Source organism: Desulfitibacter alkalitolerans DSM 16504, from assembly GCF_000620305.1.
Taxonomy (GTDB): Bacteria; Bacillota; DSM-16504; order Desulfitibacterales; family Desulfitibacteraceae; genus Desulfitibacter; species Desulfitibacter alkalitolerans.
In genome coordinates this window covers 787,420-845,090 of the sequence record NZ_KK211100.1, presented here as the reverse complement: position 1 = coordinate 845,090, position 57,671 = coordinate 787,420, and the positions used below count along the sequence as shown (strand labels likewise).

At 38.9% G+C, this 57,671-nt stretch carries 55 protein-coding genes and 3 pseudogenes (2 of these 58 only partly in view); 42 read left to right on the top strand and 16 right to left on the bottom strand.

Annotated elements, in window-relative coordinates:
* A protein-coding gene (locus K364_RS0109930; RefSeq protein ID WP_028307904.1) for a PIG-L deacetylase family protein crosses the window boundary here: on the top strand, positions 1-275 show its final stretch. It extends 436 nt beyond the left edge of the window; only the last 275 of its 711 coding nucleotides appear in the window; the start codon falls outside the window, past its left edge; the stop codon is at positions 273-275.
* A gap of 8 nt (positions 276-283) precedes the next feature.
* Here the strand turns inward: K364_RS0109930 and K364_RS0109925 are convergent, their stop codons facing one another.
* A complete protein-coding gene (locus K364_RS0109925) occupies positions 284-514 on the bottom strand; it encodes a MoaD/ThiS family protein (RefSeq protein ID WP_156946439.1) in 231 nt (76 codons plus the stop codon).
* Between the two features lie 216 nt (positions 515-730).
* Here K364_RS0109925 and K364_RS0109920 point away from each other — a divergent pair, with 216 nt between their 5' ends.
* The 5 genes and pseudogenes from K364_RS0109920 to K364_RS0109900 all read left to right on the top strand — a co-directional run bounded on the left by K364_RS0109920 (position 731) and on the right by K364_RS0109900 (position 3,617).
* On the top strand, positions 731-997 hold the full coding sequence (locus tag K364_RS0109920) for a type II toxin-antitoxin system RelB/DinJ family antitoxin (protein ID WP_028307902.1): 267 nt from the start codon (positions 731-733) through the stop codon (positions 995-997).
* On the top strand, positions 990-1,253 hold the full coding sequence (locus K364_RS0109915) for a Txe/YoeB family addiction module toxin (protein WP_028307901.1): 264 nt from the start codon (positions 990-992) through the stop codon (positions 1,251-1,253). The genes K364_RS0109920 and K364_RS0109915 overlap by 8 nt, the downstream gene beginning before the upstream one ends.
* A 111-nt stretch (positions 1,254-1,364) precedes the next feature.
* Positions 1,365-1,451, top strand: a pseudogene (locus tag K364_RS27275) (ATP-binding cassette domain-containing protein); the annotation flags it as partial.
* Between the two features lie 196 nt (positions 1,452-1,647).
* A complete protein-coding gene (locus K364_RS0109905) occupies positions 1,648-2,142 on the top strand; it encodes an RNA polymerase sigma factor (protein ID WP_028307900.1) in 495 nt (164 codons plus the stop codon).
* 110 nt (positions 2,143-2,252) lie between these two features.
* The gene (locus tag K364_RS0109900) at positions 2,253-3,617 is read left to right on the top strand and encodes an MBL fold metallo-hydrolase (RefSeq protein ID WP_028307899.1); all 1,365 of its coding nucleotides are present in this window, start codon (positions 2,253-2,255) and stop codon (positions 3,615-3,617) included.
* Between the two features lie 80 nt (positions 3,618-3,697).
* Here K364_RS0109900 and K364_RS0109895 read toward each other — a convergent pair whose 3' ends face one another.
* The 6 genes from K364_RS0109895 to K364_RS0109870 all read right to left on the bottom strand — a co-directional run bounded on the left by K364_RS0109895 (position 3,698) and on the right by K364_RS0109870 (position 12,220).
* Complete coding sequence (locus K364_RS0109895) at positions 3,698-4,474, bottom strand: hypothetical protein (RefSeq protein WP_028307898.1); 777 nt, start codon at positions 4,472-4,474, stop codon at positions 3,698-3,700.
* A gap of 140 nt (positions 4,475-4,614) precedes the next feature.
* On the bottom strand, positions 4,615-6,150 hold the full coding sequence (locus tag K364_RS0109890) for a LuxR C-terminal-related transcriptional regulator (RefSeq protein ID WP_028307897.1): 1,536 nt from the start codon (positions 6,148-6,150) through the stop codon (positions 4,615-4,617).
* 193 nt (positions 6,151-6,343) lie between these two features.
* Positions 6,344-7,930 (bottom strand): RCC1 domain-containing protein, encoded by a 1,587-nt coding sequence (locus K364_RS0109885; protein ID WP_028307896.1) that lies wholly within the window; start codon positions 7,928-7,930, stop codon positions 6,344-6,346.
* Positions 7,931-8,062: 132 nt separating this feature from the next.
* Positions 8,063-8,335, bottom strand: a complete 273-nt coding sequence (locus K364_RS0109880) for a DUF3303 domain-containing protein (protein ID WP_028307895.1) — start codon at positions 8,333-8,335, stop codon at positions 8,063-8,065.
* 157 nt (positions 8,336-8,492) lie between these two features.
* Positions 8,493-11,432 (bottom strand): ATP-binding protein, encoded by a 2,940-nt coding sequence (locus K364_RS25570; RefSeq protein ID WP_028307894.1) that lies wholly within the window; start codon positions 11,430-11,432, stop codon positions 8,493-8,495.
* An 83-nt stretch (positions 11,433-11,515) separates the two neighbouring features.
* On the bottom strand, positions 11,516-12,220 hold the full coding sequence (locus K364_RS0109870; RefSeq protein ID WP_028307893.1) for a response regulator transcription factor: 705 nt from the start codon (positions 12,218-12,220) through the stop codon (positions 11,516-11,518).
* Between the two features lie 208 nt (positions 12,221-12,428).
* Here K364_RS0109870 and K364_RS0109865 point away from each other — a divergent pair, with 208 nt between their 5' ends.
* From K364_RS0109865 to K364_RS23515, 6 genes are all read left to right on the top strand, one after another.
* On the top strand, positions 12,429-13,904 hold the full coding sequence (locus K364_RS0109865; protein WP_028307892.1) for a zf-HC2 domain-containing protein: 1,476 nt from the start codon (positions 12,429-12,431) through the stop codon (positions 13,902-13,904).
* A complete protein-coding gene (locus K364_RS0109860) occupies positions 13,876-14,349 on the top strand; it encodes a sigma factor-like helix-turn-helix DNA-binding protein (protein ID WP_028307891.1) in 474 nt (157 codons plus the stop codon). The genes K364_RS0109865 and K364_RS0109860 overlap by 29 nt, the downstream gene beginning before the upstream one ends.
* A gap of 150 nt (positions 14,350-14,499) precedes the next feature.
* Complete coding sequence (locus K364_RS23520; protein WP_051533940.1) at positions 14,500-15,258, top strand: DUF7847 domain-containing protein; 759 nt, start codon at positions 14,500-14,502, stop codon at positions 15,256-15,258.
* 378 nt (positions 15,259-15,636) lie between these two features.
* Positions 15,637-16,884, top strand: a complete 1,248-nt coding sequence (locus tag K364_RS0109850) for a stalk domain-containing protein (protein WP_028307890.1) — start codon at positions 15,637-15,639, stop codon at positions 16,882-16,884.
* A 422-nt stretch (positions 16,885-17,306) separates the two neighbouring features.
* Positions 17,307-18,332: a DUF7309 domain-containing protein gene (locus tag K364_RS0109845; RefSeq protein ID WP_028307889.1), complete on the top strand. Its 1,026-nt coding sequence runs from the start codon at positions 17,307-17,309 to the stop codon at positions 18,330-18,332.
* Positions 18,333-18,453: 121 nt separating this feature from the next.
* Positions 18,454-19,452, top strand: coding sequence for a D-2-hydroxyacid dehydrogenase (locus tag K364_RS23515; RefSeq protein ID WP_051533939.1), 999 nt, complete (start codon positions 18,454-18,456; stop codon positions 19,450-19,452).
* A gap of 204 nt (positions 19,453-19,656) precedes the next feature.
* Here K364_RS23515 and K364_RS0109835 read toward each other — a convergent pair whose 3' ends face one another.
* Entirely contained in the window at positions 19,657-20,898 is a 1,242-nt protein-coding gene (locus K364_RS0109835; RefSeq protein ID WP_028307888.1) for an IS4 family transposase, read from the bottom strand.
* A 266-nt stretch (positions 20,899-21,164) separates the two neighbouring features.
* Between K364_RS0109835 and K364_RS0109825 the strand changes: the two genes are divergently transcribed.
* The 9 genes from K364_RS0109825 to K364_RS0109785 all read left to right on the top strand — a co-directional run bounded on the left by K364_RS0109825 (position 21,165) and on the right by K364_RS0109785 (position 29,525).
* The gene (locus K364_RS0109825) at positions 21,165-22,346 is read left to right on the top strand and encodes an anaerobic nitric oxide reductase flavorubredoxin (RefSeq protein ID WP_028307886.1); all 1,182 of its coding nucleotides are present in this window, start codon (positions 21,165-21,167) and stop codon (positions 22,344-22,346) included.
* A gap of 269 nt (positions 22,347-22,615) precedes the next feature.
* Positions 22,616-23,368: a PIG-L deacetylase family protein gene (locus K364_RS0109820; RefSeq protein ID WP_207640842.1), complete on the top strand. Its 753-nt coding sequence runs from the start codon at positions 22,616-22,618 to the stop codon at positions 23,366-23,368.
* 35 nt (positions 23,369-23,403) lie between these two features.
* On the top strand, positions 23,404-25,158 hold the full coding sequence (locus K364_RS23510) for an ABC transporter substrate-binding protein (RefSeq protein ID WP_051533938.1): 1,755 nt from the start codon (positions 23,404-23,406) through the stop codon (positions 25,156-25,158).
* Positions 25,148-26,149 (top strand): ABC transporter permease, encoded by a 1,002-nt coding sequence (locus K364_RS0109810; RefSeq protein ID WP_051533937.1) that lies wholly within the window; start codon positions 25,148-25,150, stop codon positions 26,147-26,149. Before K364_RS23510 ends, K364_RS0109810 begins: the two co-directional genes overlap by 11 nt.
* Positions 26,136-26,978 carry an ABC transporter permease gene (locus K364_RS23505; protein WP_051533936.1) on the top strand — a complete coding sequence of 281 codons (843 nt, stop codon included), beginning with the start codon at positions 26,136-26,138 and terminating at the stop codon, positions 26,976-26,978. Before K364_RS0109810 ends, K364_RS23505 begins: the two co-directional genes overlap by 14 nt.
* A 4-nt stretch (positions 26,979-26,982) precedes the next feature.
* On the top strand, positions 26,983-27,762 hold the full coding sequence (locus tag K364_RS23500) for an ABC transporter ATP-binding protein (protein ID WP_051533935.1): 780 nt from the start codon (positions 26,983-26,985) through the stop codon (positions 27,760-27,762).
* Positions 27,755-28,567: an ABC transporter ATP-binding protein gene (locus K364_RS0109795; protein ID WP_028307883.1), complete on the top strand. Its 813-nt coding sequence runs from the start codon at positions 27,755-27,757 to the stop codon at positions 28,565-28,567. Before K364_RS23500 ends, K364_RS0109795 begins: the two co-directional genes overlap by 8 nt.
* Before the next feature lie 299 nt (positions 28,568-28,866).
* Entirely contained in the window at positions 28,867-29,088 is a 222-nt protein-coding gene (locus K364_RS0109790) for a hypothetical protein (protein WP_028307882.1), read from the top strand.
* Positions 29,085-29,525 carry a type II toxin-antitoxin system VapC family toxin gene (locus tag K364_RS0109785; protein ID WP_028307881.1) on the top strand — a complete coding sequence of 147 codons (441 nt, stop codon included), beginning with the start codon at positions 29,085-29,087 and terminating at the stop codon, positions 29,523-29,525. The genes K364_RS0109790 and K364_RS0109785 overlap by 4 nt, the downstream gene beginning before the upstream one ends.
* A 120-nt stretch (positions 29,526-29,645) precedes the next feature.
* Here the strand turns inward: K364_RS0109785 and K364_RS0109780 are convergent, their stop codons facing one another.
* Entirely contained in the window at positions 29,646-30,074 is a 429-nt protein-coding gene (locus K364_RS0109780; protein WP_028307880.1) for a universal stress protein, read from the bottom strand.
* Positions 30,075-30,153: 79 nt separating this feature from the next.
* Positions 30,154-30,645, bottom strand: coding sequence for a rubrerythrin family protein (locus K364_RS0109775; protein WP_028307879.1), 492 nt, complete (start codon positions 30,643-30,645; stop codon positions 30,154-30,156).
* An 87-nt stretch (positions 30,646-30,732) separates the two neighbouring features.
* On the opposite strand from K364_RS0109775, the gene K364_RS25565 reads away from it, so the two are divergent.
* A complete protein-coding gene (locus K364_RS25565; RefSeq protein ID WP_051533934.1) occupies positions 30,733-31,059 on the top strand; it encodes a DUF3784 domain-containing protein in 327 nt (108 codons plus the stop codon).
* Between the two features lie 19 nt (positions 31,060-31,078).
* On the opposite strand, the gene K364_RS0109765 is transcribed toward K364_RS25565, so the two are convergent.
* Positions 31,079-31,408, bottom strand: a complete 330-nt coding sequence (locus tag K364_RS0109765) for a DUF3784 domain-containing protein (RefSeq protein WP_028307878.1) — start codon at positions 31,406-31,408, stop codon at positions 31,079-31,081.
* A 174-nt stretch (positions 31,409-31,582) separates the two neighbouring features.
* Here K364_RS0109765 and K364_RS0109760 point away from each other — a divergent pair, with 174 nt between their 5' ends.
* Positions 31,583-32,137 carry a flavodoxin family protein gene (locus K364_RS0109760; protein ID WP_035268487.1) on the top strand — a complete coding sequence of 185 codons (555 nt, stop codon included), beginning with the start codon at positions 31,583-31,585 and terminating at the stop codon, positions 32,135-32,137.
* Here K364_RS0109760 and speB read toward each other — a convergent pair.
* The gene (gene speB / locus K364_RS0109755) at positions 32,124-33,014 is read right to left on the bottom strand and encodes an agmatinase (RefSeq protein ID WP_028307876.1); all 891 of its coding nucleotides are present in this window, start codon (positions 33,012-33,014) and stop codon (positions 32,124-32,126) included. The two genes, K364_RS0109760 and speB, sit on opposite strands and share 14 nt — an antisense overlap.
* 102 nt (positions 33,015-33,116) lie before the next feature.
* Entirely contained in the window at positions 33,117-33,296 is a 180-nt protein-coding gene (locus K364_RS0109750; RefSeq protein WP_028307875.1) for a hypothetical protein, read from the bottom strand.
* Between the two features lie 155 nt (positions 33,297-33,451).
* On the opposite strand from K364_RS0109750, the gene K364_RS0109745 reads away from it, so the two are divergent.
* Complete coding sequence (locus tag K364_RS0109745; RefSeq protein ID WP_028307874.1) at positions 33,452-34,171, top strand: heparan-alpha-glucosaminide N-acetyltransferase; 720 nt, start codon at positions 33,452-33,454, stop codon at positions 34,169-34,171.
* A gap of 81 nt (positions 34,172-34,252) precedes the next feature.
* Entirely contained in the window at positions 34,253-35,125 is an 873-nt protein-coding gene (locus tag K364_RS0109740) for a class I SAM-dependent methyltransferase (RefSeq protein ID WP_028307873.1), read from the top strand.
* Positions 35,126-35,186: 61 nt separating this feature from the next.
* Here K364_RS0109740 and ablB read toward each other — a convergent pair whose 3' ends face one another.
* Positions 35,187-36,101: a putative beta-lysine N-acetyltransferase gene (gene ablB, locus K364_RS23490; RefSeq protein WP_051533933.1), complete on the bottom strand. Its 915-nt coding sequence runs from the start codon at positions 36,099-36,101 to the stop codon at positions 35,187-35,189.
* On the bottom strand, positions 36,101-37,381 hold the full coding sequence (gene kamA / locus K364_RS0109730; RefSeq protein ID WP_242841677.1) for a lysine 2,3-aminomutase: 1,281 nt from the start codon (positions 37,379-37,381) through the stop codon (positions 36,101-36,103). Before kamA ends, ablB begins: the two co-directional genes overlap by 1 nt.
* Positions 37,382-37,717: 336 nt before the next feature.
* On the opposite strand from kamA, the gene K364_RS0109725 reads away from it, so the two are divergent.
* The 12 genes and pseudogenes from K364_RS0109725 to K364_RS27265 all read left to right on the top strand — a co-directional run bounded on the left by K364_RS0109725 (position 37,718) and on the right by K364_RS27265 (position 52,477).
* Positions 37,718-38,287, top strand: coding sequence for a flavodoxin family protein (locus K364_RS0109725; protein ID WP_028307871.1), 570 nt, complete (start codon positions 37,718-37,720; stop codon positions 38,285-38,287).
* A 120-nt stretch (positions 38,288-38,407) separates the two neighbouring features.
* Positions 38,408-40,162: a sigma-54 interaction domain-containing protein gene (locus K364_RS0109720; protein ID WP_028307870.1), complete on the top strand. Its 1,755-nt coding sequence runs from the start codon at positions 38,408-38,410 to the stop codon at positions 40,160-40,162.
* A 318-nt stretch (positions 40,163-40,480) separates the two neighbouring features.
* Positions 40,481-41,869: pseudogene (gene mtbB / locus K364_RS0109715) on the top strand ([dimethylamine--corrinoid protein] Co-methyltransferase).
* Between the two features lie 15 nt (positions 41,870-41,884).
* On the top strand, positions 41,885-42,538 hold the full coding sequence (locus tag K364_RS0109705) for a cobalamin B12-binding domain-containing protein (RefSeq protein WP_028307867.1): 654 nt from the start codon (positions 41,885-41,887) through the stop codon (positions 42,536-42,538).
* Positions 42,539-42,934: 396 nt separating this feature from the next.
* On the top strand, positions 42,935-43,918 hold the full coding sequence (locus tag K364_RS0109700) for a trimethylamine methyltransferase family protein (RefSeq protein ID WP_156946438.1): 984 nt from the start codon (positions 42,935-42,937) through the stop codon (positions 43,916-43,918).
* A gap of 15 nt (positions 43,919-43,933) precedes the next feature.
* Positions 43,934-44,407, top strand: a pseudogene (locus K364_RS0109695) (trimethylamine methyltransferase family protein); the annotation flags it as partial.
* Between the two features lie 36 nt (positions 44,408-44,443).
* On the top strand, positions 44,444-45,883 hold the full coding sequence (locus K364_RS0109690; RefSeq protein WP_028307864.1) for a trimethylamine methyltransferase family protein: 1,440 nt from the start codon (positions 44,444-44,446) through the stop codon (positions 45,881-45,883).
* A 31-nt stretch (positions 45,884-45,914) separates the two neighbouring features.
* Positions 45,915-47,513: a BCCT family transporter gene (locus K364_RS0109685; protein ID WP_051533932.1), complete on the top strand. Its 1,599-nt coding sequence runs from the start codon at positions 45,915-45,917 to the stop codon at positions 47,511-47,513.
* Between the two features lie 297 nt (positions 47,514-47,810).
* Complete coding sequence (locus K364_RS23485) at positions 47,811-49,106, top strand: aspartate aminotransferase family protein (RefSeq protein ID WP_051533931.1); 1,296 nt, start codon at positions 47,811-47,813, stop codon at positions 49,104-49,106.
* A gap of 56 nt (positions 49,107-49,162) precedes the next feature.
* Complete coding sequence (locus K364_RS0109675) at positions 49,163-50,548, top strand: sodium:solute symporter family protein (protein WP_028307862.1); 1,386 nt, start codon at positions 49,163-49,165, stop codon at positions 50,546-50,548.
* Between the two features lie 176 nt (positions 50,549-50,724).
* On the top strand, positions 50,725-51,135 hold the full coding sequence (locus K364_RS27270; protein ID WP_051533930.1) for an aldehyde ferredoxin oxidoreductase N-terminal domain-containing protein: 411 nt from the start codon (positions 50,725-50,727) through the stop codon (positions 51,133-51,135).
* A complete protein-coding gene (locus tag K364_RS27265) occupies positions 51,116-52,477 on the top strand; it encodes an aldehyde ferredoxin oxidoreductase C-terminal domain-containing protein (protein ID WP_340622508.1) in 1,362 nt (453 codons plus the stop codon). The genes K364_RS27270 and K364_RS27265 overlap by 20 nt, the downstream gene beginning before the upstream one ends.
* An 82-nt stretch (positions 52,478-52,559) precedes the next feature.
* Here the strand turns inward: K364_RS27265 and trpB are convergent, their stop codons facing one another.
* A complete protein-coding gene (gene trpB / locus K364_RS0109665; RefSeq protein WP_242841676.1) occupies positions 52,560-53,765 on the bottom strand; it encodes a tryptophan synthase subunit beta in 1,206 nt (401 codons plus the stop codon).
* A 448-nt stretch (positions 53,766-54,213) separates the two neighbouring features.
* On the opposite strand from trpB, the gene K364_RS0109660 reads away from it, so the two are divergent.
* From K364_RS0109660 to K364_RS23470, 5 genes are all read left to right on the top strand, one after another.
* Positions 54,214-54,759 carry a DUF2062 domain-containing protein gene (locus K364_RS0109660; protein ID WP_028307860.1) on the top strand — a complete coding sequence of 182 codons (546 nt, stop codon included), beginning with the start codon at positions 54,214-54,216 and terminating at the stop codon, positions 54,757-54,759.
* On the top strand, positions 54,752-55,435 hold the full coding sequence (locus K364_RS25555) for a TVP38/TMEM64 family protein (protein ID WP_051533928.1): 684 nt from the start codon (positions 54,752-54,754) through the stop codon (positions 55,433-55,435). Before K364_RS0109660 ends, K364_RS25555 begins: the two co-directional genes overlap by 8 nt.
* A gap of 143 nt (positions 55,436-55,578) precedes the next feature.
* Positions 55,579-55,929 carry an aspartate 1-decarboxylase gene (panD, locus tag K364_RS0109650; protein WP_028307859.1) on the top strand — a complete coding sequence of 117 codons (351 nt, stop codon included), beginning with the start codon at positions 55,579-55,581 and terminating at the stop codon, positions 55,927-55,929.
* Between the two features lie 300 nt (positions 55,930-56,229).
* The gene (locus K364_RS0109645; protein WP_028307858.1) at positions 56,230-56,904 is read left to right on the top strand and encodes a class II aldolase/adducin family protein; all 675 of its coding nucleotides are present in this window, start codon (positions 56,230-56,232) and stop codon (positions 56,902-56,904) included.
* A 190-nt stretch (positions 56,905-57,094) separates the two neighbouring features.
* A protein-coding gene (locus K364_RS23470; RefSeq protein ID WP_051533927.1) for a L,D-transpeptidase family protein crosses the window boundary here: on the top strand, positions 57,095-57,671 show its 5' portion. The gene runs 359 nt beyond the window's last position; the window shows 577 of its 936 coding nt (coding positions 1-577); the start codon lies at positions 57,095-57,097; the stop codon falls past the right edge of the window.

The window sequence follows — 57,671 nt, the reverse complement described above, 5'->3', positions numbered from 1 at the left end:
TTCCTCACATATACTTTATGGATACCTATGCAGGTGTTAATTTTAATCCAGAGGAATATGTAGATATAGGAAACTATATTAACAAGAAAACAGAAATGTTAAAAGCCCATGAAAGTCAGCTGCAGTGGTTAAAGGAGCACGACCAAATTGATGTTTTAACACTCATGGATGTAAGTGCCAGATACAGGGGCTTCCAATGCATGACCGTATATGCAGAAGGGTTCAAGGCTTACCGCAGCTCCCTTAGAATTGGGACCACAAGATTATTGCCTTAACCTGTACTCTAGCCTCCGCAGATAACAGGCAGGACATGCAGGTAGTCACCTTCATTGACCTTTTCATTAAGGTCAATTTTTTTTTGATCACGCAAGACCATGCCAACCTCTTTTAAATTAATATTGGCTTTAAATAGTACTTCCTCCACGGTTGTATCTTCACCTGCTTCTACCTTTATTACTCCCTTTGATTCTTCAGGATAGCTTATCATCCCCCGGGTTAACTGGATAGTAACCATTAACACCCACTCCTTGTTTTTAATACTTTTATTATAAAGATATACAGGCCCAAAAGCAAACAACCAGGGGGACGGTTCTCCTGGCTAATAGCTATCAGCTATTAGATTAATATAAACTAATATAAATAAAATTACGTTATCGCAATGCAATGTATTGACTAGGTGGCTATAAAATATTACAATATCATTACAGATGGAAAAAAGGAGGTATCAATTATGGCAACCACCAATGTCAATATACGTATGGATGAAAAGTTGAAAAAGCAGGCTGAAGAACTATTTGCAGATTTAGGTATGAACATGACAACTGCAATTAATATTTTTGTCAGACAATCAGTAAGTTATGGAGGAATTCCTTTTGAAATAATAAGAAGAGATGGTTTTTACAATGATTATAACCAGCAGATACTAAAAAAATCTATTAGTCAATTGGATGCGGGAAAAGGATTTGCTCATGAGTTAATTGAGGCAGCAGATGAATAAAATCTGGTCAAATCAAGCATGGGAAGAGTATCTATACTGGCAAACTCAAGATAAAAAGACATTAAAAAGGATTAACCTTCTTATCAAGGATATTGACCGTAACGGTTATGAAGGCATAGGCAAGCCAGAACCATTAGGGGAGAATTTGTCAGGGTTTTGGAGTAGAAGAATCGATGAGAAAAACCGACTTGTATATCGAATACATGAAGGAAATATTGAAATAGCTCAATGCAAAACTCACTATCAAGACAAGTAGGAAGCACATATACAGTCCAATCGCTATTTTGCAAAGATCCAAGCCTATCGCCTATAATGTTGATGCAGAGAGTGTGGGAGCCTATTTTGAATTAACAGGTTCCCCTTTATGATATCCAAGGGCATGAAGATGAAATATTCTCTGGCTTTAGCATTATCCCACCATACAGAACTTATTATCATGGATGAACCTACTTCACTTTTATTGAAGCTAACTCTCTTAAATGAGGGTTTTCTTTATTTATAGGCAGTTATAGGCAGTAGAATTATTCTATGCAAAGCGTACTAAATTTTTGCATTTACCCCAAATTTTTTCCAATGAATTTTACAGGAAAATTTAATGTTATGTATAAATATTAATAAAGGTTTTTAAATAAGTTTTTGAGGTATATTCAATGCTTTCTTTTATTGATATTTATCGAACTCATCATAAAACAATATATAGATATTTTTTATATGTTACGGCTAATACCAGCCTGGCAGAGGATTTGACCCAGGAGACCTTTTTTCAGGCTTTTCTCTCCTGTGGGACATTTAAAGAACAAAGTGCCCCTTTAACATGGCTTATGGCAATAGCCCGCAGGGTTTATCTTAAGCATTTGAGGCAGGATAAAAAACACCTGCATCTGGACACAGTCCAAAATTCAGTGTGTCCATCCAGGGAAAATAAGCCTGAACATGTCTGGGATAACAAGGAGCTGTCCAGAGAGATAATTCAAGTCTTACAATTATTGCCAGAATCCTACCGTACTGTAATTATCCTAAGAGAGATAGAGGAATGCAGCTTTGAGGAAATTGGAGCTGTTTTAGAAAAATCCCCAGCCTCTGTCAGGGTAATACTTTCCAGGGCAAAGAAACGCTTTAGAGAACTATATTGTCAGAAAATATGAAATTTATATGAAGAATAGAACCGGGATATACCATCTATTTATTGTGACTGATATTATGGAGATAATATAAGGGTATTACTGAATATTAAATCCAGAAAGGACTGAAGGCAATGTTTTTTAAACGCATAGAAACTCCAGGTTTAGCCCACTGGTCGTACATGATTGGAGATGGTTCAGAAATAGTAGTAATAGATCCAAGACGGGATGTGGGAATATATTTGGAAGAAGCGCGTAAGGCCAGGATGAATATTACTGCCATCTTGGAAACCCATCGCAATGAGGATTATATTATTGGTTCTAGAGAACTAGCCGAGCTTACCGGTGCCATTGTATATATTTCAGGTTATGAGGATTTAGGGTTTAACTATGGTACTTTTATCCAAGATTATGATACCATTAGATTAGGCAGCCTAACCATTCAAGCCCTGCATACTCCCGGCCATACCCTTGGCCATATGTCCTATGCAGTTTATATCAAGGATCAGCCTTATATGGTATTCACAGGTGACTGTCTTTTTGCAGGAGATGTTGGCAGGACAGACTTTTATGGAAGGGAAAATCTCCCAAAGATGACAGGCCTTCTCTATGACAGCATTATGGAGAAGATTTTTCCTTTAGGTGACCATGTTCTCCTCTGCCCGGCACATGGAGCCGGCTCTGCATGCGGCACTGCCATTCAGGACCGCCCCTGGACAACAGTAGGGTATGAAAGACTGTATAATCCCAGGCTGCAGTATGCAACAAAAGAGGATTTTATTAATAATGTGGGGCAGGTACTGCCAAAGCCTCCCTATTTTGAAAAAATGGAGGTTTGCAATGTAAAAGGCGCACCTTTCCTTGGGGATATTGTCAAGCTTCCGGCAATCAGGGTTAGCTCCCTTCCTAAAAGCCTTTCAGAAGGCCAGATAGTTGATGTCAGGGATGAAGGTGCATTCTGCACAAGTCATATTCCAAACTCACTTTATATTCCCAAGGGCAGCCTGGCTTCTTATCTTGGCTGGTTTGTGGACGTGGAAACACCCATATATTTTTTAACCAATGATTTTAGTGAAGCATCGCTAGCCTTTTTATATATGACCTGCAGGAGAACTGGTTTTGATAATGTTGGAGGTTTTCTAGGTTCTGGAATAATTGAGTGGGAGACAAGGGGCGGGGAGATAAACTCCATTGAGACTGTTTCCCCGGCAGAACTAAAACAATATTTATCTGCTTCTCGTGACATTGCAATTCTTGACGTTAGGAAAAACGAGGAGCTGGCAAGGGCAAGGAGCCTGGGCAACAGCATCCACATACCCTTACATGATTTAAAGGTGCGGGCCCAGGAACTTCCTGATAACAGGACAATTTATATTTTGTGTGCAAGTGGTGTCCGCTCCACCATTGCTGCTAGCATTCTAAAAATGGCAGGCAAAAAACCTGCAGTCATCCTGGGCGGCCTTGCCGGCTGGCATGCAGCCAAGCAGATTGAAAATTAAAAGCTAATCTTGATAAAACAAGAAAAGATGCAAATCCCCTTTAAAGCTTAAAGGGGATTTTTTCAGTGTTATTTCTGGCCCTATCGGAAGGTTATGGTTTCTATACTAAACCTGCCCCAATCCTCCCCTTCTTGACCTCCGTCCAGTACATTCCATCCTAACAGCAGTCTCATGTTACCAAAATCTCCGAAACGGAATTGAATGGTGTATTCACCTGCACCTGTAGAAAACATATCCTTGGCTTGTATTTCTATAGTGGAGACATCCACGGATTTACCGCCAATGGTTTCTCTTTTCTTACCGCGGTCGGTTACTGTCCAACCTGGTACGTTCTTGCCGGATAATGCGAGTTGAAGGTTTTGCTCACTTGACAGTTGAAAGGGAAGAAGAGGAGCCAGCAGGTAAACACTCATATGTTCCAGCATCTCAGTTGGAGTATCTACATCATTCATTAATGCCCGCATGATCCTGCCGCTGCTGTCAACCCAAAAAACAACCCTTTCATCCTCGTCATCATACTCCCCTGTAACCTCAATTTGAATTACATCTGTTTGGACGCCTTTTACTGATTCGGTGCCCAGATGGGCATAGACAAAAGTATCCTCATCAATTGTCCAGGTCATTTCTTGCACTAGATTAACCAGATCCACAATACCCTTTAAATTTATCCAGGGTATATCTGCTTCCGCTGCTTCATTAGCAACTGTTGAGTGGTCAGCCTTCGGTTCCACAGCTGGTGTGCTGCTTTTAGCTGCGTTTTCAGTTTTACTCTTTTTGGAGCTGCCGCAGCCAACGGCAATAGTCCCTATCACAACGAGCATGATAATTAATACAACAGGCAACCATCTTTTTCTCAAGAATATCCCCTCCTATTATTAGCTTTACATTCCTTTATTCATGTGAAATACTGTTTTTCTTTATGATACATCTGGCAAGCTATGCTAGCTATCATTCGAAAGTATGATTTTTTTATTTTGAAGTAAAAGAGCAAATAGTGTCAGTATTGTAAAAGATTAAGCTCATTCACAAGGGCTATGGCTTGCACTCTACTAGTTACATTTAGCTTTCTATAGATATTCTGTAAGTGAGTTTTTACTGTTATAATGCTGATGAATAATGTATCTGCTATAGCTTGATTAGAATAGCCTGAAGCTATAAGCTTAAGCACTTCCAATTCCCGGGTAGTCAAGGACCTGGCTGTTTCAGTACAAAGGTCAGAGTTTTGAGCTGCCAGGGTCCTATTCTCCCTTATAAATCCCTTTAATAATTTATCAGTATATTCATATAATTTAGAGGTTTGCTGTCCTATTGGAAGGAGCCCTTGTTGAACTTTGCACATTTTAACAAGTCTAAACAAAGGTTCACCTTCATCAATAAAAACTCGATAATAACCTTCGTCTGCTCCTTTATGTAAAGCAGCATAGAGACTTCTCAATGCCTCATCCATACGATTTAAAGCTTGATAGCTTAGTGCTTGTAAAATAAGTACTTCTATTTGTTGGCCCAGGCCTCCTGTTTCCTCAGTCAGGACAATCATTCTCTCGCACAGAATCAGGGCTTTATCAGGTTCTCCTATATACAGCAGGGTACGTATCAGTGTTAAATACTGGTAGTGTTGTAAAACACAAAACTCGCTATAAACAGTTAATTGACAGGTATTTACCCAGTTACGAACAGCCTGGCAATCTCGCATTTTTATTGCTATTCTTGCCTTATGAGCTAATAGTGTAGGAATATTGTATTGTTGTTCTTTTTTAATAAGTTTCTTTTCTAGAATATTTAATAACTCTAAAGCAGCATAGGGTTGGCCCTGCATTATTTTGATCTTGCAAAGTATAAAATAAATGGGAACAAGGTAATCCCATTTAAAATCTATGTTATCTATTTTTAAGGCAGTTTGCGCATATTCTTGGGCACTATCTATCTTGTTGAATTCATAAAATATCTCACTTAATATCAGGGAGCAAACTGCTTCAAAAGAAGGGAAACTTTCTATTTCTTTTATAGCAGGCAATCTTGATAAATAAAAATTAGCTGCAGACTTCAACCTTCCACCCATACCATACTGGCTTTGCGCTAGATCAGTGATACCTGTGGTAAAAAAATTTATTACCAGGCAGCTTTCTTTTTTTAATTTAGCGAGGGAACTGATAAAACATTCAAGGCTATTAGTTTCACCTTCCAGAACAGATATTTTAGCTTGGGCTATATTGATTTCAGATATAATATCTTCTAGAGGGGAGCTGGATTTAAACATAATATCCCTATTTGTTTTAGCAATGAAATTTTTTAATTCTCTGCACTCAGCTTTAGCCTTTACTAAGTTTCCTGAAATGATAGAAAGCCAAATATCATATTCCTTTAAAATAGAACTGCTTATCAAATATATATGAAGGTTTGCTGGGAGGTTATGGATTTCAAAGTTGTTAATCACATGAAAATTGTCAAGTATTATGACAGAATTATTTTTGGGGCAAATCATATCATTAATAAAAATTGTTAGCTTGGGGAAAATTACACGTACATCTTTCATTGTATTACCCACCATAATTTTAATCTTGGTTTAAATATAGCATCCTGATTTAAAGACAGTGTCAAATGAACTTAAAGTTTTTTTAAAAAATCAAAAAGGAAAGCGGCCAACAGATAGCTTTACCTGGGGCCCCTTTCCTTTTTATCATTTTCTAAGATTTGTGAAATAGATGGAAATTTATTTGGTCTGTAGTTTAATTTCGAAACCAATCACCCGGCTCAACGGAAGTTATATTGACTGTCCTGGTTCTGGCATCCCATCCTACTTGTTGGCCGGTACTTTCAGCGATAAATCTTACCGGCACAAGGGTTCTGCCTTCAATAACAGTGGCCGGTACATCCAGTGTAACATTACTGCCGTTTATAGTACTCTGGATGCTGTCCACGGTCAGTTGAATCCTGCTTGAACCTTTTGTACCTACTATAGTCCTGGTTTCAGCAATCCATTCCACCTCCATGTCCAGGGCTTCAAAAATTGCCCTCAAGGGGACCATTGTTCTGCCGTTGATAATCACCGGTGGAACATCTGTGTGCAATCTTTTGTTATTGATATTAACTGAAATTTCTCTCTCAATACCCACAAGCACTAAAGAGTAGTTGTAGCCTGCTGAAACGGCCTGGGCCCTTCCTAAACCCGCAATCTTGTTTGGAATAGGATTATATGCAGGTGCTGGATGTCTGCCGGCTGCCGGATTCCAGCCTAGTTCACCCCAGTTATTTCGTCCAAAACCATACACATCACCATTTTCTAAGAGCACCAGGGAATGCTCCCGGCCAGCTGACACAGCTTGTGCTTTGCCTAATCCTTCTACTCTAGTTGGAGTTACAGTCGGGTCATATCTGTTGGCATTTACACCTAACTGGCCGTGATTGTTACGCCCAAAGGACAGCACATCACCGTTTTCCAGTATTACCAGGGAATGATACCCCCCGGCAGCTATTGCCACAGCTTTTCCTATTCCGGTAATACGAGTTGGGGTAAACCTATTGTTTGTATCCCCCAGGCCTAACTGGCCCTGTTTATTTTCTCCAAAAGCATAGACCTCGCCTGTATTAGTAAGCACTAGCGAATGATACTGTCCAGCAGATATTGCCTTAATTAGCCCTAACCCTTCGATTTTTACAGGAAAATTAATGGTGCCAGTGCCTACTCCTTGGCCTAGTCCTAGTTCGCCATTGCTATTGCGTCCGGAGGAGTAAACATCACCGTTTTCCAGCAGCATCAGGGAGTGCCAGTGCCCAGCGGCAACAGCCTGAACCGGTCCGAGACCCTCGATTTTAGCTGGAATTGGGCTGTTTGTGGTATGGGTTGATGCATTATGCCCTAATTGGCCATGTGTTCTAAATCCAAAGGAATAGACATCACCATTATCCAGTAATACTAATGAATGACCACTGCCTGCTGAAACAGCTTTTGCTGCTCCTAAACCTTTGATTCTAGCAGGTGTAGTTCTATCTTTGGTATCTCCGTGACCAAGCTGGCCATAGAAATTGCTTCCGAAAGAATAAACCTCACCTTTATCGTTTACTATCAAGGAGAACCTGCCTAATCCAGAAGCGGAAAAGGAAACTATTGGTCCCACGCCTTCAATTTTTGAAGGTGTAAACCTGTCTTTTGTATCGCCAAGTCCTAGCGTCCCGCTGCTATTATGCCCAAAGGCAAATACATCACCATACCCATCTACTGCAATAGCTGTTGGAGAACTTAAAAGTGACAGGCACAAAGCCAGGCACAGAATGAGCAGCTTTAATTTCCAGTTTTGGTGCATTTTTTTTCTCATACATTAACCCTCCTAATTTTAAGTTTTTAGCCTTCGCGGCTTATCTGATTTAGTAGTTTCTTTTCTTAATGATACTTGTGCCAACCTAAACTAGCTATCATACTAAAGTATGATTTTGGTCCGGCAAGTTTTTTACTCCAGCATCTTCCTGGCCAATTCCAGTCCCTCTTCTGCTGTAGCTGCCGGGATAATAGTAATATCAAAAATGTCATCCCAGGCTGAGGTCACCTGTGCTATAGGTGCAAAACTGCTTGCTTCGAAAATTAAAACAACATGAGGATTGTTGCTGTGCAACCAGTATTCAGCAACTACATTAAATCCTTCAGGATTTTCCCAATGCAACCTGCGAAGAAGTCTCTCTTCTTCTGTGCCGGCTCTAACCTTCATTAGTGCAATGAACAACACAGCTTCCCATCTCCCCTTTTAAATTAAACCAGAACCTTAATAATGCATGAAGAAAACAGCTAACTTTGGCTATATTCTATAAAATAAATGCCCTGAATAAAATCATACTTTTGTATGATTTTACTCAGGGCCATAAAGGTGGTAAGGGTATAAAATGTTAAACTAAAGGCAAAGTAAAGGAAAATCCATTTTTCTCGCCATTAACCTGCTCCTGCCATAGGAGGCCACCATGGAGCTGGATAATTTTTTCTGCAAGTATAACATCTAGCTCGTTGTTTACTTCTTTAAGTGAAGTAGTTTTATCATAACAACCGCTGGCTTTAATTTGAAATAATACCTTTTTTTCTCCTGGAATGATGGAACAAGCAATTGTAATATTACTTGTTTGTAAATCTGTAGAAATAGCAGCAAGGAGATGGTAAAAGGCTTTTAACAGGCGGTAAGTATCTAGACTTATTAAAGGGTAGCTATCATATTTGACAGGCAAATCATGTTTATCAGACTTTTCTAAAGGCCTATAGCCAAAAAGGACTAAATTGAGTTCTGGAGTTTTTTTCTTAGCTCCAATAATATTTTTACTAATGGTATCTATTAATTCATCCACACTTAAAGTTTTTGGCTGCAAAACAACCCTGTTTGCTTCAATTTGAACTAGTTCAAATAAATTTTCTATGAGATTGCGCAATATCACTGCTTCCTCATAGACTTTCATCAAATAATCCTTTTGTACGTGGCAGCTTTTGGACATTTTATTGACCATAAGCTGAATGTTTTCTTCAATGGAAGCAAGGGGATTTTGTAGACCATGGGTTATTCTTGATAATAATACTTTTCTAGAATTAGCCAGTTTTTGGTTAAGGGTTGCTTCAACAGCAATAAAATGCCTGATTAATAAATATATAACAGTAAAAAGACTTATATACGCCAGATCTTGCTCTATAAACCAAGAAATGTTGTTGCTTAAACCTATAAAACCTAGTACAACTAGACTGGCTGCAGCTATGAAAATACTGGACAGACCGTAAAGCTTTTCTGGCTTTAGTGCATTAGTAAAAACAAATGGCACATACAGCATTTTCCAGGGACTTACTGAATAACCTGTGTGCAGCAAAATTATTATAATCAAAGGTGCTAATAAAATTATATCTATCAAGTTACTCCAGGTAAAAGGTATTGGCCTTTGAATTTTCCCAATATATAAGATAAAGCCTGTTAATAGTGTTAATAGAAGGGGAGTCAAGATTAAAAGTTTACTAGATTTTAACAAGGTAAGGACATCAAATGAGACTTCTGAACCTATCAGGGCTGTTGTTACCATCAAGGCAAATACAATTTGTGCTAGTGGTACTGTGTTAAATATACGTGGATTATTTAAGGACAGGGGTCTCTTAATATTTTTATACTTAGCCATTACAGGCAGGGTAAAACAAAATGTACTTCCCTTTTCTGGTTCACTCTCTACCCAAATCTGACCACCATGGTGTTCAATTATTTCCTTGGCAATGGCTAAACCTAGACCATTCCCTTTATTAGGACTTTTATAACTATTACCCCTATAAAACCTCTCAAAGATGTTTGAAATATCATCCTTACCAATACCCTGCCCTGTATCTGCTACACTAAATAAAACGTTCTTTTTATCAGGGGTTATATCTGCACTGATTGTAATGGTTCCACCAGGAGGGGTATGATTGACGGCATTAAAAATCAGATTTGCAAAAACTCGCTCTAACCTGGCTTGATCTGCTTCCAGTTGGATTTCCTCAGGGGGTATCTTCTTATTTTGCACCTCAAAAAATACTCCCTTATTATTAATGTCCAGTTCATATTTATTATGAACCTGGTTTAATAAACTTATAATGGATACTCTACCCAAGTTCAAAGAATTATGGTAAGTTTTCAGGTGCAAAAGTTCCTGCAAATCCTGGGCGAGCTTTTTTAAGCTGTTACATTTATCCAGAATCAGCTCCAGGTATTTTTTCTTTTCCATTAAAGGTTTATCTGGTTTGTTAAGCAGCACCTCAGAATATCCCTGGATTAAAGTTATGGGAGTGCGTAGGTCATGAGCAATATTGGTCAGCAAATGGTGGCGCGCATTTTCAAGCTCTCTGGTTAGTGAGTTTTCTATATAAATAAAATATCTAATACTGCAGAATATAAATATATAAATTAGGCCATATAATAAATCCAATACTAGTGGCCAATGGTTGTTATTAGTAAATGCCAAAACACCAAAGATTTTTAAAGAGGACAGGGCTATCAAAAGGCTGATAATGCCGTAGGCACTGTTCTTTTTTAGTGCGTTAGAAATAATTAATGGGATAAATAATATTTTCCACGGGCTTGTTAAACCTCCTATGTATATCGTGTATATAAAAATAATGGGAATAGTTATCACAAAGTCCATCAGGTCTGTTGGGGACACAGATCTCCCCCTTGCATAAAAATATTTCTTTGTTAAGTAATAACTAAGTAATATGGACCCTACAAGAATGAAAGGAATAAACCTTGAATAAATATGGACCTGGTTAGAAGTAATGTGCACCGAAGATATTGCCACTATAATCATAAAAGTTGTATACAGTTGGGAAAGTGGTACCGTTTTTAATACACGAACCTGTTCCTCATTTTTTATCCTGCTCAAGTCCTCAAATTGTTCCAGGGGAGTTTTTTTGTGCAGCCATCTTTGACCCATTACTGCCAAAGCAGTTCCAGTCAAAACTCCTGGCGAGGCCCGCACTACGCGAATTAACCAGGACGGATCGAAACCCATATTAAAAAGCACGTGATAGAATAACTCCAGGATTATATTAAGGGATAAACCTGCTAAAACTGCTCCGGTGCAGATAAAGATGTTATAGTCCTTTGTACTGTATAGGACTAAAATGAAGATAAAATGAGTTAAATATAGTTTTGATCCATTGGTAATTGGGCTGAGCCAGATAGGGGCAATTATGATTGCAGCGGTCATTGATAAAATTATCAATTTTTTTATATTAATGGTTTTACCCATGACAAACAAGCCAAGGCCACAAACAGACACCCCTCCAATTGACCATAAAAAGTAGAGCAGCAGGTAATCATTTAAATATGCCAACTTTGCTTCCTCCTGGGAAATGATTAAGCATTCCTGCCATTTTTTTGTACTATCAGGAAGTATAAGTTTCACAAGGATAAGAATTATTTATCCTGTGGAATATTAAATTTGTAGCCTACACCCCTTACTGTAAGTACATATCTGGGTTTAGCTGGGTCAGGTTCAATTTTTTTACGGAGACTGCTTATATGAACAGCAACTGTTCGGGTGTCTGTAAAATCTTCTAGATTCCATACCAATTGGAATAAATGGTCTGCAGTAAAAATTCGACTTGGATTTTGGGCTAAGATAGCCAAAATTTGAAATTCTTTGGCAGAAAGGTTGACAATGGAGTGATTTAAACGTATTTCATGACTTGCTACATCTATTTCCAAACCAGGATACCTATATATTCTATTATGCTTGTTAATTGTGCTCGGCAGTCGGCTTCTGCGCAGGTGTGCCTTAACCCGGGCTATTAACTCACCAGGACTAAAAGGTTTGGTAATATAGTCATCTCCACCCACCCTTAGTCCGACAATTTTGTCTATATCGTCACATTTGCAGCTTAAGAACAAAATGGGAACACTGGTAAAATGCCGAAGCTCCTGACACACATCAATTCCATCCATATCGGGCAAAAATACATCCAGTATAATTAGATCGGGTTTTTCTGTTCGTGCAAGCTTCAAAGCCTGCTGACCGCTTTCAGCAGAAATAACCTGATACCGCTCGTCTTGCAGAAGAAGGGTAACAAGCTGAATAATATCTCTTTCGTCATCAATAATCAAGATTTTCTCTCCAGCCATATACAATCTCCCCCGAGATAAAACCCATATTTATTACCAATATTGTAACATATTTCGAGGCAAAACTTTACATAATTTAGTATAAAAAGGAAGCGTCTATAAAATATTTTGCCAGAAAAAAATTTTTATTTTTTTAAATTTAAGTGTAACATTTTGGCCATTTCTGGTACTAATTATATAGAACATGCAAAGAGAGGTGTGTTTCAAGGTGAAAAGCGAGTATGATGTTCAATGTGATTTAATTCAAGAACTTTTGCCCCTATATGCAGATGAAGAGTTAAGCAAACCAATTCAAGAAATGGTTCGGCAGCATTTAGAGGAATGCACCTTGTGCAGGCTGGAATTAGAAGAATATAAAGAACCGCTTTTTAAAGATATTGACTTGAAGGATTATCCAGGTGTAAAAATGAAGCCATTTATGCATCTTTTGTCTTCCTTTAAAAGTGTGGTCTGGCTGAGTCTCCTGGTAATTATTGTTGGCACAGGAAGCTTAACAATTGCTGCGTACAACCTTGGAAAAAGCGTATCATTACAAAATCCTATTTACAGCCGGGCTATAAAAGAAGATCTTTTTGTACAGGTCCACAAGACAAAAAAACTGGGTCCTTACGAAATAACATTATCCAGGATCCTCCTGGACAATACCCAAACAGTATTATTTTATAACACTAATCCAGCAATAAGTGATGACGATGGAATAATTATTACCGTCAGGGATTCAGGGAGCAGGATTTATGAATCCTCATCGGGATTTAGTTATGGCGGTAAGGAACATGTACTGAACTTACAACCAGTGGACTCAAATACCAAGGAACTTATTATAGAGTTTCAGCTTGAGGGAACGCCAGCGGCAGAGACCTTTAGTGTGCCGGTAGACCCAATTCCTGTTCTGGCAAGTACCAGCAAGTGGTGGCCTGGCATAACTAGAGAGTTTGGTCCTGTCAGGGTTGATCTAGAATCTGTGGTGTTAGGTCTTACAAAAAGCGAAGTAAACATAAGGACTTTATGGCCTTTAAATCAGCAGATACGGGGTATAGGTTTTGGTTTAATGCCTCCCCAGGGACCGGCTATAGGAGAAGATGGTCGGGTGCTAAGTGCTAGCGGAAGCTTTTTTAGAGTGGCAGGTGCTTTGCCAGATAACAGATATTATGCTTCTTTATTAGATACTACAAATAGAAGACAGATAGGATTAAACGCAATAGGCTTTCAGACAGATTCTGTTTCAGGTGGGGTCAATATTACCTTTGAATTTGATCCCATTCAAGAACCTACTTCTTACATGGTCTTTACCCTGCCCAATCTATACCTTTATGAAACAATTGATGGAGCCGATCTTGAGGTTACCATAGAAGATGGCCAGGAAAGGCTTATAAACCAAAACATAGGCAATGGGTCTCGAGAGGTTATTATTGAGAAGGTGGTAAAGGAAGGTCAGCGTCTGTTAATAGAATATACACTGCCCTGGGCAGAAGAGACCAGTTACCCAGAATATCTGCCGGAAATAGTTTTAAGAAGCCCTGAAGGATTTGAAAGGCAGGGCAGAATCATTTCTACAATGAATAATCATGGGGTAATAGAGGTTTACCCTGGGGATGAAAGCACTTTGACATTAGGACTCAAGAGTCTTGGGACAATGCTTCAAGGTGAGAGAGAATATGAGCTCCAGATACCAACAAGCTACTAATAATCAAGAGGTGTTGGATTTGAAACATGTAAGCTTTCCAACCAAATTGTATAACCTTGCATATCGAATTACAGGCAATACACTTATAGCTGAAAAAATTGCTTTGGAAGCTTTAGACAATTTAGCAAAGCAGGGGCTTTGCGCAGTGACTGATGAGGTATTTCAAGGTGCTGCAAGGGAGATAGTTGAATTGACACTCACCAGGTACCCCTATCATATTTCAGGTCATTCTGAAGGGAAAGATACATTTCCCCATCTTCAGGAAATTCTTAATGCGCTGCCAGTTAGAGAAAGGCTGACAGTAGTATTGCGTGATATCTGCGGCTTTTCAAGTGTCCAGGTAGCAGCTTTAATGGATACAAACAAAGAATCCATACAGCAGCTTCTTGCCAGCGCCCGCTGCAAAGTCTGCAAAACCAACCGGGGGGACGGTTCTTCTGGCTAATATGACAATATAACGGTTTTGATGGCCTATTTTGCCCTTATTTTTAGACATATTTTAAACACTCTACTTGTATCGTTGCCTTGATGTTTGCTATAGAAACATTGGTGTACTTGTGCTTCTTGCTATGACAAAAAGAAAGGATTTGATTAAATGCATTTAAATAAAGGTTTTTCCTTGACTCAAAAGTTTTTACCCCTGGTTTTTATAGCTGTATTACTTGATCTGCTGCAGTTAGGAGATATTATGCGGCGAGTGCAGGATTTTAGCATTCGCTTTACTGTTCCTACAGCTATACCCAGTCTGACCCAGATTCTTTCTGAGCCCCAGCAGGCTGCCGGGGGATTTAATATCAATATACCCTTTGGCTATCTGGGAGGTGCGGCCATATTCATGTTTATAATATTTTTGTTATTAAGTTCTTTCCTTAAAGGCGGTTTTTTAGGCAGTGTCCTTTCTGGCCTAAATGGAGAAAGTTTTAATATGGATACTTTTATAAGGTATGGCAAAGATTTTTTTGGCCGTTTTCTGCTGCAGTTTTTAATTATATTCCTTGCCATGTTCGTTTTGATACCATTTGCTTTTATTTTGGGGCCCTTAGCTCTACTATTTCTATTGGTTTTTCTAGTATTATTTTTCATGCTCTTATTCTGGGACTATGTTATCGTAGTTGAAAATACTGATGTAATACAAGGCGCGAAAAAATCCTGGAATCTTGTAAGTAATAACATTGGAACGGTTTTTGGTTTTATACTGCCAGTTGTAGTTGTTGCTGCCATTTTTAGCATTTTGGCTAATTTTATGGTTGGAGCAGCACCAATTCTAGCTGTCATGGCCAGTATAGGATATGCTTATTTCGGTACCGTAGTAATCTTTGCCATGATGTCTTTCTATCATGAGATATCTAAATAAATTGGAACTTTTACATGTTAAAGGTGGTCTATTGAAGTTGAGTCCAATATTGTTTCAATAAAAGCAGCAAATACACGTATCCTTGGAGTGCTTGATGATGGACGTATTGTGTTCTGGTATGATCTTAATCCCAGTGAAAGGGGCATAGGCATTACAAATTAATCCTGGTTTTAAGAACTCCCTTTTTATAATTCCTGGGTTTAGTGGAGGTGCTGGGTTTGGGTGATATTTATTATAGTTACGGGCTTTCTTTTAGGCCTACTTTTATATTACTGGCACTTTAACAATAATCCTATAATTACTAGAGATTTTCTTTGTCGTGACTGCAGGCTGCTATGGAACAAGGAGGATATGATATTTTGAAGGGGGAGAGAGAACATGAAGCGTTTATTAATTGTACTCTTTTTATGTATTGCACTATTATGGTGCTTGCCACAGCAAGTACTGGCCCAGGAAGATAGGATTTCTGTAATGGTTGACGGCCTTTCAGTGAATTTTGACGTGAAACCAATAATTGAGCAGGGGCGCACCCTGGTGCCCTTTCGTGCACTTGCAGAAGCATTAAATGTAAGGGTGGATTGGGATGGGAATACACAAACTATTAAGGCTGGAGATAAACAAACTAACATTCAACTGCAAATCGGCAGTAGTATAGCCTATATCAATGAAATACCTGTACCGTTAGATGTCCCTCCTAAAATTATAAATGGGAGGACACTTATACCACTGCGTTTTTTTAGCGAGGCTTTTAACTGCAGTGTAGAATGGATTGGTGCCACAAATGAAGTGAATATTATATCGGCACCTAAAGAAATGACAGTAATAGGCTTTTATGCTCTAGGGGACAGCAGAACCAGCAGCTGGACTAATCTCTTTGGAGTACCATATCCAGAGACTGCAAGGGGCAATACTGATGTAGTTGATGAATTAGCTCTTGGTTGGTACAGCATGGATGGTGAAGGCAACCTGCTGCTTAACAGCGGGACTGGCTGGCAAAGGCCTCCTGGATGGGAAGTTGTTCTGGAAACTGCCTACAAGTATAATTTCTCAACAGAAATGGTTATACATCTTACCAATGGAACTGGGGCTATTTCGTCCTTAATAGCAAGTGATGACGCAGTGGAAGCTGCTGTAGACAATATTATCAAAGAAGCAGCTATGTATGATGGAGTTAATCTTAATTTTGAAGGACTTGGTCTTTCAGAAAGGGGAGAGGCCTTGTTGGCTGTGCAGGAGAGGTTTACAAGGTTTGTCCAGCTTCTTTATTCAGGATTAAATCCCTACAATAAGACATTGACCTTAACAATTCATCCTCCTAACAGTGCATATAGGGGATACGATTACAGGGCTTTAGGGGAGGCAGCTGACAGGATTATCATTATGGCTTATGACTATGGCCCAAAGCCTGAGCCGATAAATCAAGTAATGCGGGCAGTTGAAATGGCTGCGGCCAATGTTCCAACTGAAAAATTAGTGCTGGGAATTTCAGCCCCCTATGAAACAGCAGAGAGTATAGTACCAAAAATAGGTATTGCTAAAAGATATAATTTGCAGGGTATTGCCCTGTGGAGGTTGGGCCTTGTCCCTGCAGATATGTGGGAAGTCATAAGGGCACATACTAAATAGCAAGAGATATATTTCTTTGAACACTACCAGGTTTTAAACTAAAGCAGCCAATTAATTAGATATGGGTTAGATAAAAAGCTTGATATCAAAACAAAATTGGGAAGGAAGGTGAGCGGGAGTTATGATCATAACCTTTTCAATGAAGCAATATGAGTTTTTGCTATGAGATTTGCAGTTATTTGACCTGCCGTAATCTGCACACATATCCTTGTCGTGTGCAGATTATTTATTATATACTGTACATGAATGTACATATAGAACTAAACCTCAATGAATACTGCCTGTATTATCATCAAGTGTGCTAGACCTGGGTTATCCAGGATCAGCAAGGATCCAGCTTACTTGATGAAAGGGTAACCAAGAAAAGAAATTAGGAAAAATGCAGCAGGGAAGAACCTAAAAATAAAAGGAGTGGTCTATACATGCGAAATAATGACAAACCAACAGATGCACAATTAAAAGAGCTTTATCAAGCAGCCTTAGAATTTAAAAATGCGCAACCCTGGAAATGGCTTTATGATGTTGACTTAATTTGTGTTGAAAACCCAAGGGACAAGACCATGGGATATTGTTCCGTGATGGGTAGAGGTGGTGAGCACTATGCACTTGGAGTATATCTTGGAGATGAAGGTATTTTTGGGTTTTGTAATCTGATGGAAAACGCTGATATAATTCCCCAGCATGAAGCACTCCATCTTCAGAACTGTATAATGTGCTCTTTTGAAGACAGAGATATGTTAGCCAGTGCTGATAGAAAACAAATCAAGGCACTGGGGTTATCATTTCGGGGCAGAAATGCCTGGCCCATTTTTCGCCGGTATGAACCGGGATATCATCCCTGGTTTATAAATCAGGAGGAATGCATTTTTCTGACCCATGCCCTTAGACAAACACTCTTTGTTGCAGCTAATGTAATTTCCGGTCAGCTTAAAATGGATATGGAACGAAGGAAAACAATTTTAAGGTATAGTAAAGAGGAGAACGGGAAACTCCAATGGTATAGTAAAGAGATATCACTGCCATATCCAACAGTTTCATATAAACCGGTAAAAATCAATGACAATATAGTTATCCAAAAAATAAAAAAAGCAGGAAGTATGGGTAATATACAGCTGCAGATTGATACCTGTTATGTGACCTCTCCTGTGCGGGAAAGTAAGGATGAACGTCCGTATTTTCCCAGGGTTTTAATTATTGCAGAGCAAAAGTCCAGACAGGTTGTGGGTTTTGAAATGTACCAAAGCATTACTGATGATGCCAGGGTTACGCTCAATAAGCTGATGAGGATGTGTTTAGAAAGAGGCACTCCCAAAGAAATACAGGTAAGAAGTGAGGCAATGATTGCCATACTAGATGACTTTTGTAAAAAAACCGGTATTAAATTAAAAATGGTTAAACGCCTTACAATTATAGAACATTTAATGGAGGAAATGGCATATAGATTCTAGAGGTATTTAAACAATCTCTGGTAAAAATGTGAAATTATTATGAGGATTTATGTATATAGAAGGAAAAGCTTAAAAAGAATAGAAGCAATATATAATATTAAAATGCTAAATAATGGGAGTGTTGCCTATCAAGCTGCTGATTAATTTAAATCATAAATATGACTTCTGGAAAATAAAAGAGCACCATATCAAGAAGATTAGAGAAGCTCTGCCCAATGTTGAAGTGGAGGTTTACAACAGTAAAAGTGATGATATATATGAACAACTGCCCCAAACAGACATATATTTTGGGTGGGCCTTTCCAGTAAAATGGCTGGAGGCAGCAAAAAACCTTAAATGGATTGCAACCCCTTCAGCTGGTGCTGATTACATTGCTGCCCCTGAAATTGAGGCTTCTGGAGTGCTTTTTACCACTTCTTCCGGCTATCATGGCTACCCCATGGCCCAGCATGCCCTAGGATTTATCCTGGCATTCTCCAGGGGAATAATATACTCATCCCGGGTGCAGACTGTTAAACAGAATTACAGATCAGATGCTGCCAGAGAGTCTTTTGATATCAGGGGATGCAGCATGGCAATCATAGGCTGCGGCTCAATAGGCACTATCCTGGCCCAGATGGCAGGATGCTTTGATGTTAATGTCTACGGCATAAGACGCACCTTGCCTGGAAAGATGCTCCAGGATAATATTAAATGGATAACTCCAGACAGTCTTCATGATATCCTGCCAGATTGCAAAATAGCAGTAAATCTCTTGCCAAGCTCCCAAACAACTGCTAATTATTTTGACCGGGAACTGTTTGGGAAAATGAAGCCGGGTACAGTGTTTATTAACCTTGGTCGGGGGTCAACAGTTGATGAAGATGCCCTGCTCTGGGCGTTAGATGAAGGCATAATCTCCTGGTGCGGTTTAGATGTTCTTGCCCAGGAACCTGCTCCCATAGATCATCCACTAAAAAGCCATCCCAGGGTTGTGGTAACTCCTCACTCGGCAGCCTTTACAGACCAGTTTATGGACGCTGCTGTGGACTTTTTTATTGAACAATGTAAAAATTACATGGCAGGTGGGAATATTAAAAATATTGTCTATCATGCAGCACATGACAGAATTAAAAATTAAATCTAAAAGTTATAAAGGATTTTTACTTTAAAGCAGTAGTGTTGCATAAAAATTTTCTAACATTGTCAAACCCAGAAAATAGCAATAATTAACTATGGATAATTAAGCTAAATATGTTTAAATTTAACAATTAAATTTCCTGATCAAATTGCCAAAAAGGCGAAGTAAGGGGTAGTCCTTATCCACATTTTGACAGTATGCGCTTTACAGTAGTACTGGGTCATAAGTAAGATCATCTAAATGATCTGATTCGCCTGCTATCACCTGCCTTAGAGTCATTTTGTAAGTTAGTTCGTGGTCAATTTTTCGTCGCCCCTTCGAGGTCCGCTTAGGTTTTCGATGAAGCTTGCGAATAAATGTACTAAATGCTTCTAATAAGCAAGTGATTAGCATTCTTTTAAAATTTAGCATTAAACCCTGATAGCCAGTTTTTAATTTAAGCAGCATCAGCAAGCAATGTGTTATTAGTGCTATTAGTATCTGGTTTTCCACTGCCTGGGGACTTTGCCCATAAAAGTGCTTAATGCAAAACTGCTGTTTGAGCCATTTGAAAAATACTTCTATTTGCCAGCGATAGAGGTAAATACTACTTAACTCATCTACAGATAGTTCTAGCTTATTCGTTATGATAATTATCTTATTGCCTTTACTGTCTTGTGTCTCTATAAGCTGTAGGGGATGCTCCATTTTTGTAGAGCCATCTTTACCAAGGCGTACTAGCTGATGTTTTGTTATGTTACCAGAGGTTGGATAATCTTCTATTACTTCTACTATTGCATTGCTTTTTAAGCGACTGACGAAGTAAATACCCTCTTTACAGTATGCATCAAATTTCTCATAATCAACATACGCCCTGTCAAAAACATAGATGGTTCCTTGTTCATAGATTATCATATCATCCATCATGTTTTTATCTGCAGGCTTTGCTGGTGTAACTATTGCTTTTTCTGGTATAACCACACCATTGCAGAATTCAAGTAGTAAATGAAGCTTTATCCCTGCTTTAGTTTCTCTGAATTTAGCCCATCTAAACTGGGATAAACATAAGCTTATGGTTCTAGAATCAAGTATTAGCAACCGTCCCATTTCTTGACGTATTCTATCATGACCAAGTTCTTTACCAAGTTGCGTAGTGATATTTTTGAATAAATAAGCTACTACCTCTACTGGTAGATCTCTTAATCTACGAGATATTTGTGAAGGACTAAAGGATTCACAATCAAAAGCTTCGCAAAATTCATCATTATTAAAGTCATTGCTAATATCTCTTAAACTGGCTCTTTGATTAATCTGAGAATTGGCTAGTAGTTCAATGAATTCTAATGTGTTAAACTTCTTGAAATACTTATCGGCTTCCATGTCTGATAAAAAACTTAAAAAATTTTCGTTAATTATTGGTTTAAACAGTTGAAAAAAAGTGGATTTATTGATATCCTTGCCTTGCATGATTTACTCCTTTATATTAAAGATTTGGCAAGGACTACCTTTATAAAGGATTTTTTAATGCAAATACAGCAAAATATCTATTTTATCTTCTTAATTCGCAGCATTTCTTTGATTATCAAAATTTATTATAACTTGACAAATTCTAAATGTTTTTTTGCAACGTTACTGACTTTAAAGGTTAAAATTAAAAAAGGTTAAAATTAAAATAATCATACGCAAACTGACTTTCTAGTCAGATAAAAAAAGAAGTTTAAGGAGGGTTTTATATTAACATGAAAATAACTGATAGTGTTACCTGGGTAGGCAAGGTTGATTGGGAACTGAGGCATTTCCATGGGTATGAATTATCCACGCACAGGGGCTCCACCTATAACTCTTATCTAATTAGGGATAAGAAAAATGTCCTGATTGATACTGCCTGGACACCCTTTGCCCATGAGTATGTGGACAGCCTGGAAAAGGTAATAGACTTAAAAGATATTGACTTTATAGTTGCCAACCATTCAGAGGTAGACCACAGTGGCGCCCTTGCAGCATTGATGAAAAGGATACCTGACACACCAATTTATTGCTCTAAAAACGGTGCTAAAATGCTTAAGGCACAGATGCACAAGGACTGGAACTTCGAGATTGTAAAGACAGGTGATAAGGTTAATCTAGGTGATAAAGAGCTAATTTTCATTGAGGCTCCTATGCTCCACTGGCCAGACAGCATGTTCTGCTATCTAACAGGGGATAATATCCTCTTTAGCAACGATGCCTTTGGTCAGCATTATGCAACAGAGGTTCTCTTTAACGATCTGGTTGATCAGTGTGAGCTTATAGCAGAAGCTATGAAATATTATGCAAACATTTTAACACCCTTTAGCAAATTTGTTCCCAAGAAAATAGAAGAGTTTGTAGAGCTAAATGTCCCCCTTGATATAATTTGTCCAAGTCATGGGGTTATCTGGCGGGACAACCCCATGCAGATAGTTGAGCTTTATGCCAAATGGGCAGATAACTATCAAGAGAATCAGGTTACTGTTATCTATGATACCATGTGGAATTCAACAAAGAAAATGGCGGAAGCAATTGTCCAGGGTCTTAAACGTACTGATTCAACATTGAAAATAAAGCTGTTCCATGCGGCCAAATCTGACAAGAATGATATAATCACAGAAATTTTTAAATCCAAGGGAATCCTTGTGGGATCATCAACAGTGAACAGGACTATTCTTTCTCACATTGCAGGACTGCTGGAAGAGGTAAAGGGATTAGGGTTTAAGGGCAAGAAAGCTGCTGCCTTTGGGTCATATGGCTGGAGCGGTGAATCTGTGGATATTCTAACCCAGAGACTAAAAGATGCAGGCTTTGATGTGGTAAATGACGGCCTAAAAGCATACTGGAATCCTGACGGGGAAATGGTGGCCAGGTGTGAAGAATTTGGAGAAAGCTTTCTCAAATAAAGACAAGGGGACGGTTCCTTTGTCTTGTTACAGAAAATTTTTCGGTACACCAGAAGGAATACTTGGAGCCATGGCGAATAAATAATAAGTAAAGATAGCCATGAAGGTTATCATGAGGTAAGTGTTTATAAGAGATTAAGTAACGGATATTTAGGTAATGTATAAGGCAATAAATTTATATAGGTCAAGAAGGCCTACTTTTTCCAGCAGGGAGAGGTAGGCTTTTATATTTTTAAAATTAAATTATTATCTAAGGGAGATGAAGTATCTTGGAAAACAAAGGCTTAAGAATGCTGCTGCTGGGTGTTTACGGTATGGAGGTTGTGGAGTGTGGGGGAGCCCTTGCAAAAAATGTTTTACAGGGAGGCAAATCCTTTGCGTCAATTATGCTGTCAAGGGAAGAAACCAGGCCCCAGATCATGGAAGCTGCAAATGTACTTGGTGTAGAAATGAGCTTTACCCAGTTTAAAGCAGGTGAGGTGGAGGTTACTCCAGAGGCTAAAAAGAAATTAATAAGGGTTATTAGAGAAATCAGGCCTGACATAATAATAACCCAGGATCCCGAGCATTCCTACCATGACCTGGACCCTGATAGAAGGTTGGCCATGCTCTTGATACTAGAAAGCATAGCATTGGCCGCAAGGGATTATGCTCTAGAGGAAATGCCAGGTCTCTCCAGCCATCCAATCCCAACAATATATTATATGACTCCAGAGCACCCCACATGTATTATAGATGTGGCTGATGTCTGGGATAAAAAGGAAGCAGCCATGGATAAGCTGACCAGCCAGATGGAGTTTAGTGGTATGCACTACGAGAGGTATTTTGGAAGTAAAACAATGAGTGCCATTATACCAAACTGGGCAGATATTACCAATAATTATGATAAGGGCAGAGAAGCCCACAGGCATATAGATAAGGCCCTGCATCTGTATCATGGTGCGTGCAGTCATGGCAGATATGCCCTGGCTGAAGCATATCGCAGGGAGGGGAAATATCACTTAGATAACCTGATAGTATAATAAAGCAAGAAATTATTTGAGATAGGGTGATAGGAGTGAAAAAACTTTTAAGTTTGATTATGATGGTCTTAATTATGGTGACTATGATTGTATTTACTGGCATTTCCCTGGCCCAGTCGGAAGCTGAAAGGGAAAACCTGACCATAGCAATTCACACTGATGAAAATACTTTGACACCTTTTACATATGTAAGGGGATATCCGGGCATTGAAGTAATGAGATTAATTTATGACAGCTTATTTGCAATGGATAAGGATAATGAACCAATTCCCTGGATGGCAAAGGAATATGACGTGGATTCTGAATTTAAAGTGTTTTCAATGACATTGCATGATAACCTGCAATGGCATGATGGAGTAAAGGTAACCTCAGAGGACGTTCAATTTGCCTTTACCTATGCCCTGGACCAGAACAGCTCTAGGTGGAAAAGAATTGCCAGTCAAATTGAACAAATAAATATTAAAGATGAGTTAAGCTTTGAAATAGTACTAAAGGAAGCCAGTCCAAACTTTATAGTACAGGCATTAGCCGATTTCCCAATCTATCCAAAGCATATTTATCAGGACATTGCCAAAGCTGAAGAGGCTCAGGTAACAATTGGAAGTGGACCCTACCAGCTTGTAGAATACAAGCCCGGACAGTATTATAGATTTACAAGGGTTGATGATTATTTCATGGGCACGCCGAGGGTTAAAAATATTGTCATGCCCATTATGAAGGATACAGGTTCCATTTTCCAGGCATTACGAGCCGGCCAAATTGATGCAACTACAGCCCATCTAGCTCCAGAGCTGATTTCTGGTTTCAGTAATGACAGCAAGATAAAAATTAAAAGTGGCCCAGGCTTAACTACTACCCTTTTACAGTTAAATAATGAGGTTTACCCCTTTAATGTTAAGGAGTTTAGACAGGCAGTTGCTCATGCAATAGATACAGAAGATCTGGTGCAGACAGTTCTTCTGGGATACGGTGACAGGGGAAGCCTGGGGTTTTTCCACCCTGGTCTGTCCTACGGAATGAAAGAGCTTGTATTTGACAGGGACATTTCCAGAAGTAATGAGCTTTTAGATAGCCTTGGCTTTACTGAGAAAAATCAGCAGGGCATTCGTTTAGACAAGGATGGAAGGGCCCTGGAATTTGAACTTTTAGTGGGGGCTAATAATCCTATTAGAATCAGAACCGCTGAGGTAATAGCCGAGCAGCTAAAGGAAGTGGGAATAGGAGTTAAGCTTGTTTCCCTGGAAGCTAATACCCTGGATGATCTAGTGTGGCCAGGCTTTGATGTTACCCAGGGCAGAAACTACCAGATGGCAATGTGGGGCTGGTCAGCACCAACCCAGATGAGACCTGATGCCCTGGTTGAGCTGTTTGCTTCCGATACAGGTCTTGGAACTCTAAATATAGGAGCGTATAAAAGCAGTAGTTTTGATGAGTTGGTTCGAGAGCTCCAAAACACCCTTAACCCAGAGTCTAGACTGGAGATTATTAAAAAGATGCAGCTGGCAGCAGCTGATGAGGTGCCCTTTGTAACCTTATATTATCCCCAGGTAGCAGCTGCCTATAACAAGGATGCCTATGACGGATATGTAATGCAAAAGGGTGTGGGGATTATAAACAAGTTTTCTTTTCTGCCAGGTGACGGGTTACAGGATGGCAGTCAGGCAGCAGATAATGAAACTGGAGCTGCAAAAGAAGGCAAGCAAGGCACCCCCTGGTACTGGGCTGTAATAATTGTGGTTTTGTTGATCATAGGAGCGAAGGGATTAAAGCTAAAGAAAAATGCAAACTAGATTTATATTACAAAGGCTTAGAAGTAGAAAGTTAATACAGTATCTCATTCTAATTATCCTAATTGTAACCATGAATTTCCTTCTTCCTAGACTTTTGCCGGGAAACCCTCTAGCTTTCCTGGTGGGAGAGGAGGCCTGGTCGCTAACATCTGCAGAAAAAGAAGCAGTCCTGGAAAAGTACCATTTAAATAAACCATTACTAGTCCAGTATTTATACTACCTAAAAGACCTTGTAACCTTTAACTGGGGAGATTCCTACACGAAAAAGCAGCCCATAACCCAGGTTTTATGGGCTGCTGTACCCTGGACCCTGCTGCTGGCTTTTAGCAATTTATTAATAGCTTCAGTATTGGGATCATTTTTAGGGGCAATGGCAGCCTTAAAGAGAAAGAGCAGGCTGGATGTTAATCTGCTTCTTGTAGTTTCATTCATTAGTTCAGCACCTTCCTTTTGGATAGGCATGATTCTTATATCTGTTTTTGCGGTAAAGCTGGATTTATTTCCCATTTACGGTGCTTATTCTCTTTGGACTGACTACACAGGCCTTGCCAGGGTCTATGATATTTTGTGGCACTTATTTTTACCCCTGGCAACGTTGGTTATCCTATCATTATCAGGCTTCTTTTTAACAATGCGTTATTCCCTTTTAGAGGTTCTGGGTGAGGACTTTGTGTTAATGGCACGGGCCAAGGGCCTGTCAGATAAAATAATCAAGTACCGTTATATTATGAGAAATGCCCTGCTGCCTGTTTTTACAATTTTCATGATGGATCTGGGATATATTTTTAGTGGTGCAATTGTAGTGGAAACAGTCTTTTCCTATCCGGGTATAGGCCGTATAATGTATGAAGCAGTAATTGCCAGGGATTATCCCCTGCTCCAGTATAGTTTCTTACTTATATCATTAATGGTTATACTGGCCAACTATATTGCTGATTTGATTTATCCAATTATAGACCCCAGGGTGGTGAAAGAAAATGCAGCTTCTTGATAAAAATACCTGGGGAACTGAGAAAAAATTGTTCGTGACAGGAGTCATTATCCTTTCCTTTTTTGCAGTTGTGGCATTACTTGCGCCCATAATAGCTCCCCACGATCCCTATGAGAGGGTAGGCATACCCTTCAGTTCACCAGGTGGAAATCATCTCCTTGGCACCAATGATCTAGGTCAGGATATTTTCAGCGAGCTGGTTTTTGGGAGCAGGGTATCTATTACACTTGGCATACTCACTGCAGCTATAGCTGTAAGCATTGGCTGCATTGTGGGAATTCTAGCAGGATACTTCAGGGGAAAAGGGGAAGAGCTCCTCATGAGGTTTACTGACTTGATTCTAGTTATCCCCTTTTTGCCCCTGATTATAGTAGTGGCAGCATACCTTGGTGCAGGGTTTTTTAACTTAATCATTGTCATGGGGCTAGTAACATGGCCTGCTACAGCAAGGGTCATAAGGTCCCAGGTTATAAAAGTTAGTCAAAAGGAATACATTATAGCCCTGCAGGCCCTGGGCGCCAGCACCCCATATATTTTAAGAAAACATATTATCTGGGAGATACTGCCCTTTTTAGTATACCGCTTTATGCTGACGGCCAGCTACGCTATACTTATTGAAGCGTCATTAAGCTTTCTGGGACTGGGTACACCATTAAGTAAAAGCTGGGGAACCATTTTGTATTATGCCCAGGTTAGAAATGCAATTCTCACTGATGCATGGCTGTGGTGGATTATTCCTCCAGGCTTGTGTATTGCCCTTTTATCTGTAAGTTTTCTGCTTCTAGGTTTTTATGTGGAAGCACGTATTAATCCCCGGTTAGGGAGGTAGCAATATGCTAAGAATAAAAAACTTAAGGGTCTGGTATACATCTCGAAATAAATCTCAAAAAGAAAATACTCTAGCTGTTGACAATGTGTCTTTGGAAATTTCCAGGGGTGAAACCCTGGGACTGGTTGGTAAATCAGGCAGTGGCAAAAGCACCATTGCCTGGGCAGCAATGGGGATGATGGATCATATAGGTGGAGAGTGTACAGGAGAAATCTACTTGCATGGGGATAGTTTATTAAACCAGCCTAATGCATATAGGAGTATTTTATGGAAGAAGATTGCCATGGTGCCCCAGGCAGCCATGAATTCCTTTAATCCTGTAATGAAGATCGGATGCAGCATCAAGGAGGTTCTAAAGCACCATTGTCCAGATTTAAGCAGTGAAGAAAGACACATTAGGTGCAGGGAGCTCATGGAGCTTACCCAGCTTCCAGACGAGGTTCTTTTATACTACCCACACCAGATGAGTGGGGGAATGAAGCAAAGGGCAGCACTAGCCAAGGCCCTTGCATGTAAGCCGGAACTCTTAATCCTGGATGAAGCAACTACTGGTCTTGATGTTTTGACAGAGGCCAATCTCCTCAAGGTTGTAAGAAGGCTTCAAAGAGAAGAAAATATGTCCATGATGTTCATCAGTCATGACGTGAGGCTTGTCAGATCTCTTTGTGACAGAAAAATAGTTTTGAAGGATGGCAAAGCAGTCCAGGATACAGATGGGTATTTTAAAGAATTAATTGATAATTCATATTGGATACTTCCCAAGGGTGAGACAGCATATGCTTAAAGAAGCCAGCCCTGTTCTAAGGGTGATAAATGCAGAAAAACAGTTTTTCAAGCCGGGAACTGGAAACAAAGAAATTATTAAAGCTGTGGGCAATGTGAGCTTTGAAGTTAACCCTGGTAAAGTTTTTGGGCTAATTGGGGCAAGCGGCAGTGGGAAAACCACTACCTTGAAAATCATTTTTGCCATTGAAAGGGCCGATAAGGGACAGGTCCTCTTAGAAAACAAGGAACTAACAGGAGGTACAGCCTGGCAGCGGCGTAGGCTGTTAAAAAAAATGGGATTGGTGCTGCAGGATCCATATAATTCCCTATGCCCTCGCTACAGGGTCAATGAGATACTAGCTGAGCCCCTTATTATTCACGGCCAGGTATGGTCAGCCAGCCAGGCTGAGAGCCAGGTGCGTGAGATGCTGGACAGGCTTGAGCTCCCCTTAAAATATTATAATAGATTTCCCCATGAATTAAGCGGAGGGGAAAGGCAGAGGATTGCCCTGGGACGAGCTTTAATGTTAAAGCCTGTTTTTCTTGGCCTTGATGAACCAACATCAATGCTGGATGCATCAACAAAAAAAGGGATAGTGGACCTGGTAAAGGGCCTTGCTGTTGATATGAATCTGGCAGTGCTCCTGGTTACCCACGACCTTGCCATGGCAGCTCACATCTGTGACTATATTGGAGTAATGAAGGATGGGGAAATAATTGAGGAAGGCAATTGTATAGATATAACTCACAACCCCAAATCTGACTATACAAAGCAGCTTTTACTGGCAGCAACAGACCTGGAAAGCTTCTGGAGAGAAGGCTAATTAGGCACAGGGCATTATTTTTTTGCACTAACAGACATCCATGCCGCTTCGCGGCACCACTGATGGAAGAAAATTTTATTTTCAGGGCAGAAAGTATAAGTTCCACAAGATAGATAGTGGTCGACTAAAACGCCGCGTCTAAGCTGCATAGCCGACATTAGAACGTCCTGTTCGTCATTCACTAGACTAAGGCTTGCGCTGACGTCAAAAGGCTTGGCGCAAGCTAAGTTTTCTTTATTAAAGGAAAATGGGCTAAAATATGATACAATAGAGTAAAATAATTGCAGGAGGTTATAATAATGCAATTAAAGGATAAAATTATAAACGATATTAATAAGTTAGATCCACGTGTTCTGCCTATGTTATATGATTATATCAAGCTATTGCGGAATACTAATACAGAGAAAAAAGTGGGGAGACAGGCAGAAGTAATTTCACATAAGGATATACAAAAACTTCTTGCTAGATCTAAAGTTAACTGGGCTGATGACTTGTCACTTGAAAGAGAAGATAGAGTATGAAATCGTTCTTTTTTGATACCTCAGCACTATTCAAAATATATCACATAGAGTTAGGTACTGAAATAGTAGAACCAATATATGAAAATAGGAATAATACCATTTATATATCTAACTTATCAAGAATAGAGTTTGTTTCAGCCCTCTGCAAGAGATTAAGAACAGAAGAAATATCTATTGATGTTTTTGATTTAGCGTATGAGAAATTCGATTACGACTGTAAAAACAGATTTGAGATCACTAGTTTTTATGGTGCATTAATTGACGAAGCGGAAGGTTTGCTAAAAAAATATGGAAGGATTAAGGAATTAAGAACCCTTGATGCAATTCAATTGGCTACATTTAAGGATAACATGGACGAAAATTGTTTGTTTGTATGTGCCGACAAAAAATTGAACAGACTTGCCAAAGAAATAGGTTTAAAGACTTTAGATTTCTAATTGTGATTGGTGTCAGATTTACGTAATACTTTTGCTGTCATATTTAAGAAATATTTATAAAAAACGGCAGGGGTTTTGACAGTTTATTCAAAATCTCCTGCCGCTGTTTTTTAGCATAGCTTACTTCACAACAAGCACGGGAATTTTACAACTTTGAACAACATAGTTGGCCACACTACCTATAAGGGCTCTCTTGATGCCTGTTAAACCCTTGCTTCCCATGACCACCATGTAATAGTCACCAGAGTTGGCAGTCTTGTTTATTTCCTCTGCAGGGTCACCCTCCTTGATCATTGTTGTAACCTCCAGCTTTTCTTTTTCAAAAAACTCCTTGTATTTTTCTACTATTTCCTGGGCCTGTTTTTTCTGTCTTTCCAATAATTCATCATAATAAAAATGTGTCCCACTCCAATGAATTGGAGCTGGAGCTGGTACTGCTACTGAGATTACAGTTATCTTGGCTGAAAGGGCTTTTGCCAGTTCCAGGGCCCTTTCGGCGGCCTTTTGGCCGGCTTCTGAACCATCTACAGCGACTAACATATTCTTCATTGCTAACGCCTCCTTGATTTTGGTTCTTGGTTATTGATTAAAACAACCCACATGAATAGTGGGCTGTGGGCTGCAATAGTTAATCTATCTTTCTAAATTTACTTGCAGGGGCATTACAAATAGAACATTTATCAGGTGCACTGTTTAAAACAATGTTTCCGCATACTTCACAAAGGAAGAATTCCATGTTTTCCTTCTGGTCAATATTTTCTAATGCCTTTTTAAACAAGTCTCCATGGACCTTTTCTGCTTCATTGGCAAGTTCAAATGACTTTTGCGCCTGCTTGTGGCCTTCCTTTTCGGCTTCTTCAATAAAATCTGGATACATCTTAGTGAATTCATATGTTTCACCTTCAACTGCAGCCTGGAGATTTTCCCTTGTAGATTTGATTTCGCCTAATATTCTTAAATGGGCATGGGCATGAATTGTTTCTGCTTCAGCAGTTGCCCTGAATAACTTGGCTACTGTGCCGTAACCATCTTCATCAGCTTTTTTTGCAAAGGCCAGGTATTTACGATTTGCCTGGGATTCCCCAGCAAAAGCTTCTTTTAAATTTTTTTCTGTACTCATTATTCACCCTCCATTATACTAAGATTATAGTTGTATATTATTTATACAATTTAATCCAACAAATGTCAAATTAGGCAGGTGGTTTTTTTGGATATTGAAAGACAACTTATTCTTGCTGGAGATGAGATTATTCTCATATTTACAGGCTTATTAGTATGTTTTTTGGGGTACCTAATCTGGATCAAGCAAAAGCTTGGATTACTTGCTGGTTATAAAGAGCGATTTATTAAAGACAAAAAGGGCTTAAGCAGTTTCATGGGCAAATGGCTTTTTACTATAGGGATTATAACAATCCTAATTCCTCTGGGAATAAGAATTTTTAACCAACACGTATGGTGGTTGTATGCCTCTATTATACTAATTGCAGCAATACGTATATATATTAGAATGCCATATTACTTGCGCAAAAAATAAATATATAGGGTATGTCATGCTACTGGCGTGGAGGCTTCTGAAAGCGCCTGTCATATTTCATATTTGCCCTGAAAACTGCAATAATACTATAGAATATTGCTATTCCAAAAATAATGGGCGGAGCATGGGGAATATGGATGAAGAAGGGTACAATAAAAAAAAGCACACCTAGTACCATGCATAGCCAGAAAATCTCCCGTGCCAGGCCCTCGGGATCTGTAATATTGCCTTTTTTGCTGCTGGCCTTGTAACCAGCCATTAAATTATACATTTTTTGAAAACGTATCAAGTACCCAATAATAAAAAACACAACTGCAATAAAATAAAATACTATCACAATAGACTGCACGGCAGCATCTTCCCCCTTTATGGTTTAAGTTTTGCTAAATATTATATCAAAATTTATTACACTATACATATGACAAGATAAAGTTTATAAGCTGCAGATCCAAGCAGCTTTGTTTGCTCCAAGATAGCTGCAATATCTATAAAGCTTATCAAAATTAATAGAAAGGTTGAGTTTATGAATATTTTAGGTATTGCCTGCAGCCCCAGGCCCAGGGGTAACAGTACAATTTTGCTGGATACAGCACTTGAATATTTGGCCCAGGCTGGAAACAAGACTGAAACTGTCAGCTTGAGAGAATTAGATTTTAAGCCTTGCATAGGCTGTGAAGCATGTTCCAAGACAGGCAAATGTATATTCAAGGATGATCTGGTGAGCCTTTTTCAAAAGATAGAGGATGCAGATAAAATAATAATAGCAGCACCAGTTTTTTCTATGAATATTAATGCCCTGGCCAAGGCCATGGTTGACAGGGCCCAAATGTACTGGGCCAGAAAATACGTTTTAAAGCATGCTGATAAGCCAACAAGGCCAGGCATGTTTATCTCAACTGCCGGCATGAATCTCCAGGGTGTACATGACTGTTCCAGAAAAACCATCAAGTATTTTTACAAAATGCTGGATGTGGAATATAAATTAGACTTTCTTGTAAGCAAGGTTGACGCACCAGGCGAAATTCTCTCTAAACCTGAGAAATTAAGTGAGCTTAAAGAAATACTTAAAGCTTTTTAGCTAAATGTCCGAGAATTTCTGTTATGGTTCTTTGAGCTGCAAAAGCTGTGATATCTGAACAGTCCAGGGGTGGCGAAAGCTCCACAATGTCCATGCCAATGAGGGGAAGCTCAGATAAAACTCTCAGCATTTCAAGTAGTTCCCGGGAGCTAATACCACCTGATTTGGGAGTTCCAGTTCCCGGTGCAAAGGCAGGATCTAATACATCAATATCAATTGTTAAATAAACCTTTTGCAGTGCAGACAGTTTTTCAGATACATGCTTGGCAATGCCAATTGCTCCCTTTTCAAAAATCTGTCGAGAATTATATATATTGATTTTTTTGTCCTTGATAAAGTCTAATTCTTGTGTTTCAAAGGATCTAATGCCAATAAAATATGTATTTTCTAATGAAAAGGAGTCAAGCTCCAGCCCCCTTCTAAGTGTACAGCCATGGGATAAGCTGTTTCCTTCCAATATGCTGCACAAATCCAGGTGGGCATCCAGGTGGACTATACCTACAGGTTCGCTGTATACCTTATTGACAGCCCTTAGTATGGGAATTGTAACTGAATGATCTCCACCAATAAAAATGGGAAATGTATTACCAAACAACCCAGCAGCTTTTTCTTCTACCTGCATAAAATAATTCTCTTGACCTAATCCTAAAGGTGACCAGTCCCCAATGTCCACAAGGGAAAGGCCTGATATGGGCTGACCATCCTCTGTAGATGGAGGGATATGATATGAAATGTCTCTCAGTCTTTGAGGAGCCAGGGCTGAGCCTTTTCTATAGCTGCTGGCCTCATCAAATGGGAGCCCAATAATTGTTACATCTGCTTCCTGGGGCTTGAGGTTAGGTTTATTAAGACCTCCCCATAGTTTATTTTCTTCCATTAACTAAAACCTCTCTTTAATAACTTAATATTTTGTCTATATTTTGTCCGGTCCAATTGTTTTGCAGATTTTGCATATTAGGGTTGGATTAGAAGGGTTGGATTAGAGCCTTCCGGTAATGTCTCTAATGACGTAAAAGCCAATTACAAACATCATAATCACATTAAAAATTGCTAAAAATGGCCTCGGGTCATATCCCTGGATGATGAGTAATAAGGCCAGGGGTACAAGGTTGCCAAAAGCAAATATCATAAAAAGCTGTTTATACTTTTTTTTGCGCATTAGCTGCTCTCCCTTCTTTTGTATTAGCATTATTATAACGCAAATATTGGAACTTGGGAAACTATCTAAGAACAACCTGGCTAAATTCGGCACATGGACTGCCATATGGTGTATAATACAATTAGCACGAATTAGATTGACGGGGTGGATAAACAATGTCTCAAGCAATGAATATGGGCAGGGTAGGGGAAATAGATTTTTTCAGGGGAATTGCTTTAATCCTTATGATTTTTTTTCATATCATCTGGGATTTGAATGAGTTTTATAATTTCCCTATTGAATACAGCACAGGTATTGTCTTTATCATAGGCAAGGCTGCAGCCTATCTGTTTATTATTATCACTGCCATTTCCTGCAGCTTCAGCAAGAACAACCGGAAGCGGGGAATGAAAATCCTGGCTGTTGCCATGGTCATTACCCTTGCAACATACATTTACGATCCGCAGGTATTTATTGCCTTTGGCATACTTCATTTCCTGGGAGTAAGTGTTCTATTATATCCTGTTTATAGAAAACTAAACAATTCTCTGCTGCTGCTGACTGGAACAATAATGATCCTGGTAGGACAGGCTATTTTAACAATACCCATGTCCCATGACTACTTACTATTTATTGGGCTTACCTCCCCCAGCTATTATGCCCTTGATTACTATCCACTCCTTCCCTATTCAGGCCTGTTTTTATATGGTATATTTCTAGCACGTATACTTTATCCTGAAAAAAGGAGTCTTTTCAGAATAAATCTGGAAAACAATCCTGTTTCAATGATTGGCAAAAAAACTTTAATAATCTATCTGCTGCATCAGCCTGTCATCCTGGCAGTGCTATATATCCTCCAACCAGGGGGACGGTTCTTCTGGCTAGTTTTTGGTTAGCTTTAGTAAGAATTAAAACAAACAGTTTTCTATTGAAGAATAAAAAAATAAGGTGTTATAGATAATACAGAGGTGAAAAAAATGGACATTGATATTAGAAAAGCAGAGTTTTGGGATTATGTATGGGAAAAAGCCAGAAGAAGATCAAGCTCAAAAATAGGTGCTGCAGGCTATCAGGAATATCCTGTTGATAGGTGGAATAAAAGGGCTGCTGGCTATGCAAAGCAAACCAGTGGAGAAACCAAGACCAGGAGATGGTTTTCTGTTATAGAGTTTTTCTCAAAATGCAGCCTTGAGATTACTCCGGGCATGAAAATACTGGATATTGGGTCTGGCCCTGGAAGCTTTGCCATACCTTTTGCTGAAATGGGGGCCCAGGTATGGGCTTTAGACCCTGCTGAAAATATGATTGAGATTTTGGAAAAAGAAGCTGCCAAAAGAAACCTTACCAGTATTCAAACCTTTACTGAGAAATGGGAAGATATTGATTTGCAATCCATGGGCTGGTTTAAAAATTTTGACCTTGTTTTTGCTTCCATGTCTCCAGGAATTAACAGTCTGGATACCATTAAGAAAATGCTTGATGCATCAAAGTCTTACTGCTATATAAGCAGCTTTGCTGGACCGAGAAAATATCCCCTTCAGGAGACAATAGCCAGGGAGATATTAGGAGAGGATTACAAAACCTACACACCAGACATTATATATCCTTTTAATATTGTGTATGCAATGGGCTACCTGCCCAATGTACTTTTTGAAGAAAATTATAGTGAAAGAGAGGTTGATCTGGAGGACGTTTACCAGGAGATCATTACTCATATTGCCATGTATACCCAGATCACCCCGGAAGTCCAGGCCACTGTAGAAAACTATCTCCAAAAAAACAAAAATACAGAAAATAAGGTTGTAAAGAAAACCAAGAGTCGTATAGGCATGCTTTTATGGCAGGTGTAGATATTTACCTGCCGCTTTTTCTAATGGCGTGGTCACCCTGTGAAGTAGATTAATAAATATACTAATGAAGTAAAACAAGCTCTTTCGCCCACAAGTTCATATTCTCAAAATTATTACATATATGGCAATTATTTATAAATTTTCCCTGCTGGTTATAGCCAAATTTATAAAAAACTATATTCATTCCCTTTGATAAGGCTCTGGTAAGACTATAAAGTGTAATAATACCACGACTAGCCATTTCTTTTTCAAGTTCACTTATTAGTACGCTAACAAGGCCATTGCTCCTAAACCTTGGATGTGTGGCACAGTCAGTTATCTCAGCATTTAGATTTTTTAAATCCATTTCTGCTGACGCTGCACTAACAATCTTCCCTTTCCAAAGGATGGTTTTAAAGATAACATTATTGTCCATTACCATATCTAAGTAGGCTGGATCCTTTAAAGGAGTTGGATAAGTACTAAAAACCTCATCATATAATTTTATAAGTTCAGTTATATCAGTTTTTGCAGCTGTCTTAACAGAATAACCGGTTGGAGGAAGCACCCCTTTTAACGGCTTAACCTTGCTTTTTAAAATATTTTCAATGATTTCATTTTCTTTATGTATTGTATTACTTGTTTGTCTTTTAGAAGTCATAAACCTGGACATGCAGAATACAGGGCTGCCTTTAAAGTAGGTTCTCATTTGACCTTCTAATAAATAACCTGCAGCTTGAAGCTTCTCCCAATCCTTTTCTCGTGCATTAAACAGAATTTTGCTTAGGTTATTTTCCTTTCCCATGAAATCCAGGTAATCTATTAGAGAAGATAGTTTAGAATACTCATAATCTAGCACCTTGATACGTTCATTAGTATAGTCAAGAAACTCAGATACCTGAAAATCTTCATTTGTTTTATTAAAAAGCACTCCATGGAGTTTCCCATAAAATTTTGTTTTAGTTTCCTTATCAAAAATTATCTCTTCAATTTTCATTAGTGAAATCTTTCCTTTCGTTTTTCTCTTAGGTTCCCCCTGGGAACCAGGTTTAATTTACGGTTATTGAGCAGTTTTTCAATACCAACCATGGTACTGCGTGGTGAATATTGGCATTCTTCACAAGCTTCACAGCTGCTGGTTTTATTTTTTGGTTCTGTATAAGCTGTAATTACCCCTTCATAATTTCTTAAGATGACTTTTTCATCTGACTGGGAAATAAGGTATTGGGGCATCACTGGTATTTTTCCTCCACCACCAGGGGCATCAACCACATATGTAGGTACAGCTAATCCAGAGGTATGACCTCTCAAAAGTTCAATAATTTCAATCCCCTTGGCAACAGAAGTTCTAAACTGCTCCAGGCCTGATGACAGGTCACATTGATATATGTAGTATGGTCTAATCCGCATTTGAAGAAGCTTATGGTTTAGTTCTTTAATAATATAAGGGCAGTCATTAACGCCTTTTAAGAGCACAGTTTGGTTTCCCAGGGGAATACCGGCATCAGCAAGCATTGAACAGGCGCTAACTGCTGCTTCAGTAATCTCTTTAGAATGGTTAAAGTGTGTATTTAGATAAACTGGATGGTGTTTCTTAATAGTATTACACAAATTACTGGTAATACGCTGGGGCATGACAACAGGTGTTCTAGTGCCAATCCTTATTATTTCTACATGAGATATCTCCCGTAATTTTCCCAGTAAATAGTCTAATTTTTTGTCGGATATACAAAGGCTATCCCCACCTGACAATATAACATCACGGATCATGGGGGTCTGGCGAATGTATTCTAGTGCATCTTCTATTTGTTTAGAGGGCATGGATTTATCATGGGTTCCTGCAAGGCGTTTACGGGTACAATGCCTACAGTACATTGAACACTGGTCAGTTACAAGAAATAATACCCTGTCAGGATATCTATGAGTTAGGCCAGGCACAGGGGAATCTATATCCTCATTGAGTGGGTCCTCAAGGTCATATTCCCCGTCTTGTAATTCCAAAGACACCGGTACTGCCTGTCTTCTTACAGGACAGGTAGGATCATTGGGATCCATAAGAGAAGCATAATATGGTGTAATAGCCATCCTCAAGCTTTCAAGGGCCCTGTTAATGCCTTCCTCTTCTTTCCTGGTGAGGTTTATAACTTCTTTTAATTCATGAATAGATGTGATGCGGTTTTTTAGCTGCCACTGCCAGCTATTCCATTTCTCTAAAGGAACATGTCTCCATATTTTTATAGAGTTGTGTTCTTTTCCATTGGCGAAAGTCTTCATCATAAAAACCTCCATTATACTGTCTTCTAAACTTTCTTCATAAGGCATGATATAATTTTTAATAGCACCATTTAACACTTATGCCAGGGATAAACTTAATTATAAAAGATAAGCTTGTTGTGAATTTTTCCATAGTATATCCTGCCCTACATAATTTACTCTGACAAGATTTACTTTCTACAAATTATTCTATTTTTACAAGGAAAGCATAAGATATTTTTATGATTCAGCAAAGTTTAACAAATTAGCAATAACAAATAAATAATCATACCTGACATTTGAATGTTAGCTGCAATGTGATAAAATGTGGACATACCAAAAAAAGTCAGGAGGTTGAATATGGCTAAAGTAGTATTACTTTCAGGAAGCCCAAAGAAAAATGGTAACACAATGCAGATAATGATGGAGTGCGAAAAAACTATCCAGGAAAATGGGCTTGAAACTGAGATTATATCTCTAGCAGGTAAAAAAATTGACGCCTGTATAGCCTGTAGAAAGTGTACCGAGTTGAAAAAATGTGTTTTAGATGATGGCCTAAATGAAATACTGGAAAAGGTAAAAGAAGCAGAAGGCTTTATTATTGGCGCCCCTGTATATTTTGGCACAGCCAGGGGTGACTTAATGAATGTCATTCAAAGAATTGGCATGGTCTCCTATGGTACCGACAGATTCCTATCCTGGAAGGTAGGAGGACCCATTGCTATTGCACGTCGTGGAGGTTTATCTACTACATATCAAGAGATGCTCATGTTTTATTTTATAAATGAAATGATTGTACCAGGCTCCACCTACTGGAATATAGTTTTTGGAAAAGCACCCGGCGAGGCCCTTGAGGATAAAGAAGGAGTGGAAACGGTAAAAAGATTTGCCGGTAATGTGGCGAAGCTGATAAAAAAGATAAATGGATAAATAGATAAGTACCTAAGGCTAGTAGTATGGAAATTATCTTAGGTACTTTTTTACCAAAATCTAAATATTTTGTAGCAGATAAGGGTAATTTCTTTGAATTAACAGGGGGTCAAATTAAATATGACTAATGTTCTTGATTTTAGAAACAAGGAGTTTTTTATATTTTCCCAAAATTTAAAATTTAAGGAAGCCCTAGCTCAAGTTTTAATTGATCCAATAAAGAGCTATGCATTATGTATTGAAGACGGGAAAGTTATGGCGGTGTACTCAACACATAAGCTCATGGCAAGTTTTATAATGTGTTCAAAAATAAATGAACATACAGAAATAAATCAAATAGCAACCGGTGAGGAGTTTACTGTAGTTAATAAAAAAGAAGTTGAAAGTAAACTCAGTCAATTAGAAAATGGGAAATTAATTGTTGTTGTTAATGAACATCAATACCCAATTGGGATCATTAAAAAACCAGAAATTTTAAAACATTATAGTGAACTATTGCAACAGCTAGAGCAGAGAAATCATTTCTATCAAAAAATTATTAATTCCTTCGAGGAGGAAATTTTAATCACTGATAAAGATGGTTTTGTTCGATTTTTAAATCCTGAATCAGCAAGAGTATGTGGAGTAAAGATTGAAGATGTCCTTAATAAACATGTTGCACATCTTGAACAAGAAAAAATTATTTCTTCTAGTATTACAATGAAAGTTCTTAGTACTAAGAGAAAAGAAAATAGTTTACAAAAATTAAAAAATGGAACCACCGTCCTTGCTACTGGAGTTCCTGTATTTGATGAAGATATGAATTTAGTCTATGTAATTTGCACCTCTAAAAATGTTCAGGAAATAAACAAACTACATGAAGAAATTGCGAAGAAAGATAATGAATTAAAGCACAAGAATCAGGAAATCAAAATGCTCCGAGAGAGAATATATATTGAAGATAAGTTTGTTTGCGAAAGTGAAGAAATGAAGCACATTAAAGAAACGATTATGAAAATAGCACCAACTAGTGTAACAGTAATGGTGCAGGGTGAATCAGGCGTGGGAAAAGAAGTTATTACTAGATTACTACATGACTTAAGTCATAGAAATAAATATCCTTTAGTTAAGGTAAACTGTGGATTGATCCCAGAAAACTTATTAGAATCAGAACTTTTCGGGTACGAAAGTGGAGCTTTTACCGGTGCTAATCAAAAAGGTAAAACTGGTAAATTTGAACTTGCACAAAAGGGAACTTTATTTCTGGATGAAATTGGGGAAATGTCTTTAGGCCTACAGGTAAAGCTTTTAGAATTTTTACAGGACCGAGAGATAATTAGAGTTGGCGGAACAAAAAGAATCAAAATAGATACCCGTGTCATTGTAGCGACTAACAGGGATCTGAAAGCTATGGTGAAAGCAAAAAAATTTCGTCAAGATTTATTTTATAGGCTTAATGTTATTCCAATAAAAGTTCCTCCTTTAAGAGAACGAACAGCTGATATTATACCTCTGACAGAGTTTTTCTTGAATAGATTAAATAAACAATATAATACAAACAAGAAGCTATCTTTCGAAGTTATACAAATTCTGCATAAGTATGAGTGGCCTGGAAATGTTAGAGAGTTAATGCACGTATTAGAAAGATTGGTCTTGACCAGTAATAGTGAAATTATAAGTGATGAATTGATATCAGGAGTGCTAACTGGGGAGATTATGTCAAAGGGTAGGGTCATTTGTAGTGGGCTTTTTCCTCTAAAAGAGGCCAAGAGGGATTTGGAAATGCAAATGGTGTCTACGGCATACGAACTATATAAATCTACCTACAAAGCAGCAAAAGTTCTGCAAATCGACCAATCCACCGTAGTTAAAATTCTAAAAAAGTATAAGCAATGATTATTTTCATCGGCAATGATTATATTCATTGCCGATAGATGTAGTTGAGCTTGCGGTTTTGAATTTAGCAAAAGAAGAGCAATGAAAAATTTCATTACTCTTCTTTTTTGTATCATTAATTATTCATAAAATTCATTAAAAGACAAGAATGGCATAGATTTTGCTGTAAAGAAAGATAATGAACTTGTGCGTGGAAATCAAGAAGCTAAAGGGGGATTGCACATACATAGGCCTAATATGGAAGGAAAGATACAAATATTCTAAATACGGACCCCAAAATGCATTATATATTGGCAATTAATCTTCGAGGGAGGTACGGTGGTGAAAAAATATTTGACACGTTATGGTGACAATTATGCTGGCTACATGAGTGAAAGCCAAATTAAGTCAGATATAGAAAGTGGTGTGCATGATGCAGCTGAGAGGGGCAATATCCCTCCATTAACTCAAGATGAAATGGACTATCTCTATGATATTATTATTAGCCCACAAAAAATTGTATCTGTGGAGCCAGGGAATGAAGTTGTAGTATCCTTTGATGCTGGCACGCTAAAACTGCCTGTCAGAAATGGTATTCCTATGGATAGGCTACAGGCCATATTAACTCAAGAAAGGGCATTGGCATCTGATAGTATAGAACTCTGCCATGTGGATTATAGCTACAAGCCGGTTAAGTCTATAGTTAGTGAAGAAAAACAATCCATGGAGCAGGTGCAATTAATGACTACTCTTCCTGTACTTTATGGTGCAATGCCTAATTTAGGCCTTTATACAATACCCGATGGCCCGGTTGGCAATTGGTCTGAATTACTACCTGCAGGTAAGATAGACGAGGCCAGGGACGCTCAAAATGAAGCAATACAACATGCAATTCGAGATATTGTTTTTGTAGCCTCTAATATGATTGAAAGCGGAGCTGATGGCATTAATTTAGATACAGTTGGTGCCTCTGGTGATGCAGATGTCAAAGCGAGCTTGGAAGCCGTAAGATTATTAAAAGTAAAATATCCGCATGTAGGCTTTGAAATAGGTATGGCTGGAGAGTTTAATATGGGCATGCATGGGCAGTTGGAGTTTGATGGACAAAGAATAGCAGGTTTATATCCCCACGAACAGGTAAAAATGGCTGAAAAATCTGGAGCATCCATATTTGGCATTGCAATTAACACCAATAGCTCCAAGTCACTAGCCTGGAACTTAGCACGAGTTTGTACATTTGCTAAAGAAACAGTAAAGGTTTCCAAAGTGCCCGTACATGCAAATGTAGGAATGGGTGTTGGGGGAATACCTTTGTCCCTAATACCTTCAGCTGATGCCGTTTCCAGAGTTGACAAAGCACTGATTGAAATAAGCAAAATAGACGGTTTGTAGGTAGGGGCAGGAGATACTTTCGGGATGGCTGTTACTCATGAAGCCACTGCTGGTATGGGTGGTATTCGGACAGCTGGAGATCTAGTTTTCCGAATGCAGTTGGCAGGCATGAAAATTAACGAGGCAAAAGTTTTCGTGGCAGAAAAATTAAAGGTTGGCGTGGAGGATCTCGCTGACTGTGCAGTCATGAAAGATTGTCGTGAAGACTTGAACATAGGAACCACTCAAAGCCGTCCTAATGCTGGGATAGGAATACAAACTAAGTTCCGCATTGCTGATATACTAGGAATATCCATAAGTAGTGTTGAAAAATTTAAGAAAGAAGCAGGGATCTAGATGGGGGGCGATTATATGGGTAAAAGTACAATAATAGATGAAGCAATTGAAAGTATATTTAAGTTCGATGAGAATGCTGCTATTGAAATTGCTAAAAAGGGTTTGAATGAAGGCTTGGATCCCATAGAATTACTTACAGAAGGTTTTAGTGTAGGCATACGAAAAGTTGGTGACCTCTTTGGGCGGGGCCAAGTTTTTCTTCCAGAACTTATGCTGTCTGCTGAGGTGATGAAAAAAGTCACAGAATTATGTGATGAGGCTGTTAGAACGAAAGGTAGTGAAAGTAGAAAAAAGGGACTTATGATTATGGCAACTGTTGAGGGAGATGTCCATGATATTGGTAAGGGTATTGTAATCTCACTAATTAAGACCCAAGGCATTGAGGTTATTGATTTAGGGAGAGATGTTCCAGTATCTAAGATTATTGAAAAGGCTCTAAGTTATAAAGCGGATTTAATAGGAACATCCGCACTTTTGACTACCACTTTAATGGAACAAAAGAAACTGGAGGATGAATTAAAGAAACACAATGTCCGTGAAAGATTTAAAACTTTAGTTGGGGGAGCCCCTGCCACTCAGCGCTGGGCTGATAGAATCGGTGCGGATGCTTTTGGAGAAGATGCTGCTGATGCAGTAAAAAAGGCTTTGGAGCTGTTGAAACTAGAGTAAAAATCAAGCAGATTGCATTCACTTAAGAAAATATTATAAAGCAATATTCTTACAGGGAGAAAATAATGCTAATTACAGGGGAATTGATTAATACCAGTCGTAAAGCAATTAGATCAGTTGAAAATTAAGATGAGGAGTAAATAAAAAGAATTGCTTTAGAACAGGTTAAAGCTGGTGCCCATAATGTTGTTATCAACTGCGGAACTCATGGAAACAACAAAATAGGAGTTTAGAAATACTACTGCTGCCAACCATTGATTATTTGAATTTTTTTGAGTAGAAATTAATGGAAAACAACCAAAAAAATTTAGAAAATTTAAAACAAAGAAAAAATTATGAACTTGGGTCTTAGTATAAGCTTTAGATCCATAATTCCAATTGGTAGGGGGGATAGTTTTGAAACGCAACTTAAGAGCTGGAATGGAAGGTTTCTCTGGTTTTGGCTTAAGTGGACTTACGAATGATGAATTGTATGAAATTCATTTAGCTAGTTTAGAGATTCTACAGCATACCGGAATTAAAGTCGAGTCTGAAGAAGCTTTAGAGATTTTTGATGGTGGTGGTGCAATTGTTGATAAAAATACTAAGGCTGTGAAATTTTCACCCTATATAGTAGAAGATGCCATTAGATCTGCCCCAAGTAAAATACTATTAGCTGGAAGAAACCCCAAAAACGATGTTGTACTTGAAGGCAAAAGAGTACATTTTACTAATTTTGGTGAGGGATTAATGGTAATTGACCCTTACACCGGAGAATACAGACCTTCAACCAAAAAGGATGTGGCAAATTCCGCTTTATTAGCTGACGCTTTAGATGGTATAGATGTCTATGAAAGGGCTGTGGATGCAAGAGATGCATATGCTGAAGTAGGGGTATTGCATGAAGCGGAGGCTTTTTTACCTAATACTACAAAACCATGCTTTATGGGTCCCGGAAATGCAAGGTTAGCCGAAAAGTTATTAGAAATGGTTGCCCTTGTTGCTGGTGGCAAAGACAAATTAAAGGACAGACCATTGATAAGTTTTATTGCCTGCCCAAGCAGCCCTTTGCAGCTTTGTAATCATTGCTGTGAGGTGATTATTTATGCAGCCAGAACAGGGGTGCCCATGAATATATTATCCATGGCAATGGCAGGTGCTTCCTCTCCTATTACCTTAGCCGGAACACTTGCTGCACATAACGTTGAGGTTCTAGGAGGTTTGATTCTGCATCAAATGACCTCCAAGGGTGCACCGGCAATATATGGCAGTTCATCTACCATAATGGATCTTAGGCATGCTACAGCCCCAGTGGGAGCTCCCGAGTTAGGTATGATAAATGCAGGAGTTGCTAAACTGGCACAATACTATCTTCTGCCTAGCTTTGTAGCTGGAGGATAGGCTGATAGCAAGGTTGTTGATGCCCAATCTGGTTACGAGAAGACTATCACTGGCATTCTCCCCGCTTTGGCAGGAGCCAATTTAATATATGGTTTAGGAATGCTTGAATTAGGAATGACCTTTAGCTATGCTCAATTGGTAATAGATAATGAAATAGCAAAAATGATTAAGAAGGTTCTTCAGGGGATTATGGTCAATGATGATACGCTAGCAGTAGATGTCATTAAGCAGGTAGGTGCCGGCGGTGACTTCTTAATGCAGCAGCACACCATTGAACGGATGAAAAGTGAGCAATCTCAATCAAAGCTATTCGATAGGAAAATGAGAGATAACTGGCTTTCCGAAGGAGGAAAGGATGTTGCAACTAAGGCTAATGACTTGGCTATTCACATCTTGCAAAATCATAAGCCAGAGGCTTTACCAGCGAATGTTATATCTGGAATGCGTAGTATTGTCGAGAGTGCTGAAGAAGATTTTAGAAAAAAGTAAACGGGCTTTATTAAAAATGACAGGGGGAGAAATATTGTGAAATTTCTAGAATATTTACACGAAAATCAAGTCAAAAAGATGCATGAAGCAACCCTGCGATTGTTAGAAGAATTAGGTATTGATGCACCAGACAGTCAGTTTAGGTCGGTTTTACTCGAAAATGGTTGTAAACTTAAAAATGGCAGGGTAGCATTTCCGCCTGATATAGTAGAAAAGTACTTAAAGCTGGTACCCAGTAAATTCAGTTTGTTTAGTAGAGACAAGGAAACAGTCTTGGAGATTGGTAGTAAAAGTGCTTACTCTCAGACTTGTAGTGGAACACCTTATATTTTAGATGTCCACACAAGCAACATAAGAAACTACCTGATGCAGGATCTGGCGGATATGTCCAGGCTAGCAGATTCCCTGCCTAACATCAATATTGTTTGTTGTGGATTGCCAAAGGATATAGATCCAGATATTTACATGCTTTCAGAAATAGTCAACATGTTAAGAAATACTAAAAAACCTTTAAGGCTACCTATTGAATCAGCTGAGGATTTAGATGCTATTGTACGGGTTTTAGAAGTTGTGTTTGGCGATCGTGAAGAAATTAAGCAGAACCCAACCTTGTATTTAGAAATTTCCCCTATAAGTCCTCTAGAATTTCCAAAGGAGCAGGGTGAAGGAATTATTAAATTGGCTGAAATGGGAATACCAATTGGCATAATTCCTTGTAACATGATGGGAGCAACAGGACCTATGACATTAGTAGGCTCTGTTGTACAGCAAAACGCTGAGGTTGTTGCTGGAATGGTAGCCGGTCAGATGGCTAACCCGGGTATACCAATGATTATGTCACCACGTGTTACATTCATGGATATGAAAACTGGTGTTGGTTTATGGTCCGCCCCTGAATTAGGTATAGCTGGAGCCTGCTCTGCTTCTTTAGCGAACTATTACAACGTTCCAGTTTCGGTCACGGGATTTTCATCTGCAGCAAAGGTAACTGACTATCAAAGCGGATATGAAAGATGTTATAACGGGCTTTTAGGTGCACTAATGGGGGCAGATGTTTTGGCGGCGGCTGGATCGTTAGATAATGCAATGATATCAAGTTATGTACAATTGGTCATGGATGATGAATTGACTTCAATGCTTCAAAGAACAATAAAAGGTACTGAAGTGAATGATGATACATTAGCAGTAGAAATTGTACGAGAAATAGTAGAAAAAGATATATGCTTTTTAGAGCATGAACACACGATTAAATACTTAAGGAAGGGGGAATTGTGGGAGCCCACAATTAGTAATCGTGCAAGTTATGAAATATGGCAGAAAAACAAAGATACTGCAGAAACCAAGGCAAAGGAAAAAGTTATATCAATTTTACAATCAGAAAAGGAACCTATACTTGATAAACATATGAATGAAGAAATTGAAAGAATTATGTCTAGTGCAAAAAAGGCTGCTCTGGCAAAAAAGAAAGTTGTTTAACAAAATACAAAAAAAAGAGAGGAGTGAAACCATGAAAAAATTTCAGATGGATCACCAAATGTTTTGGCCTATCTTAATATTTTTACTGGCGGTGGCTATACCCATAAGTATTAATCCAGAAAAAGGTGGTCAGATATTAAATGCTGTCCTGGGTTTTACCACTAGTAAATTAGGTTGGTTGTTTTTAGCCTACACTATAGGGATATTTTTCTTCCTGTTATGGTTGGCCTTTGGGCGGTATGGCAACGTTAAGCTGGGTGAACCCGATGATGAACCCGAATTTAATTATTTTACTTGGGTATCAATGCTCTTTTGTAGTGGAATTGGTGCATCATTAATATACTGGTCAATAATAGAGCCAATTTACTATTACCAAGGGCCGCCTTTTGGAATAGAACCGGGTTCTACTGTTGCAGTAGAATGGGGAGCAATGTATGGTATGTTTCACTGGGGATTTTCAGCATGGGCCATCTATGCCATTCCCACGCTGCCTATAGCTTATGCCATGTATGTAAGGAAGCTGCCAAATCTAAGAATGAGTACAGCTTGTAGTGGTTTAATTGGTGAACACTCTAATGGTATTGCAGGTAAAGTTATAGATACAATGGCCATGTTTGGTATAGTTGGTGGTGTTGCTACAGTTCTTGGACTTGGAGTTCCAATGATTGCAACTATAATGGGAGAACTGTTTAATATACAGTCATCCTTCTTGCTGCAGATAATAGTCATTATTATCTGGACTGGTATAATTGCGGTTAGTATGTGGCTTGGTCTCCAAAAGGGTATAGCTAAGCTTGCTAACTTTACAGTGATAATTTGTTTAGTATTTGTGGGTTATGTTTTGCTTGTGGGGCCAACTATTTTTATTTTAGATCTTTTTTCCAATAGTTTGGGTTTATTACTTAATAACTTTTTTATGATGAGTTTATGGACTGATCCCATATTAAAAGGCGGATTTCCGGAAGGCTGGACTGTGTTTTACTGGGCATGGTGGCTTGCTCTTGCTCCTTTAATGGGTATGTTCGTAGCAAAAATATCAAAAGGACGTACCATAAAAGAATTAGTTGTTGCAGAACTAGTCTGGGGTACCTTGGGATGTTGGATATACTTCGCCGTTTTTGGTGGATACAGCTTGCACTTACAAATCAATAACATTATACCTTTAGCTTCTTTATTATCGCAAAGCGGTGCTCCTGTAGCTATTCTAGCAGTTTTTAAGTCATTGCCCTTAGCGGGGCTTGTCTTGCCGGTGGTTCTAGTCATATGGTTTGTTTTTTCAGGCACAACATTCAATTCGGCAGCATATACCCTGGCAAGTGGAACCACTAAAAACCTAGAAGGGGATGAGGAACCAGTTGCCTGGTTCAGGTTACTATGGGCATTTATTATTGGCGTGGTTGCAATGGCATTATTAGCAGTTGGTAGTCTAAGTGCAGTTCAAGTTTCCTCTGTTGTATTGACTGTGCCACTTATACCCATATTTATTATAATGATTATTTCTTTTATGAAGTGGTTGAAAGAAGACCATGGACCAGCCCTGGCACCAGTAAAGCGAGGATTTAAATATAGTAAAACACAGGGTGTACAAGAACAGCAAGTAAATATGGATGGTAACAAAATTGATATCTAACTAGTTTTGACTTTTATAAACAGATTTATTTAATTCAGATGGATTTCCTGCCTTAATTCAAGTAAATCATTATCCAAGGCTTACGCCAATAGCCTGCACTTAGCGAGACTTCATAAATGAAGGATAGGAGTTTGAGTGGTAATTTGCCGTTGGATAAAGGGTTGTTTATTAATAGCAGCCCTTTCCTTTTTCTTGTTGTTGCGGAGCACTCCCCGTCAAGGGTAAAGTCATCAACAAAATTCTAACTGGAACTTCTAAAACTTAGGTTTACAAAACATATTATTGGAGGTCTTTAAAATGATAAACCCAACTGTGAAAGAAGTAATTGCAAGGCATCATCAGGCCATGTCACCAGCTATTGGTCATTACCAAGAAATTGCGTTTGAAAAGGGGGATGGGTTTTACCTGTACGATTTTGAAGGAAACCAATATATAGATTTTGCAATAGGCATTGCAACATGCAGCATTGGACATTGTCATCCTGAAGTTGTAAAAGCAATCCAAGATCAAGCAGCAAAATTAATCCATACATCTATGGTGGGCTATTATCTTGAAAATGTAGAATACGCAGAATTGATTAAACAAATTGTTCCGCCAACGCTCCAAGATGGCAAGGTTTTATTGATGAATAGTGGTTCAGAGGCAGTTGAAGCCGCACTCAAGTTGGTTAGAATGGTTTCAAAACGCACAATGATATTAGCTTTTTCCGGTGGTTTTCATGGAAGGCCTATGGGAGCTTTGGCTGCAACAGCTAGTGCTTCAGTATATAGAAAGGGTTTAAGTAGCTTGTTGGTAGGAGTACAGCATGCCGTTTATCCTTACTGCTATAGATGTCCCCTAGGACATAAATCTAAGGAAACCTGTGATTTAGCCTGTGTTACTTTAATACGGCAGATTTTAAAAACAACTCTTCCTGCAGATGAATTGGCGGGAATTTTAATAGAGCCTATAGCAGGAGAGTTTGGATACATTGTACCCCCAAAAGAATTTATAGAGGAGCTGCGGAAAATATGCGATGAGGCTGGCGCAGCGCTAATATTTGATGAGATTCAAACTGGTGCTGGACGAACAGGGAAAATGTTTGCTTGTGAGCATTACAGTATTGAGCCAGATGTTTTAATTTTTGCAAAGGCAGCTGGGGGAGGTATGCCTTTAGGGGGCTTTATTGCCAAAAAAGAAATAGGAGACAAGTGGGCTGTGGGGTCTCATGGCTCTACCTTTGGAGGAAACCCATTATCCTGTCAAGCAGGCAAGAAAACCCTGGAAGTTATCATTAGGGATAATTTAGTACAAAATGCCTCTGAAATTGGTAAGAGTATAATAGATAAATTTAATAATGCTAAAGAAGATCTTCCAGCTATCGGTGAGGTACGTGGATTAGGCTTGATGATAGGAGTAGAGTTAATAAAATCTGATGGCAGCCCTAATACCGAGCTCATGAAAAAAGTACTTGTAGAAGCTGGTAATCGTGGATTGGTTCTATGTAAGGCTGGGGAGTCAGTGGTCAGAATTTGTCCGCCTTTAAATATAACAAAAGACATTGCTGATGAGGCAGTAGATATTATCTTGCAAATTATCGTAGATCTCTGTTAAAAATTAGTGTCTTTGAAACGTTGAAGTATCTGTATAGCATAGGACGGAGGAATACTATGTCAACACAAATGATTATTATCCTGTTTTACCTGATTTTGACAGTAACTATTGGTTGCTATGCAAAAAAAAAATCAGGCACTTCAGCAAGTTTTCATGGTTGTGGGCTTGGAATATTAATGTGTGTTGCTGCAGGAACAGGGGAATGGTTAGGAGGGACGTCAACAACAGGAATTTCTGAGTATGGTTTTACATATGGGATTTCTGGAGCTTGGTATACAATTGCTAATGGGCTAGGAGTCATGGCTTTGGCTATATTTTTCGCCAAGCTGTATAGAAGTCTTGAAACAGTAACAGTCCCTGGCATTATAGAAAAATTTATTGGAGTGGATGCCAGAACAGTGGCAAGTGTTTTACTAACATTTGTTATGTTGGCAGTAGGAACTGCTCAGATTATTGCAGCAGGGACTTTGGGAGTAGTTGTTCTAGGGTTAGATTATAATATGGCGGTTATCATCATGGGTTTGGTATTTATTGTATACACTCAAGCTGGCGGTATGATTGCTGTTGGCTATACCAATATGATACACCTAATTGCCATGTATGGAGGAGTAATATTAGCAATTATTTTTGTAAGTAAAAATATTGGTGGACTATCTACCCTATCAGTTATACTACCAGATTCCTATTTCAGTTTAACTAGTATTGGAATGCCTAGGGTTTCCTCGTGGGTTATAGCGGCAATACTGGGAGCCTGTACAGCGCAGGCGGGAATTCAACCTTTGCTTGCTGCAAGAGATGTGAATGTTGCAAAAAAAGCAGGAATAATAACCGCCTTTGCCGTAGCACCATTTGGTTTATTAACGGCTTTGCTGGGTATGGTAGCAAAGGCTAAGTACCCAGAGTTGCCACAAGCAACTTTAGCACTACCAACACTTTTAATGGATCTTAATCCTATTATTGGTGGAATTGTTTTAGCTTCTATATTAGCTGCCATACTATCCACTGTCTCACCAATTATATTAGCATGTGGAACAATGATTACTAAAGATATTTACCAAAGAAGGCTAAAACCCGCAGCTAGTGATAAAGAAATACTATTAATATCAAGGATCACTACTGGAGTAGCAGGTGTTTGTTGTATTTTTTTAGCAATAGCATTGTATGGTACTACAATGATACTTGATATGGTGTTTTTTGCCTATACGATAAGAGGTTCATTATTTGTTGTGCTGCTGTATGGGATATACTGGAGGAGAACTACTCAAAAAGGTGCGATATACGCCATGCTGCTCACTGGAATAGTAGGGTTTTTCTGGGTGTTTTACAAGGGCCAAACTGGGCAATTTCCCCTTCATCCTAATTTTACAGAGACCTATGCAGCAGTTACCACAGCTGCCATTGCAACTTTTGTACTAAGTCATATCTTTAATAAGAATGAGTAGAATTAAATAAAAAGTAATAGATAATAGCTATAATACGAGTAATACAGGCTTTAGTATAAATTAAATAGTCCACAAGGTAGATAGTGGTCAGCTAAAAAGCAGCATCTAACATCATAACCGACATTAAACTCTGGTATTATGTAGTTAAATATATTGTACACGGCAGGTGATAGCGTATGATTATTAGAATATGCATGACAAATCAGCAAATTTGGAAGGAAAAATTGCCAGAAGATTATAGCTTTTTAGGGGGTAGAAGTTTAACTTCCCAATTGCTTTTAGATGAGGTAGACCCGGTATGTCATCCTCTTGGTCCCGAAAATAAACTAATTATTGCACCAGGATTGCTGGGAGGCACAAGTGCCCCATGTTCAGGCAGAATATCTGTAGGTGCAAAAAGCCCTTTAACTGGAGGCATAAAAGAAAGCAACGCAGGGGGTACAGCGGGAAGAAAGCTTGCTCGCCTTGGAATACGGGCTTTAATCATAGAGGGACAGCCTCAAGGACAGCTTCAAAAGAAGTCAGAAGGGGATGCTATTTATATACTGAAGGTTACAAACCAAAAAAATAGAAATTATTCAGGCTGATGAACTTAAAGATCTGGGCAACTATGAAACTGTCAAAATGCTCAAGAAAAAGCATGGTTTCGCCACCAACATCATGTCAATAGGTCCTGCTGGAGAATGGGGATATGCCATGGCAACAGTTGCTGTAACTGATATGGAAGGCAACCCTGCCAGGCACTGTGGTCGTGGCGGCATGGGAGCAGTAATGGGTTCTAAAGGTATTAAAGCTATCATTATAGATGACAGCGGTGCACCACCAATGCTGTATAAGAATAAAGACTTGTATAGAAAACTGGCAGCAAACTGGGCACAAGAACTGGTAAAAACTAAGAAGGTTCTTACTGATTATGGCACTGCCAATCTGGTAACAGTAATTAACAGCCTGGGCTATCTCCCTACTAGAAACTTTAGCTCAGGAACCTTTGAAGGTGTTGACTCTATAAGTGGTGAAATGCTAAAAGAAACAATTGAGAAACGAAAGGGAAAACCATCCCATGCCTGCCAGCCAGGCTGCCCTATACGGCGTTCTAATGTGTATAATGATGATAAGGGAAACTACCTAACTGCCGGGTTTGAATATGAAACAATTGGACTTATTGGTCCAAACTGTGGTATTGGTGATCTGGATTTTATTGCGGGCATGGATCGTACCTGTGATGATCTGGGACTTGATACCATGGAGCTTGGGGTTACCATGGGAATTATAATGGATGTGGGAATGATACCCTTTGGCGACAAGGAGAAAATGCTGCAGCTGGTGGAGGAAGTAAAAATGAATACCTTACTTGGCAAGTTAATTGGTCAGGGAGCTGCATTAACAGGCAGGGTGGTGGGAGCAAAGCGTATTCCAGTAGTTAAGGGACAGGGCATCTCTTGTTATGATCCCAGGGGAGGGAAAGCAACTGGAGTAACCTATGCAACCTCGCCAATGGGTGCTGACCATACTGCAGGCAACTGCCTCCCTGGAAGAACAGGCTACAGGCCAATTACAAATGATCCCAACTTTTTAAATACAGAGGAGGGAACCATTCAATTATCTAAAGAAATGCAGTACATGATGGGGGTTTTCGATTATAGCGGTATATGCTGTTTTGTTGGACCTGCTTCTGATAGTGTAGAGTGGGTTGCAAAGCTTATAAACGTCAAGTTAGGTAGTAATCTTACACTGGAAGATATGCTTTATCTATCCAAAAAAATGATAAAAAATGAGCTGCTGTTTAACCAAAGGGCAGGCATAGAGCAGTCAGGCAATGTTTTACCGCAGTTTTTTTATCAAGAGAGGCTGACTCCTAATGATTATCTTTTTAATATATCACAGGAAAAGCTGGTAGAAGCATTTAACGAATTGGATGAAATTCTTTAATATTGATAAATAGTGAAAATAAACAAGCCGCAGCTTTAAAAAGCTGCGGCTTAAGCATGCTAAAATATACCAGATTCTAATTCTAATTTTTTTGACGTGACTGTAAAATCTCAAATACCTGGGCCACGTCCTTGTCACCTCTACCAGACAGGTTCACAATTAAAATCTTGTCCTTATCAAGGGTTGGTGCAAGCTTCATGGCATGGGCAATGGCATGGGCGCTTTCAAGAGCAGGAATAATTCCTTCAGTCCTTGATAACTCCTGAAAGGCATTTAATGCCTCTTCATCAGTAACTGATACATACTGGGCCCTGCCAGATTCCTTTAAATGACTATGCTCCGGTCCTACTCCAGGATAATCAAGACCTGCCGCGACAGAATGGGTTGGAAGGGGCTTGCCTTCCTCATCACAAAGGACATGGCATTTAAAGCCGTGGATCACTCCTGGTTTGCCAATTGATAAGGTTGCGGCATGCTTGCCTGTAGCTATACCATGTCCTGCTGGCTCAACACCAATAATCTTTACCTCAGCATCATCTATAAAGCCGGAGAATAGACCTATTGCATTACTGCCGCCACCAACACATGCCATAACATAGTCAGGAAGACGCCCCTCCTGCTTGATTACTTGTTCACGTGCTTCCCGGCCAATAATGGACTGAAAATATCTCACAATCATTGGATAAGGGTGCGGTCCTACAGCTGATCCCAGCATATAATAAGTATGGTCATAGTTTTCAACCAGATCATTTAGTGCCTCGTCTACAGCATCCTTAAGGGTTCTTGTGCCAGATGTTACAGCATTAACCTTAGCTCCAAGAAGCTGCATTCTATAAACATTTAGTGACTGGCGCCTGGTGTCTTCCTCACCCATGTAGATGATACATTCCATATCAAATAATGCTGCTGCAGTAGCAGTTGCTACACCGTGCTGACCGGCACCTGTTTCAGCGATAATTCTTTTTAAACCCATTTGCTTGGCCAAAAGCACCTGGCCAATTGTGTTATTGATTTTGTGAGAGCCTGTGTGATTCAAATCCTCTCTTTTTAAGAAAATCTTGCAGCCACCAAGTTTTTTGGACAGCTTTTGGGCATGAAACAGTGGGTTTGGTCTTCCAACATATTGTTGAAACTGGTAATCTAGCTCCTTAATAAACTCGGGCTCTTGGATACATTCGTAAAACTTCTCCTCCAAGGTATCCAATACCTTTTGCAGTTGGGGTGGTACAAAACTCCCCCCAAAATCACCAAAATATCCCTTTTCATTCATAACATTTTTCAAACTCATAAAAAAACTCATCTCCTCTCAGCTTTAAATAGCTTGACTGTACTTGCTATACTATACTTAAATTACATATTAACAAATCTTAATATCTTTGTCACTATTAAATAATTGCCTGCGGGAGCTGTCTGTTAAAGCTGCAGACAAAAATTCTCCAATGAGCTTGTGAGGTGAGGTGGTAGCCCATTGGAGAATGAGGAGGCAATATAAAAGAAATGTTTTTAATGTGTGATACTTTTATACTATAATTTTAGACTTTTTGTAGAATTTTTCCATTAAGCAAAAGGTCTCAAATTACTAGGACCATAGTCCCGAAGTTTAATTAATATTTTTAAATACTTTCAAAAATGTGTCGAATTCTGATTTAAACATGCTGGCTGAACCCTATACATACTCACTAAAACACGTTATAATTTATTCTAGTGATACAAAATCCATAGAAATGGTGATCTAGTTGCCGCAAAAACATTTTGAGAAAATGCGCACCAAGTTTAGAGAAATTCTAAAGCTTAAAGGCTCACCCCATGCAATTGCACTGGGAGTTGCGGTAGGTTTTTTTTGGAATTTTATTCCTTCAATTGGAATTGGCCCTTTTTTATCTATGGGCCTGGCAAGATTAATCCGGGGCAGTGCTGTGGCAGCACTTACAGCTAACCTGGCTACCGGTTTTTTCATTCCTGTTTTTTATAGTATGAATATGATTACAGGCAGGTTCTTGCAGGGGGATAAGGTAAAAACTGTTGAAATTGAAGAAAGCTTACAGGAGTCTTTACAGGAATCAATTGTCAAAATAGAAGAAATAGTTGAGCAGCCTGCCAGCTATTTTTATCTGGATAAAATTCAAGACTTTACAGCTGATTTCTTAATAGGGGCGCTGGTTAATGCTTTTATAGGTGCAACACTCATTTATTTTGTTATTTGGGTTATATTGAATCGAAGGTATAAGACTCGAAAGCACAGGGAATGTACTGACACCAACTGGGGAGGTAGTGATGTTTAAAGAGGCAGTGATGTTTAAAAGGGTAGGCGCCCTGCTGGTATTTTTAATAGTTATAGCGTTTTTTTATAGTTCAGGTATTATTCAAGCCCTAATAGTCGGGGATATGGGGCATATAGAACTATTTTTAGATCACTGGGGTATATTTGCCCCCCTTGGCTCAATATCCCTGATTCTTTTACAAGCCTTTGTAGCACCTATTCCAGCAGTATTTATTTATATTGCAAATGGCATAATTTTTGGTGCTGCCCTGGGCTTTTTAATTTCCTGGATAGGGTCCCTTTTAAGTGCTTACCTTTGCTTTGCCCTGGTAAGGCATTTTAACCTGGACATGAAGTTAAAGAATGACTTTTTGAGAAAAATCATGGCCTTTTTTGAATACTATGGTGAAAAGGCTGTGTTCATTGTACGATTGATGCCCTTTATACCAACTGATTTAGCCAGTTATGCCTTTGGATTTACAAGAATCAAGGCAAGGCACTATGTTCTGGGGACTGCCCTGGGTCAAATTCCAGCTATTTTGTTTTATTCCATTTGGGGAGGAATGCAGCTGCCGTTGTTGTGGAACGTTCTAGCCATTGCAGCATGGGCAGTAATTATTTTAGGCATCCTGAAAGTCTATGATATTATTAGTGCCAGGAATGAACTTGAGAATTCCCAAAGTGGTAATGGTGTATAATTTTCCTTGTAACAGATTAATAAGCTGTGGTAGAATATGTCCAGGATGGTATCTAAATAGAACCATACCATTGGATATTGAAAAACACTTCAAGGCCTTGGTATGTGTTATTGGGCTTTTTTATTTTCCAGGAGGTGATTATATTGTTTTTAAATATGTTAAAAGGCAAAATACATGGAGCAACTGTGACAGATGCTAATTTAAACTATAAAGGGAGCATCACCATTGATGAGGAACTTATGAAGGCAGCGGGTATTTTACCCCACGAAAAGGTACAGGTTGTAAATAACAATAATGGTGCCAGGTTTGAAACCTATGTAATAAAGGGTCAAGCAGGTTCAGGTACAATTTGTCTTAATGGAGCTGCAGCAAGGCTGGTTCAGCCAGGAGATAAGGTGATTATTATAGCATATTGTTATATGACTCCAGAAGAAGCAGTGAAATATGAACCCAACATAGTGTTTGTAGATGAAAACAATAAGCAGACAAGTTAAATTCAATAAAGAAATACTTCATGGACCTATATACTACTATAGGTTCTTTTTTTTATCAATTGATTAATCAAAATTGATGTGCACTTTTATATGATTATTTTTTTGATTATAATAAAAAGGCAATAGGGTTTCCCTGTTAAAGCTGCTATAAATTAGATTGGTCCAATCTATGTTTACAGCAAGGAATTTTTGAGGAGGGCAGGTTGGATGAGGGTTCAGAGGAAGGGGAATTAACACTATTTTAATTCAAGGCTGACAGATGCCTTAAATGCCTAAAAAAGTATACCTGGAGGGTGAATTATGTCCATTGAGCAGGAATTCCTAAAAAAAGAAATTATAAAATATGGCAACCTATTAATTGAAAAGGGCCTGGTTACAGGTACAGGAGGAAACATTAGTGTAAGGGTAGGTAAAGAATTAATGATGGTTACCCCAAGTGGTATGGCCTATGATCAGTTAATATCAGAAGATCTAGTCATGCTGGATCTGGAAGGAAATATTGTTGAGGGGAAAAGAAAACCGTCAATTGAAGTTAACATGCACAGGGCTATTTTAAAGGCAAGGTCAGATGTGAATGCCGTCATACATACCCATTCAGTATATGCAACTGCCATTGCCGTTACCAGGCAGGACTTTCCTCCAGTAATTGATGCAATGACCATAGTTTTTGGAGGAGGGGTTAAAACTGCTGGTTATGCCAGGGTTGGAACCCAGGAGCTTGCCGCAAATGTTGTAGAGGCCCTGGGCAATAAACCTGCTGCCCTGCTGGCAAATCACGGTGCAGTTGGGGTAGGTAAAAGCCTTGCTGGAGCACTTGATATATGCGAGCTGCTGGAGGCAAGTGCTAAATCATACATATATGCCAGTATGATAGGTAAACCAGTAATACTAGCTGAGGATTTGATAAAAGCAGAACAAGAGGATATGGACACACGCTATGGACAAAAAGCTGGTTCCCAGTATGGAATAAAGTAATATAAATCAACCCTATTAAAGTCATATTGGTGGAATATCTAACAACCCATAGGTTAAGGAAACCAGCCTGGACAGCGAGGGTTTTCAAGTAAAAAGGCAATAATTAGTTAATTTAGTTGATTGATCAGAGGTATAGATAAGATACCTTTTGAATACTTATTATTGATTAAGTAGTTGGTGGGGTGTCTTGATGAAAAAATTACCCTATGCCTTTTTTTTATTTTTTTTCATAAGCCTGGTATTTACCTCAATGGGCACTTCATTAGCTGGTCCTGAGGAACCATTGCTTGTGGGCTGCCATGATAGTGATAGGGTATTGCTGGCTACTGAACCTGCCCAAAAAGGTCCAGATGTAGAGGAATTGCAGGAAAGATTAAAAGAGCTTGGGTATTATCCTGGTAGTATATCAGGAATATATGATTACCCAACTCAGAGAGCTGTAATTAGATTTCATAGAGACCATGGAATGGGTTCCTCCACCATGGTTACCCTGGAAACATGGGAGCTTCTTGCCCAGAATGTAACAGCGCCACCAGCCCCTGATAAGAATTTAAAGGATATAGACGGGGACATGGAAATTGTTATAGATAAGAATACCAACCGACTTACTGTCTACCTGGATGGTAAATTGTTTAAAGAATATCCTGTGGCCATAGGCAAGAATAAAACACCTACACCAGTAGGGGAATTCAAAGTGGCTAATAAGTCACTAAAAGATGGAGGGGCCCTAGGCACTCGCTGGATGGGTCTTAATGTGCCGTGGGGTT

Excerpts from the sequence above, each read along its gene's own strand:
- K364_RS0109925 (WP_156946439.1), bottom strand. The coding sequence starts at position 514 with ATGGTTACTATCCAGTTAACCCGGGGGATGATAAGCTATCCTGAAGAA.
- K364_RS0109920 (WP_028307902.1), top strand. The coding sequence starts at position 731 with ATGGCAACCACCAATGTCAATATACGTATGGATGAAAAGTTGAAAAAG.
- K364_RS0109915 (WP_028307901.1), top strand. The coding sequence starts at position 990 with ATGAATAAAATCTGGTCAAATCAAGCATGGGAAGAGTATCTATACTGG.
- K364_RS0109905 (WP_028307900.1), top strand. The coding sequence starts at position 1,648 with ATGCTTTCTTTTATTGATATTTATCGAACTCATCATAAAACAATATAT.
- K364_RS0109900 (WP_028307899.1), top strand. The coding sequence starts at position 2,253 with ATGTTTTTTAAACGCATAGAAACTCCAGGTTTAGCCCACTGGTCGTAC.
- K364_RS0109890 (WP_028307897.1), bottom strand. The coding sequence starts at position 6,150 with ATGAAAGATGTACGTGTAATTTTCCCCAAGCTAACAATTTTTATTAAT.
- K364_RS0109885 (WP_028307896.1), bottom strand. The coding sequence starts at position 7,930 with ATGAGAAAAAAAATGCACCAAAACTGGAAATTAAAGCTGCTCATTCTG.
- K364_RS0109870 (WP_028307893.1), bottom strand. The coding sequence starts at position 12,220 with ATGGCTGGAGAGAAAATCTTGATTATTGATGACGAAAGAGATATTATT.
- K364_RS0109860 (WP_028307891.1), top strand. The coding sequence starts at position 13,876 with ATGAGCTCCAGATACCAACAAGCTACTAATAATCAAGAGGTGTTGGAT.
- K364_RS23520 (WP_051533940.1), top strand. The coding sequence starts at position 14,500 with ATGCATTTAAATAAAGGTTTTTCCTTGACTCAAAAGTTTTTACCCCTG.
- K364_RS0109850 (WP_028307890.1), top strand. The coding sequence starts at position 15,637 with ATGAAGCGTTTATTAATTGTACTCTTTTTATGTATTGCACTATTATGG.
- K364_RS0109845 (WP_028307889.1), top strand. The coding sequence starts at position 17,307 with ATGCGAAATAATGACAAACCAACAGATGCACAATTAAAAGAGCTTTAT.
- K364_RS0109835 (WP_028307888.1), bottom strand. The coding sequence starts at position 20,898 with ATGCAAGGCAAGGATATCAATAAATCCACTTTTTTTCAACTGTTTAAA.
- K364_RS0109810 (WP_051533937.1), top strand. The coding sequence starts at position 25,148 with ATGCAAACTAGATTTATATTACAAAGGCTTAGAAGTAGAAAGTTAATA.
- K364_RS23505 (WP_051533936.1), top strand. The coding sequence starts at position 26,136 with ATGCAGCTTCTTGATAAAAATACCTGGGGAACTGAGAAAAAATTGTTC.
- K364_RS23500 (WP_051533935.1), top strand. The coding sequence starts at position 26,983 with ATGCTAAGAATAAAAAACTTAAGGGTCTGGTATACATCTCGAAATAAA.
- K364_RS0109795 (WP_028307883.1), top strand. The coding sequence starts at position 27,755 with ATGCTTAAAGAAGCCAGCCCTGTTCTAAGGGTGATAAATGCAGAAAAA.
- K364_RS0109790 (WP_028307882.1), top strand. The coding sequence starts at position 28,867 with ATGCAATTAAAGGATAAAATTATAAACGATATTAATAAGTTAGATCCA.
- K364_RS0109785 (WP_028307881.1), top strand. The coding sequence starts at position 29,085 with ATGAAATCGTTCTTTTTTGATACCTCAGCACTATTCAAAATATATCAC.
- K364_RS0109780 (WP_028307880.1), bottom strand. The coding sequence starts at position 30,074 with ATGAAGAATATGTTAGTCGCTGTAGATGGTTCAGAAGCCGGCCAAAAG.
- K364_RS0109775 (WP_028307879.1), bottom strand. The coding sequence starts at position 30,645 with ATGAGTACAGAAAAAAATTTAAAAGAAGCTTTTGCTGGGGAATCCCAG.
- K364_RS0109760 (WP_035268487.1), top strand. The coding sequence starts at position 31,583 with ATGAATATTTTAGGTATTGCCTGCAGCCCCAGGCCCAGGGGTAACAGT.
- speB (WP_028307876.1), bottom strand. The coding sequence starts at position 33,014 with ATGGAAGAAAATAAACTATGGGGAGGTCTTAATAAACCTAACCTCAAG.
- K364_RS0109750 (WP_028307875.1), bottom strand. The coding sequence starts at position 33,296 with ATGCGCAAAAAAAAGTATAAACAGCTTTTTATGATATTTGCTTTTGGC.
- K364_RS0109745 (WP_028307874.1), top strand. The coding sequence starts at position 33,452 with ATGTCTCAAGCAATGAATATGGGCAGGGTAGGGGAAATAGATTTTTTC.
- K364_RS0109740 (WP_028307873.1), top strand. The coding sequence starts at position 34,253 with ATGGACATTGATATTAGAAAAGCAGAGTTTTGGGATTATGTATGGGAA.
- ablB (WP_051533933.1), bottom strand. The coding sequence starts at position 36,101 with ATGAAAATTGAAGAGATAATTTTTGATAAGGAAACTAAAACAAAATTT.
- kamA (WP_242841677.1), bottom strand. The coding sequence starts at position 37,381 with ATGATGAAGACTTTCGCCAATGGAAAAGAACACAACTCTATAAAAATA.
- K364_RS0109725 (WP_028307871.1), top strand. The coding sequence starts at position 37,718 with ATGGCTAAAGTAGTATTACTTTCAGGAAGCCCAAAGAAAAATGGTAAC.
- K364_RS0109720 (WP_028307870.1), top strand. The coding sequence starts at position 38,408 with ATGACTAATGTTCTTGATTTTAGAAACAAGGAGTTTTTTATATTTTCC.
- K364_RS0109705 (WP_028307867.1), top strand. The coding sequence starts at position 41,885 with ATGGGTAAAAGTACAATAATAGATGAAGCAATTGAAAGTATATTTAAG.
- K364_RS0109685 (WP_051533932.1), top strand. The coding sequence starts at position 45,915 with ATGAAAAAATTTCAGATGGATCACCAAATGTTTTGGCCTATCTTAATA.
- K364_RS23485 (WP_051533931.1), top strand. The coding sequence starts at position 47,811 with ATGATAAACCCAACTGTGAAAGAAGTAATTGCAAGGCATCATCAGGCC.
- K364_RS0109675 (WP_028307862.1), top strand. The coding sequence starts at position 49,163 with ATGTCAACACAAATGATTATTATCCTGTTTTACCTGATTTTGACAGTA.
- K364_RS27270 (WP_051533930.1), top strand. The coding sequence starts at position 50,725 with ATGATTATTAGAATATGCATGACAAATCAGCAAATTTGGAAGGAAAAA.
- trpB (WP_242841676.1), bottom strand. The coding sequence starts at position 53,765 with ATGAGTTTGAAAAATGTTATGAATGAAAAGGGATATTTTGGTGATTTT.
- K364_RS25555 (WP_051533928.1), top strand. The coding sequence starts at position 54,752 with ATGTTTAAAGAGGCAGTGATGTTTAAAAGGGTAGGCGCCCTGCTGGTA.
- K364_RS0109645 (WP_028307858.1), top strand. The coding sequence starts at position 56,230 with ATGTCCATTGAGCAGGAATTCCTAAAAAAAGAAATTATAAAATATGGC.